The organism is Bradyrhizobium sp. AZCC 1577, assembly GCF_036924575.1.
In the GTDB taxonomy this organism is placed as follows: Bacteria; Pseudomonadota; Alphaproteobacteria; order Rhizobiales; family Xanthobacteraceae; genus Bradyrhizobium.
The window spans coordinates 4,321,735-4,378,809 of sequence record NZ_JAZHRQ010000001.1 but is presented as its reverse complement, the minus strand read 5'-3'; the positions used below and the strand labels follow the sequence as shown (position 1 = coordinate 4,378,809).

Below are 57,075 nucleotides of genomic sequence, written 5' to 3'. Positions count from 1 at the left end.
TGCTTGTAGAAATAGGAGATGCGCGCGATCGCCCGGATCAGGTCCGTCGACTTGTCCATCACGATCACGGCCGCGGTGCCGAGGCCGGAGCGCAGCTTGCTTAGGCTGTCAAAATCCATCGGCGTGTCGATGATCTGCTCGGCCGGCACCATGCGCACCGACGAGCCGCCGGGGATCACGGCTTTCAGATTGTCCCAGCCGCCGCGAATGCCGCCGCAATGGCGCTCGATCAGCTCACGGAACGGAATCCCCATCTCCTCTTCGACGTTGCAGGGCCGCTCGACATGACCGGAGACGCAGAACAGCTTTGTGCCGACATTGTTGGGCCGGCCGATGGCCGCGAACCACGCCGCGCCGCGCCTGAGGATGTCGGGCGCAACCGCGATGGACTCGACGTTGTTGACGGTGGTCGGGCAGCCATAGAGACCGACATTGGCCGGGAATGGCGGCTTCAGCCGCGGCTGGCCCTTCTTGCCCTCCAGGCTTTCCAGCAGCGCCGTCTCTTCGCCGCAGATATAGGCGCCGGCGCCATGCGCGACATAGACGTCGAACGGCCAGCCATTGATGTTGTCCTTGCCGACCAGTTTTGCGTCATAGGCCTGGTCGATCGCGGCCTGCAGGCGCTCCCGCTCGCGGATGAACTCGCCGCGCACATAGATGTAGCAGGCATGCGCGCCCATCGCGTAGCTCGCCAGCAGGCAGCCCTCGACCAGGAGATGCGGGTCGTGCCGCATGATCTCGCGGTCCTTGCAGGTGCCGGGCTCGGATTCGTCGGCGTTGACTACGAGATAGCTCGGCCGGCCGTCGGTCGATTCCTTCGGCATGAACGACCATTTCAGGCCGGTCGGAAAGCCCGCGCCGCCGCGCCCCCGCAGGCCGGAGGCCTTCATCTCGTTGATGATCCAGTCGCGGCCCTTGTCGACGATCGCCTTGGTGCCGTCCCACGCGCCGCGGCGGCGCGCGCCCTCCAGCCCCCAATCGTGGAGACCATAAAGGTTCTTGAAGATGCGATCCTTGTCGTCGAGCATGACTTGAAGCTTCCTCAGATCAGCGATTGGACTGCGCGCAGGCGAGCCCCGGCACAGCGTGACTTCTCCATCACGCGGCCCCTCTCCGTCCGGTTTACGGACAATGTAGCGTCACGCCTCATGTGGATTCCTTCAGCGTCGTCGGCCCGCCCACAGGCGCCGAGAACTGACGGTCGATCTGCGGTCCGGGCTTCGGCGGATTGCCCGAGGCAAAGCCGTCCAACACCTTGCCGAAACTTTCCTTGGTCAGGTCCTCGTAGGTGTCCTTCCAGATCTGCACCATCGGCGCGTTCACGCAGGCGCCCAGGCACTCGACCTCTTCCCAACTGAAATTGCCGTCCTTCGACAGGTGGAAGGGCTCGTGATGGATGCGGCTTTGGCACACCTCGATCAGGTCGCCGGCGCCGCGCAGGCGGCACGGCGTGGTGCCGCACACCTGCACATGGGCCTTCTTGCCGACCGGCTGCAACTGGAACATAGTGTAGAAGGTCGCCACTTCCAGCACGCGGATGTAGGGCATGTCGAGCAGGTCGGCGACCACGCGGATCGCGGCTTCCGAGACCCACCCCTCATGCTGCTCCTGCGCGCGCCACAGGATCGCGATCACAGCGGAGGCCTGACGGCCCGGCGGATACTTTGCGATCTGCGCCTTGGCCCAGGCGAGATTCTCGTCCGTGAACGCAAAGCTCGCGGGCTGCACTTCTCTGGGGGCGAGGCGGCGGACGGACATCGTTCAGTCTCTCATTGCACGCGGCGCGCAGCTTTCGCATTGAGCGCATCAATCCGGGCGAGCCAGAAGGCGCTTGCGGTGCCGAACACGTTGTAGCCGACATGGGTTGAAACCTTGATCCGATCCAGAATCGAAAGGTCGGTCACGGTTTCAAGGCGATGGCTGCGCGGATCGTAGACGATCAGCTTCAGCGGGGTCTGTTCGAGGATATAGCGCGACACGGTGTGCTCGGGATCGTTGCCGTGCTCCTCGCACAGCAAGACGCTGTCGATCTGCATCAGCCGCGCGCCGCCCTTCATGGCCTCGATCTCGACGCCTTCGACGTCGAGCTTGATCAGGTATTTTCCATCCGCGGCGACCTTGCCGTCATCGAGCAGATTGTCGAGCGCGATGACCGGCACTTCCTCGCCGTCTGACTGGTCGCCGGCGATGCTGAAGGCCTCATGCTTGGTGCCGGACAGGCGCGCGGTGCCGCGCGCGGCGCCGATCGCGCTTTTCATCACCTCGAAACGGTTGCCGTTGATTTTGGCGTTGTTGGCCAGCTTCGGGAAATTCTGCCCCGAGGGCTCGATCGCGATCGCCTTGTGCGAACCGAAGGGTTTGCTCGACACCAGGACCGACCAGTAGCCGTAATTGGCGCCGCAATCGAGCAGCGTGTAGTCGACGTCGGCGGAGTCCTTGAACAGCAGCTCCAGCTCGTCCTCGTAGCTATAGGTGCGGTTGAGCAGCTTGCTCCAGTAGCCGTCGCCATAGGGAAACTCGAAGACGGCGTCGGGATTGAGTTTGATCTGGATGCCGCGCTCAGGCAGGGTCGTGCGCAACAAGTTCGCGCACATATTGTAGCCACGGTGCGAAAAATTCGACGCCACCTTCGACCCTAGCGCCAGCGCCACCGCAGCCAAACGCTCCCACGCGTTCGCACCCTCGAGTACGCCCGAAGTCCGGTCAAACTGGATGGGCGCCTGCGCCATCACCGATCGACCTCTCCGAACACGATATCGAGGGAACCTAAAATGGCCGAGACGTCGGCGAGCAGATGACCGCGGCAGATGAAGTCCATCGCCTGCAGATGGGCAAAGCCCGGTGCGCGGATCTTGCACTTGTAAGGTTTGTTGGTGCCGTCAGAGACCAGGTAGACGCCGAACTCGCCTTTCGGCGCCTCGACCGCGGCATAGACCTCGCCGGCCGGCACGTGCACGCCTTCGGTGTAGAGCTTGAAGTGGTGGATCAGCGCTTCCATCGAGCGCTTCATCTCGCCGCGCCGCGGTGGCGCGATCTTGTTGTCCTCGACGACGACAGGCCCCTGCCCGTCCGGCGAGTTCAGTTTCGCGATGCACTGCCTCATGATGCGGACCGACTGTCGCATCTCTTCCATGCGGATCAGGTAGCGATCGTAGCAGTCGCCGTTCTTGCCGATCGGAACGTCGAAATCCATCTCGGCGTAGCACTCGTAGGGCTGCGCCTTGCGCAGGTCCCAGGCCGCGCCGGAGCCGCGCACCATCACGCCCGAAAAGCCCCACTCCCAGGCCTGCTGCAGCGACACCACGCCGATATCGACGTTGCGCTGCTTGAAGATGCGGTTGCCGGTCAGCAGCGTGTCGAGGTCGGCGACGACCTGCAGGAACGGATCGCACCAGGCGTCGATATCGTCGATCAACTTCTGCGGCAGATCCTGGTGCACGCCACCGACGCGGAAATACGCCGCATGCATGCGCGAGCCGGAGGCGCGCTCGTAAAATTGCATCAGCTTTTCGCGCTCTTCAAAACCCCACAGCGGCGGGGTAAGCGCGCCGACGTCCATCGCCTGCGTCGTGACGTTGAGCAGATGCGACAGGATGCGGCCGATTTCGCAGTAGAGGACGCGGATCAGTTGGCCGCGGCGCGGCACCGTGATGCCGAGCAGCCTTTCCGCCGCGAGACAGAACGCGTGCTCCTGGTTCATCGGCGCGACATAATCGAGGCGGTCGAAATACGGGATCGCCTGCAAGTAGGTCTTGTGCTCGATCAGCTTCTCGGTGCCGCGATGCAAGAGACCGATATGCGGATCGACGCGCTCGACAACCTCGCCGTCCAGCTCCAGCACAAGGCGCAGCACGCCGTGCGCGGCCGGATGTTGCGGCCCAAAATTGATCGTGAAGTTACGCAGGTTCTGCTGTTCGTTCATGGTCAGGCCTTCGGCTCAGCCTTCTCATCGCCCGGAAGCGGATAGTCCGCGCCTTCCCAAGGCGAGAGGAAATCGAATTTGCGGAATTCCTGGTTGAGGCGGACCGGCTCGTAGAGCACCCGCTTCTCCTGGTCGTCGTAGCGGACCTCGACGAAGCCGGTGAGCGGGAAATCCTTGCGCAGCGGATGGCCGTCGAAGCCGTAATCCGTCAGCAGCCGCCGCATGTCGGGGTGGCCGGTGAAGATCACGCCGTAGAGGTCGTAGGTTTCGCGCTCGAACCAGTCGGCACCGGGAAACACCTCGATGATCGACGGCACCTGCGTGGTCTCGTCGGCTTCCGCTCGCAGGCGGATGCGCTCGTTCAGCGTCGGCGAGAGCAAATGATAGACCACGTCGAAACGCTTCTCGCGGCTGGGATAGTCCACCGCGGTGACGTCGGTGAAGTTGACGAAGCGCAGCGCGGGATCATCGCGCAGGTATTTGACGACATCGACGATCTTGCTCGCCTCGACCGTGACGGTGAGCTGGTTGAACGCGACCGCATGGGCAGTGGCCGCGCCCGGAAGCGCGCTAACAATCGTCTGCCCAAGGGCGTCGAGCTTGCCGTCGTCCATTACCTAAAACCTTAGCGTTCGATGGTCCCGATGCGCCGGATCTTCTTCTGCAGCAGCAATATGCCGTAGAGCAGCGCCTCCGCCGTGGGCGGGCATCCTGGCACGTAGATGTCGATCGGCACGATGCGGTCGCAGCCGCGTACCACCGAGTACGAGTAATGATAGTAGCCGCCGCCATTGGCGCACGACCCCATTGAGATCACGTAGCGCGGCTCGGGCATCTGGTCGTAGACCTTGCGCAGCGCCGGCGCCATCTTGTTGGTCAGCGTGCCCGCCACGATCATCACGTCGGATTGGCGCGGCGAGGCCCGCGGCGCAAAGCCGAAGCGCTCGACGTCGTAGCGCGGCATCGACACCTGCATCATCTCGACCGCGCAGCAGGCGAGGCCGAACGTCATCCACATCAACGAACCGGTGCGCGCCCAGGTGATCAGATCGTCGGCGGCGGCAACGAAGAAACCCTTGTCGGAAAGCTCGTGATTGACCTCGAGGAAGAACGGGTCGTTGGCCCCGACCGGCTTGCCGGTCGAGGGGTCGAGAATGCCCTTCGGCGCCTGCGCGATATCAGGCGAAGAGCCTAAAGCTGTCGGGCTCAATCCCATTCGAGCGCGCCTTTCTTCCACTCATAAGCAAAGCCGACCGTGAGGACGGCGAGAAACACCATCATGGACCAGAAGCCGGTGGCCCCTAACTTGCCGAACGCAACCGCCCACGGGAACAGGAACGCCACTTCGAGATCGAAGATGATGAAGAGGATCGCTACCAGGTAGAAGCGAACGTCGAACTTCATGCGGGCGTCGTCGAATGCGTTGAATCCGCATTCATAAGCGGAGAGCTTTTCCGGGTCCGGCTGCTGGAACGCGACCAGGAACGGGGCGATCAGGAGCGCCAGACCGATCAGGCTCGCCACCCCGATAAACACGACAAGTGGCAGGTAATCTTGCAGGATGCCGTTCATCGGCGGTGCCTTTTCCTGCGGATTTGGCCGCAGATTCGTTGATTGGAATTATTCTTGGCTTAGCGCAGCGCAACAGAGGGCGCAAGACGAGCCGGTTTCACGTCTCCGTCCGCCGTTGACGTGTCGGCAGAACCCGAAAAAGTGTTGCGTTCCTGCCTCGCCCGACCAACGCGGGCCGGGCCGCATGGTGCCCAAATCTTCACTTCAAATCCTTTTCGTCGGCGAGCATTTGGGCGGCCGTCTCGGTCAGGCGATCGATCTGGTCGAGCAGCGCCGCCAGCTCTTCCTTGCCGAGCTGTTCCATCAGCCGCCGGTTACGCTCCTGCGCCCCCGCCACAATTGCATCGTGGGCGGCCAGCCCCGCCTTGGTCAGGCAAACCAGCGTCTCGCGGTTGTCCCGCGGGTTGACCGCCTTGGCGACCAGCTTGCGCGCGACCAGTTCCGCCAGCGCCCGGCTGATCTGGCCCTTGTCCATGCCGACCGCCTCCGCAAGCCGGATAACGCTCATCGGCGGCCGCCGCCCCAGCGAGGCCACCAGGCCGAACTCCACCGAAGACAAGCCCGCCAGCCGCTTATAGCGCAGGATCGCGCCGCGCTTGAGCAGATTGGCCAGCACCATCAGCCGCGACGACATCATCGCGGTGATCGGCGCCATTTCCGCGACATCGGCGGCCGCAGGCGATGCCGCGGTCTGCTTTTCCAGCTTCCGGCTCATTTGCAACCTCTGCCAACAAAGCGCGCCGGTGCCAAGGACCATCGAGAACGATCATCAGATAAGCCCATCGAATGGGGTCATCGAACAGTTCTATCGATATCGTTGACATTGTCATCGATCTGCATTTTGCTTCCTAAAACAAATCGAATGACCGCGGCATCAAAGCCGCGGCGGGAGGAAAGCGGCACGACCATTACGCAGCGGGATCGCGATCTCGGGACTGGCTACGCCATGAAGCCGTCGACGACCCGGACCGAGCTGACCTCGGTCGGCCGCGGCACGCCGATGGGCGAATTGCTGCGGCGCTACTGGCACCCGATCGGGCTCGTGTCGGACGCCACCGATATCCCCAGAAAAGTGCGCGTGCTCGGCGAGGGCCTAGTGCTGTTTCGCGACCGGCATGCCCGTGTCGGACTGCTGCACGCCCGCTGCTGCCATCGCGGCACCACGCTCTATTACGGCAAGGTCGAGGAAGACGGCATCCGCTGCTGCTATCACGGCTGGAAGTTCGACACCGAGGGCCATTGCCTCGAACAGCCCTGCGAGCCCGAGGGTGGCCTGTTCAAGGACAAGGTGCGGCAGCCCTGGTACCCGGTCGAGGAGCGTTACGGCCTGATCTTCGCCTATCTGGGCCCGGCCGAGAAAAAGCCGGTGCTGCCGCGCTACGAATGCCTGGAGAACATGGACGATGGCGAGTTCGTCGAGGCGGACGATTCATCGATCGGCGGCGGCGGTCCGGCCATCATCCCCTGCAACTGGCTGCAGCATTTCGAGAACGTCGTCGATCCCTACCATGTGCCAGTGCTGCACGGATCGTTCTCCGGCCCGCAATTCACTGAATTGATGGCCTCGATGCCGCAGGTGAAGTTCGAGATGTCGCCGCGCGGTGTCACCGTGCGCTCGATCCGGCATCAGGACGACGGCAAGGTGTTTTATCGGGTGACCGAAGCCGCCCTCCCCACGCTGCGCGTCGTGCCCAATCCGCGGGTCGCGCAATTCGCCCGCGTCGAGTCGATCGGCTGGACGCTGCCGATCGACGATACGTCCTTTCGCATCTACGTCGCAGGCCGGGTGAAGAATTCAGGCGATATCGGAAGGATGCGCTCCAAATTCAACGGAAAATTCTGGCAGGAGATGACCGAACAGGAGCACCAGCAATTCCCCGGCGACTACGAGGCGCAGGTCGGCCAGGGTAAGGTGACGCTGCATTCGGAAGAGCATTTCGGCCAGAGCGACCGCGGCATCCTGATGATCCGGCGGATGCTGAGCGATCAGCTCGCAGCGATCGCCGCCGGCCGCGATCCGATCGGCATCTCCTTCGATTCAACTGCGATCCGGTCGAATTCGAGGCGGGCAATTTCATTCGCGAGGCGTGAGCGGCAGGTTCAGCAAAAAAGAACATTCAGGGGGAAGCATGGTTGATGTCGCGCCGCAGGCGGCCGCTCAAGTGGAAGCCACCGCAAGGCCCTCGCTCCAGCGATATTACGTCCTCGCGCTGTTGACCGTCATCTATGCGCTGAACTTCCTCGACCGCACCATCTTCAACGTCCTGATCGAGCCGATCAAAAAGGAATTCGCGCTCAGCGACACCACGATGGGGCTGCTGGCGGGCTTTAGCTTCGTGCTGTTCTATTCGCTGCTCGGCGTCCCGATCGCGCGCATCGCCGACCGCTTCAACCGTCGCAACATCGTTGCAATCGCGCTGGCGTTCTGGAGCGCGATGACGGTGTTTTGCGGCATGGCGCAAAGCGTGGCCACTCTGGCGCTCGCGCGGATCGGTGTCGGCATCGGCGAATCCGGCGGCACGCCAGCCTCGCAGTCGATCATCGCCGATCTCTTCAGCAAGAACGAAGGCCCGCGCGCGCTCGGCATCTATGCCATCGGTACCTATCTCGGCGTCTTTCTCGGCTATTTCATCGGCGGCTACGTCAACCAGCACTACGGCTGGCGCATGGCGTTCTATACCGCCGGCCTGCCCGGCCTCGCGCTCGCTGCCGTGCTGTGGCTGACCATCTCCGAGCCAAAGCGCGGCGCGATGGCGGAAACATTCAAGCCGGAGCCAATCGGGCCGACGCTCGGCTTCCTCGCCTCGCAACGGACCTTTGTCATCGTGCTGATCGGGTTTTGCCTGACGAGCTACACCAATTACGCCACATCAGCCTGGATTCCGCCGTTCCTGGCACGCGTGCATCAACTCTCCAGCGCCGAGATCGGCACCTATGCCGGTACCTTCAAGGGCCTGAGCGGGATGGCGGGCACGCTGGTCGGCGGTCTGGTGGTGGCGCTGGTCAGCCGCCGAGACGATCGCTGGAAATTATGGGCGCCCGCGATCATGTCGGGGCTTGCGGGCCCGGTGTTTGCGCTGTGCATGCTGACGCCTGACTTCACCACCATGGTCGCGGCGCTGGCGCTGACCTCATTCCTGGTCGGCTTCCATCTCGGGCCGATCTTTGCGGTGGCGCAGACCGTCGCCAGGTCGAGCATGCGGGCGCTGGCGTCGGCGATCGTGCTGGTTGACCGCGACCTGCTTTGGCCAGGGCGTCGGCCCGCTCGCCGTCGGCATGCTCAACGACGCGCTCAAGAGCGATTTTGGCGCGGAGGCCGTGCGGTATTCGCTGCTGTCGGCCGCGGTCACGACCACCTTGGGCGCCCTGTTGTTCATCTGGGCGGCCGGATCGATTCGCGGCGATATCCAGCGGGCGAGCTGATCCGACCTGCTCGCCGTCGGCTCTTCCCTTTGTTTTTACTGCTGTTTCGAACCCGGTGTGAGCCGCGTTTGATCCGGCACGCAGGCTGTATGTGACCTGCATCACGGATGCATGGGCAAAAAACCGGCCACAAACTGGCCGAATGAAACCATTTTGCCGAAACCGCGAAACGATCCTGAAACAGACAGGGCGTACGTCTCTTCCCAACACGGGACGCCAAAGGCGTCCGGGAGGCACCACATGAACCACTCCTTTCACTCGGCGGATCGCAGTACCCACCTGAAGATCGTGGTTGTCGCATTGGTGGCCGGTATCGCGGTTGCGGCCTTCGGCATTTCGGCTAGGACCGGTTCTGAGTACAGCCAGACTGCCCAGGTCGTAAAAGCGGGCAAGCCGGTGGTCGTCACCAGCTCGAACACCTCGACGGTCCGTTAAACGATAGCGATATCGTTGGAATAAAAATGGCCGCCCTCGGGCGGCCTTTTTGTTTGCGGCAGTCTCGGAGATCAACGTCAAGCCATCGAGAAAATGGCGCGAGAGACGGGACTCGAACCCGCGGCCTCCGCCGTGACAGGGCGGCGCTCTAACCAACTGAGCTACTCCCGCGGATGCCGTAATCAGATCCTGACCCGCGCAGAACCGAGGGCATAAAGGCCCGCTCCCGCTTAGTCAAGGACGTTGCGAATCCCCGCGCCAGAAGGGCGTTTCTGCGATTGTGATGCAAATAACGGCCTGTTTTCAGGTAAAACAACGCAGCCGGCGATTATCCGAATCGTTTAAGGCCTGCTACGTCTGGGTTTCTTGAAATCCTCCCCGCTCCGGTTGTACCGGAACCGCGGGTTTCAAGTCACCACGAACGCATTTTTCCAGCGCGGACCGGTGCCAACGAACGCGCTCAAAGCCATTCAACCAACGAGGAGGGCCAGACATGGCGAAGAAAGCGGCGGCTCCGGCCACCATCACACTGAAGCATCTGGCAGCGGCTCTCGCCGAGGAACACGATCTGTCGAAAAAAGCCGCCGAGGCGATCCTGACCGACATGGTCGGCAAGATCACAAAACACCTGAAAAAGGGCGAGCGGATCCGGATCGTTGGTCTCGGCATCCTCCAGGTCCGCAAGCGCGCCGCCCGCACCGGGCGCAACCCCGCCACTGGCGAGCCGATCCAGATCAAGGCCAGCAAGAAGGTCGCGTTCCGAGCGGCCAAGGAACTCAAGGAAGCGGTCTGACCAAGGCTCCCCTAGACCGATCGCACCCGAAGCGTCATTCCGGCGAGGACCCGGAATGGCGCTTTTCTGTTATAGAGCGCTTTCCTCGCTCAACTTTTCCGGATCGTCATGCTGGCCTCGCCCCTCGCGTTCACCCACGATGTCACCGAGCGCCTCCTGCGCTATGTCGTGATCGACACCCAGTCCGATCCGGCCTCGCCGACCTGCCCTTCCACCGAGAAGCAGAAGAATTTGGGCCGCCTGCTGGCGTCAGAGCTGCAGGCGATGGGTGTCACCGACGCCCATCTCGATGAGCACGGCTATGTCTACGCGACGATCCCGGCCACTACCGAGAAGAAGGTCCCGGTGATCTGCTTCTGCTCGCATATGGACACTTCCCCGGATTGCACCGGGGCCAACGTCAAGCCGCAGATCGTGAAGAATTATCGCGGCGGCGACATCGTGCTGCCGGCTGATCCCACCCAGGTGATCCGCTTTGCCGACCATCCCGCCCTCGCCGACCAGATCGGGCATGACATCATCACGACCGACGGCACCACGCTGCTCGGGGCCGACAACAAGGCCGGTCTCGCCGAGATCATGGATGCGGCACGGTTCCTGATCGAAAATCCGCAAATCAAGCACGGCACGATCAAGATCCTGTTCACCCCGGATGAAGAGATCGGCCGCGGCGTCGACAAGGTCGACCTGAAAAAGCTCGGCGCCGATTTCGCCTATACGATGGACGGCGAAAGCGCCGGGCATATCGAGGACGAAACCTTTTCAGCCGACGGCGCCACCATCACCATCGAAGGCGTCTCGACCCATCCCGGTTTTGCCAAAGGCAAGATGGAGCACGCCATCAAGATCGCAGCCGCCATCATCGACCGCCTGCCCAAGGATACCTGCTCGCCCGAGACGACTGAAGGCAAAGAAGGTTTTCTGCACCCGATCGGCATTTCCGGCGCGCTGGAGAAAGCCACCATCGGCTTCATCGTGCGCGATTTCACCGATGAGGGCCTGCAGCAAAAGGAAGCCCTGCTCGAAGGCATCGTCAAAGACGTGATGAAGGACTATCCGCGCTCCACGTACCGGATGGAAGTCAAGCCGCAATACCGCAACATGAAACAGGTGATCGACCGTCACCCCGAGACGGTCGAGTACGCCATCGAGGCGATCAAGCGCGCCGGGCTGACGCCGGTGCGAAGCTCGATCCGCGGCGGCACCGATGGCTCACGCCTGTCCTTCATGGGCCTGCCCTGCCCCAACATTTTTGCCGGCGAACACGCGTTCCATTCGCGGCTGGAGTGGGTCAGCCGTCAAGATATGGAGAAGGCGGCGGAGACCATCGTGCATCTGGCGATGATCTGGGAAGAGCGGGCGTAGCAGTTTTCGCGCGGCTCTATCCCCGTCATTGCGAGCAAAGCGAAGCAATCCATCGATCGGCAAATGCGGAAGGATGGATTGCTTCGTCGCTGTCGCTCCTCGCAATGACGGGGAAAGAGCTGCGCGGCTATTACGACGCCCTTGCGGTCACAATCCAGACCGACGCCGGCAGCAGCACCGCGTCGCCCTTCGCGAACGGCGTGAGCGCTTCGCGAATGGAAGCGGCGACGGCAGCGCGAGCTTCCTCCGGCTGGCCATCCAGCGCCCGGCTCACCGGTCCGATTTCCAGCGCACCCTGCACTGCGCCGTCGAGGCCGCGGCCGATCGCTGCATCCAGCAACAGCGGACACGCTTCCATTTCGACGCCGGCAAAGCCGGCCGCGTCCAGGATACGGCGCACGCGCGCCTCCGAGGCAAATGCAAACGGTCCCGGGTCCTCCGGCCCAAGCTGCGGCAGCTTTGGCACGTGCTTGTAGGCGGCCGCAAGCGGCGCCATGAAGAACGGATTTTCGCGCGGCTCGCGCCAGCACGCGAACGCCAGCCGCCCCGAAGGCTTCAGCGCCCTGCGCATGTTCGAGAAAGACAGCGCCGGATCGGCAAAGAACATCACGCCGAACCGCGAGGCCAGGACATCGAAGCTGGCAAGCTCGAACGGATAGACGGTGGCGTCGGCAAGGATGAAATCGATCGGCAGATCCTTTGGTGCAGCCTGCCGCGCCCGCTCCAGCATCGGGCCGGATACGTCGATGCCGAGCACATGGCCCGATGGCGCGACCTTCCGCGCAAACGCAATCGCGGTGGCACCACTGCCGCAACCGATATCGATGACGCGGTCGCCCGGCTTCAGCCTGGCCCGGTCGATGACAAGGTCGGCGACCGGCTTGAGCAGCACGTCCTGTGCCGCCTGCCGCTCCGCCCAGCGCTGGCCGGCCGGCCCATTCCAGTAGGCGACCTGGTCGGCGTTTTGTTCGTGGCTTGCCGGTGTGTCCATTTGCGCGCTCCTTTTTCAATTTCGAACGTCCGTCGCACCTGTGCCAAGCCGTTGCCGTATCATTGCCGTGATGCCGCTTAGTTTGTTCATGTACCCCGAAATTTACAGTCATAACTACACTTTCGTGCATTTCCTTCGGAACGATATCCCGCCTTTCGCGTGATCTATTGCCGCAAGGCAACTGACCGGCACTAGCACCTGGAGGGATCAAGATGAACGGGATGCGCAAATATGCGTTCGGCGCCGCAGCGGCGGCCGCTCTTTTTATAATTCCGATTTCGGCCTTTTCTCAATCCATTGAGATTGGACCGGGAGGCGTTCGGGTAGATCGAGGAGGCGGGCGATGCGAGCAACTGAGGCTTGCCTGCGAAAACAAGGACGCGCTGGGAGAGCGGGGCGAAGGAAATTGCCGCAGATATCGGGAAGCCTGCGGGCGACCAGTTCGGAGAGATTTGTGCGCCGAACTAAGATATGCTTGCCTCAACAAGGATGAGTTGGGTGAGCGCGGCGAAGGAAATTGCCGTCGGTATCGCGAGACTTGTAGAGGTTACTAATTCTTAGTCGCGGGGTGGTCCGGCATCGCTCGGCACCGCCCCGCGCTGCACCTGTTAGCGTTTAGATTGCTGGTCATGGCGTCCTCCATTACGCATCGTGATCGGAAGCTCGGCTCGATGCCGATCAGGTCCGTCGTCGCTCAGCGAGCTTCGACGCTAGCCTGCGCCCTGGAGGCGCTAACGCCGAATTAATCTCATAGGCCTATTATTTCAGGCAGTTCTAGTTGGGTGTCGCGTAAGGGAGCCGTCGCGAGGGACGATCCAGCGACGGCTCCTTTTTCATTTCACTCATTTGAGGTAGTACCGTGACCACGGCATCGGAAACGCAGAGCCAAACCGAGCAACCCGAATCCACCGCACCGAGCAAGCAATCGAGCCGAAAATCGGTCTTGGCGCTAGCGGTGTTCGCTCTTGGAATAAACAGTGCGGCGGCAGTCTATACGCTGCCGCCGGATTTTACCCTGCCGGATATCAGCCGTTTGGCCGAACTGCTTCCACATCAGAAAGCTTCCGGTCCGATAGCAGATCCGGCTGTTGCCGCATTGAAGGATATCAAGTCGGCTCAGCAGCAACACGTTGTCGCGCTGCACGAGAACAATATCCTGTTGCAGCAAAACACAGCTCTTCTTCAGCAGGATTCAATTGCGCTTGCTTCTCTGAGACAGAGCGTCGTGGATGAGCAAGTCAGTGTGAAGAAAATATCTGCTCAGATAGCGGATGAACATGAAGACGTGAAGAAGATATCTGCTCAGCTTTCCAAGCTTATGGCGAAGGTCGACTCGCTGCAAAATGCAATGAAGCCGGAAATAACTTCCTCCATTTCAGCAAGGCACGCTCAAAACCGGCTATCCCGAGTAGTGCGCAAGAAGATGGCCCCGCAGCCCAAATTTGAGGGACCTGTTTCGCTGGGAGGAACTCCCCTAAGTCTCCCGGCTGCCACGCCAACCCCAGAAAGTTGAATGAGAAGAGCGTAAGGCCAGTCCGCCTTCGCTCTTCAAGCTCCGCGCGACAGCCTTCGCCCCTGCGGAGGAGCAAACGGTCGCGCCACTGCCGCGAAGCTGGCATGCCCAGCCGAAGCCCCCGTAGGGCTTTTACGTTCCGGAATGTTCCGCACCGGTCCGCCTACGCTCTTCGAGCTTCGACGCGACAGCCTTCACCCCTGCGGAGGAGCAAACGTTGCGTCACTGCCGCGAAGGGGCTGGCATGCCGAGCCGAAGCCCGCAGGGCGAAGGCTGGTAGGCGGCGAGAGATTCGAACTCCCGACCCTCTCGGTGTAAACGAGATGCTCTAACCAGCTGAGCTAGCCGCCCGTAAGCCGCCTGTTTAGCCTCTCGAACCCCTTTGGTGCAAGGTGGGATATCCGCGCTTGGTTGCACTAGTCGCCCGGCCGCCCCGGCAACGCCCCAATCCCGTGGATCCACGGCGCGGCGGAGCGGCACCAGATTTGCCGCGCCGGCTTGAGCCGATCGCGCTGGCGGATGCTGCCCCAGCGGATGCCCCAATCATCTGGTCCGCCGTCTCCGCTGGTGAACAATGGCGAGCCGCAGACTTCGCAAAAGTGCTGAAAGCGCGTCCGGCCGTTATCGCCCTTCTTCGGATAGACCTTCGCCGGCGCGCCGGTCAGGCGGACCTGCTCGGCCGAACAGATCACCGTCACCCGGTACGGCGAGCCCGTCAGGTTTTGGCAATCGGTGCAGTGACAGATCGACACTCTTTCAGGATCGATATCGGCCCGATAGGTCACCCGCCCGCAATGGCATTGCCCGTCGATTTCCATCCCTCATCAACGCCGTCCGCCGGGCCGAGGTTCAAGCCGAGTCACAGCCGCACAAACAAAAACGGCGCCCGAAGGCGCCGTTTTATCAATTCAGTTCGATGATCGGTGGTGACTGATCGAGCTCAGTGGGCCGTCAGGCCACCGGCCGCTTCGTCCGAGGCGTCCTGCTTGACCGGCACCTTGGTGTCCTCTTCCCAGACGATCGGCACTGGGGCGCGGACCAGCGCCTTGCCGACGACGTCATCGAGCCGAGCAACCGGGACGATATCCATACCGCCCTTGATCGCATCGGAAATCTCCGTGAGATCCTTGGCGTTGTCCTCGGGGATCAGCACCGTCTTGATGCCGCCGCGGGCGGCCGCGAGCAGCTTCTCCTTCAGGCCACCGATCGGCAGCACGCGACCACGCAGCGTGATTTCGCCGGTCATCGCGACATCGTGCCGGACCGGAATGCCGGTCATGACCGAGATGATCGCAGTGGCCATCGCGACACCCGCCGACGGTCCGTCCTTCGGGGTTGCGCCCTCCGGCACGTGGACGTGGATGTCGCGCTTGTCGAACAGCGGCGGCTCGACGCCGTAGTTGATCGCCCGCGAGCGGACGTAGGACGCCGCCGCCGAGATCGACTCCTTCATCACGTCACGCAGGTTGCCCGTGACCGTCATCTTGCCCTTGCCGGGCATCATGACGCCTTCGATCGTCAAGAGCTCGCCGCCGACGTCGGTCCAGGCCAGACCCGTAACGATACCGACCTGCGGCTCGCTCTCGATCTCGCCGAAGCGATACTTCGGCACGCCGAGGAAGTCTTCGAGAGTCTTCTCGGTGACCTTGACCGACTTCTTCTTGGAGATCATCAGCTCCTTCACCGCCTTGCGGGCGAGTGTGGAGAGCTCACGCTCCAGGTTACGCACACCCGCTTCTCGGGTGTAGCGGCGGATCATCAACAGCAGAGCATCGTCGTCGATCGACCATTCCTTGGAATCGAGGCCATGCTTGGAGATGGCGTTCGGGATCAGGTGCTTGCGCGCGATCTCGACCTTCTCGTTCTCGGTGTAGCCGGCGATCCGGATGATCTCCATGCGGTCCATCAGCGGCCCCGGAATATTGAGCGTATTCGCGGTCGTGATGAACATGACGTTCGACAGATCGTAATCGACCTCCAGATAGTGGTCGTTGAAGGTCGAGTTCTGCTCGGGGTCGAGGACCTCGAGCAGCGCCGACGACGGATCGCCGCGGAAATCGGCGCCCATCTTGTCGATCTCGTCCAACAGGAACAGCGGATTCGAGGTCTTGGCCTTGCGCATCGACTGGATGATCTTGCCGGGCATCGAGCCGATGTAGGTGCGGCGGTGACCGCGGATTTCCGCTTCATCCCGCACGCCGCCGAGCGAGACGCGCACGAATTCGCGGCCCGTGGCTTTTGCGATCGACTTGCCGAGCGAAGTCTTGCCGACGCCGGGAGGCCCGACCAGACACAGGATCGGTCCGGTCAGCTTGTTGGCGCGCGACTGCACGGCGAGATACTCGACGATGCGGTCCTTGACCTTCTCGAGCCCGTAATGATCGGAGTCCAGCACGGCCTGGGCCTGCTCGAGATCCTTCTTGACCTTGGACTTCTTGTTCCACGGAATCGACAACAGCCAGTCGAGATAGTTGCGCACGACGGTGGCTTCCGCGGACATCGGCGACATCTGGCGCAGCTTCTTCAACTCGTGCTGCGCCTTCTCCCGCGCTTCCTTGGAAAGCTTGGTCTTGGCAATCTTCTCTTCCAGATCGGCCAGCTCGTCGCGACCTTCGTCGTCGCCGAGCTCCTTCTGGATCGCCTTCATCTGCTCGTTCAGGTAATACTCGCGCTGGGTCTTCTCCATCTGGCGCTTGACGCGCGAGCGGATGCGCTTCTCGACCTGCAGCACCGAGATTTCGCTCTCCATCAGGCCCAGCACCTTCTCCAGGCGCTGCGTGACGGACAACGTCTCCAGGATGCCCTGACGATCGGCGATCTTGACGGCGAGATGCTGCGCCACCTGATCGCTGAGCTTGGCGAAATCAGTGATCGCCTGAACCACGCCGACGACTTCGGCGGAGATCTTCTTGTTCAGCTTCACATAGCTTTCGAAGTCGGACACGACCGAGCGCGCCAGAGCTTCGGCTTCGACCGAGTTGGCGTCGGTATCGGCGAGCGCGATCGCGGTCGCCTCGTAATATTCGACGCGGTCGGAATACTTTTGCACACGCGCGCGCTCAAGCCCTTCGACCAGCACCTTCACGGTGCCATCGGGAAGCTTCAGCAGTTGCAGCACGCTGGCGAGCGTACCGACTTCGTAGATGGAATCCGAGCTTGGATCGTCGTCGGACGCGTTCTTCTGCGTCGCGAGCAGGATCAGCGCGTCGTTCTTCATCACCTCTTCGAGGGCGCGAATCGATTTCTCGCGGCCGACGAACAGCGGCACGATCATGTGCGGAAATACGACGATGTCGCGGAGCGGCAGCACCGGATACGAATGGCTTTCGCCGAGAATGATGGTTGGCCGGGTTTTTGGAGTCGTCATGGCCTATTCCTTCTGTTTTGCCCCCTTGCACGCAGTCCGCATCGCTTGCGCAACCGCCACAAGGTGCTGGGAGTTCCGGGCCGGTCGGCCGCCTTCGCTGCCGCCTCTCACCGGATGATCTTTGCGACGAATCTCGAACGTGATTTCCGCCACCATGGGCATTAGGTGGCTATCGGGTATGGGGGTGTCAAGTCACGGAAAATGACCGCAAATTGCGGATCAGACGCGCGAAAAACGCTTACGCCACAGCGGCCGCCGAAACGCTCGGCAGCCGCGTTATTCAAAGGTATGAGTTCTGGCCGGCGCGACGGTATCAGGCGCTGGCGCTGCTCTCGACGGCCCGGTCCGAACGGTCCGCATAAATGTAGAGCGGACGGGCAGTTCCCTCGACAACTTCGCGCGAGATCACAACCTCTTCGACACCTTCCAGGCCCGGCAGATCGAACATCGTCTCGAGCAGGATGCTTTCGAGGATCGAGCGCAACCCGCGCGCGCCGGTCTTGCGCTCGATCGCCTTGCGGGCGACCGCGCCAAGCGCCTCGTCGGCGAAGGTGAGTTCGATGTTCTCCATTTCGAACAACCGCTGGTATTGTTTCACCAGCGCGTTCTTCGGATCGGTCAAGATCTTCTTCAGCGAGGTCTCGTCGAGATCCTCCAGCGTCGCAACCACCGGCAGGCGGCCGACGAATTCGGGGATCAGGCCGTACTTCAGCAAGTCTTCCGGCTCGACATGGCGGAAGATTTCGCCGGTGCGGCGGTCTTCGGGCGCCAGCACCTGGGCGGCGAAACCGATCGAGGTCGAACGACCGCGTGCGGAGATGATCTTCTCAAGGCCTGAGAACGCGCCGCCGCAGATGAACAGGATGTTGGTGGTGTCGACCTGCAGGAACTCCTGCTGCGGGTGCTTGCGGCCGCCCTGCGGCGGCACGGAGGCGACCGTGCCTTCCATGATCTTCAACAGCGCCTGCTGCACGCCCTCACCCGACACGTCGCGGGTGATCGACGGGTTGTCGGACTTGCGGCTGATCTTGTCGATTTCGTCGATATAGACGATGCCTCGCTGCGCGCGCTCGACATTGTAGTCGGCGGACTGCAACAGCTTCAGGATGATGTTCTCGACGTCCTCGCCGACGTAACCGGCTTCGGTCAGCGTCGTCGCGTCCGCCATGGTGAACGGCACGTCGAGAATGCGCGCCAGCGTCTGCGCCAGCAGCGTCTTGCCCGAACCGGTCGGACCGATCAGCAGGATGTTCGACTTCGCGAGTTCGACGTCGTTGTGCTTGGTCTGGTGATTGAGCCGCTTGTAGTGGTTGTGAACGGCGACCGAGAGCACCTTCTTGGCATGGCTCTGGCCGATCACGTAGTCGTCCAGCACCTTGCAGATTTCCTTCGGCGTCGGGATGCCGTCGCGCGACTTCACCAGCGAGGACTTGTTCTCCTCACGGATGATATCCATGCAGAGTTCGACGCATTCGTCGCAGATGAATACGGTGGGACCCGCGATGAGTTTGCGGACTTCGTGCTGGCTCTTTCCACAGAACGAGCAATACAGCGTGTTCTTGGAGTCGCTCGTGCCAACCTTACTCATTCCTGTCTCCGTCCGCCGTTCGATCCGTTACCCGATCGACCCATTCCGGCACTGTCACCGGACCTGAAGGTAGATAGAGCAAATTCCGTACCAAAAAAGACCCTAACTCAATTACGCACCGTGCGAATCACGGCGTCTCGATTCCCCCGCGATCTTAACCCAATCCATACAGCCAACCATGCTGGCACCCGACTATCAAGAATTCGCTAATCGGGCTCGGAATTGCTACCCGTGACAATACCGTGATTTGTGGCGTTCGCACGGGGAGAAGTTGACGAAATCGACCGAGCGTTGCGGTATTGCCACGCCGCAAAACCGGCACGAAAGCGGAACTTTCGGCCTACGCGGGGGCATAGGCGCGGCTTTCGGCCACATTTGCCGATTCAACCAACCGTTAAGGTCAACGCGGGGTGTCGCGATCCGTATCCTTACGGGACCCTCACCGGCGTCACTTCTTCGGGGCGCTTGTCGATCACCTTGTCGACGATCCCGAAGTCGTGGGCCATATCGGCGGTCAGGAATTTGTCGCGCTCCAGCGCGTCCTCGATCGCCTTGTAGGTCTGGCCGGTGTGCTTCACGTAGATCTCGTTGAGGCGCTTCTTGAGATTCAGGATCTCTTGCGCGTGCAGCATGATGTCGGTCGCCTGGCCCTGGAAGCCGCCGGACGGCTGATGCACCATGATGCGCGAATTGGGCAGCGAGAAGCGCATGTCCTTTTCACCAGCCGCGAGCAACAGCGAACCCATCGAGGCCGCCTGCCCGGTGCACAGCGTCGACACCGGCGGACGGATGAATTGCATGGTGTCGTAGATCGCAAGCCCCGATGTCACCACGCCGCCGGGCGAGTTGATGTACATCGAGATTTCCTTCTTCGGATTCTCCGCCTCGAGGAACAGAAGCTGCGCGACGACGAGCGTCGACATGCCGTCTTCGACCGGACCGGTCAGGAAGATGATGCGCTCCTTCAGAAGCCGCGAGAAAATGTCGTAGGCGCGTTCGCCGCGGTTGGTCTGCTCGACCACCATCGGAACGAGGTTCATGTAGGTTTCAACGGGATCGCGCATGAATCACCCAAGGGTTCGGATAGAGAATAAGCGGGAACGAACATCTATCGGCAAGGCAGGCATGACTGCCGCGCACGGACGAACGTCCCGTGATGCAGGACTTCAACTCAGCTCACAGATATGAGCCAATTTCCTGGCGACAAGGCCGGGCAATTGCGGAGCCGAATGAGAGAAGTTCAAACTGATTCGCGGCCGATCTCATAGCCACGGGTGCCGTCACCACGCCGCTATCGCCGTTCATCATTAATGCCGGCCTGACCAAATCGATCAGGCTGCACTCTTCTCGTCGGCCTCGTCGTCCTTGAACAGGTCCTCGCGCGAGACCTTCTTTTCGGTCACGCTGGCGAGTTCGAGGATGAAATCGACCACCTTGTCTTCATAAATCGGCGCACGAAGCTGGGCCAGCGCATTGGCATTGTTGCGATAGTAGTCCCAGACCTCCTTCTCGCGGCCGGGCATCGATCGCGCCCGCTCGATCACCGCGCGGCTGACTTCGTCATCGGTCACGGTGATCTTGTTCTTCTCGCCGATCTCCGACAGCACGAGGCCGAGCCGGACGCGGCGGTCGGCGATCTTCTTGTACTCTTCCTTGGCCGCCTCCTCGGTGGTGTTCTCGTCGGCAAAGGTCTTGCCGGAGGATTCCATCTCGGCCTTGATCGAGTTCCACATCAGGTTGAACTCTTCCTCGATCAGCGACGGCGGCGCCTCGAATTTGTGGCTGTCGTCGAGCCGGTCGAGCAGCGCGCGCTTGACGCGCTGGCGCGTGGCTCCGGCGAACTCGGCGACCAGCCGCTCGCGCGCGGCCTCCTTCAGCTTGTCGAGCGATTCCAGGCCGAGGGTTTTTGCAAACTCGTCGTTGATCTCAGTCTCACCCGGGGCCTCGATCAGGGTTGCCGTGGTCTCGAACTCGGCCGGCTGGCCGGCGAGCTTCTCGCTGGCGTAATTCTTCGGGAACGACACTTTCAGTGTGCGGGTTTCACCGGCCCCGATGCCGACGAGTTGTTCCTCAAAACCCGGAATGAACTGCCCGGTGCCGATCACGACCTGGATGCCCTCGCCGGTGCCGCCGTCGAACGGCACGCCGTCGATAGAACCCTTGAAGCTGATGGTGACGCGATCGCCGGTTTCGGCCTTGGCGCCCTCGGCCTTGGCCGCATAGGGACGGTTCTGGTCGGCAATGCGCTTGATCGCCTCGTCGACCTCGGCATCGGTCACTTCGACCACCGGCTTCTCCACCGAGAAGGTCTTGAAATCGGCGAGCTGGATCGTCGGCACCACCTCGATCGCCACCGTGTAGGTCAGGTCGCTCTTGCCGGCGAGCAGTTCCTCTACCTCTTTCTGCTCGGTCGGCAACGTGATCTTGGGCTCGGTCGCGAGGCGGAAACCGCGGTCGGTGAAGATCTGCGTGTTAGTGTCGCGGATGGTCTGGTCGATGGTCTCCGCCATCACCGAGCGGCCATACACCTTCTTCAGATGGCTCACCGGCACCTTGCCGGGGCGGAAGCCATTGAGCTTCACCTTGTCCTTGAGGTCGACCAGCTTGGCATCGGCCTTGGCATCGAGATCCGATGCGGGAACGCTGACCTTGAACTCGTGTTTCAATCCCTCGGCGAGGGTTTCGGTGACCTGCATGGTGTCAATCTTCTTCCGCTTGCGCCGGGCCAAACGGCCGCGGCAGTGTCTAATTTTGTTCGACGCGCAAGCCTTGCAGCCCTGCGCCGGTGGTTCGGCTGACCTTGGCTCCCCCAAGGGGGAGGCAAGCCCTCCAGTATTCGTCATGCAAACGCTTGGATAGAGCGCTTGGTGCGGGCGGAGGGACTCGAACCCCCACAACTTTCGTCACTGGAACCTAAATCCAGCGCGTCTACCAGTTCCGCCACGCCCGCGTGAAAAGCATCCATACCCGGCCGCGATGCCGCGGGCGGCGGGCTTATAACATGAGCCTACACCTCCGCAGCAAAAAAATGGCCCTTTTTGACAGCCCCGGGGCAAGGCGTCACAGCTAGGACAGGCACATCAGAAAATGGTCCACATCGGTCCGATGGCAAGCCCCAAATCGACGCTAGATCGACGCAAGCTGCTGGCCGGGCTGGGCGCCGCCGCCCTCGCTCCGATATGGCCGGTTTCCGGCGCAGCCCAGGGACGTCCCCCGCTGACGTTACAGGCCACGCCGGAGACTCTCGCACTCCGGCCGGGCGGTACGGCCGCGCCGGTCTGGTCGCTGCAAGGACCCGACCTCACCTTCAAGCGCGGCGAGACGGCCGAGATCGCCTTTGCCAATGAGCTGCCGGTGCCGGTCGTCCTCAACTGGCGGGGTATAGACGGCGTTCCGGTTCACGCCCCCCTCACGGCGCGCGCAGCCCTCGCAAGCGGTGGCAAGGCCACCTTGCAGCTTCCGCTGCGCCACGCTGGGACCCTCCTCTGTGACTCCGGGCTGCTTGGCGATCGACAGGCACAACCAGCGCGGGCACGGCCGTTGATCGTTCGCGAAACCGAGCCGGTCGCCGTCGACCGCGACGAGGTGCTCCTGATCGAGGACTGGCAGGCAAGGCCCGATGGAACAGTGATCGCGCCGGGAATCGATCCGAAGGACACTGCACGCCTCCATACGATTAACGGCCGGACTTCGCTCGAACTCTCAGGTCGGACCAACGAACGGATCAGGCTCCGCATCATCAGCGGCTGCCAACGCTCTGTTATGGCTATCAAACTGGAAGGGCTCGAGGTCCGGGTCATGGCCATTGACAGCCAGCCCTCGGAGCCGTTTCCGGCCCGCAATGGCGCGCTGGTACTGGCGCCGGGCGGGCGGGTTGACGCCTTCATCGATTTGACCGCCTCAGTAGGCACGACCCATGCGATCCTGCTGCATGATGGCAAGGAAGCCCGCCCGATCGGCAAGCTTGTCGTCTCCAGCGAACCGCCGGTCCGCGCGGCCCCGCTGCCACCCGCCCCGCCGCTGTCCTCCAACGGCCTGCCCGAGCGGCTCGACCTCAAGGGGGCGATCCGGATCGATGTCGGGCTGGGCGAACCTTCCGGCGACTGGATGACGCCAGCCGATTTTGCCGTGAGTGCCCCGCCCGCCTTTCGCGCCAGGAAAGGTCGCACCGTGGTGCTGGCGCTCACCAACCGCGCCGCGGTCGCCACCATTTTCCACCTCCACGGCCATCACTTCCGCCTGCTGGACCGGCTCGACGATGGCTGGAAGCCGTTCTGGCTGGATACGCTGGCGATCGATCCCGGCCAGACCCAACGCATCGCCTTTGCCGCCGAACATGCCGGCCGCTGGCTGATCGAATCCGTCGCCACCGACTGGGCGGCACCGCGGCTGGTGCGATGGTACGCAGTCGAATGAGGAGCAAGCCATGAGCAAGCCGGTTCCCGCCATACGCAGCGTCAAGGCGCGAGCGCTCGTCGTGCCGCTCGCGCGCCCCGTGAAGAACGCCTTTGGCGTGATCGACGTCGGCCCGCTGGTCCTGATCGACGTCGAGACCGATCGAGGCGTTACCGGCCACTCCTACATTTTTGCCTACAGCAAGCTGACTCTGAAGCCACTGGTGCACCTGACTGAGGAGATCGGGCGCGAACTCACCGGCAGACCAGTTGCGCCCTACGATCTGATGGCGGCGATGGACGCAAAATTCCGCCTGCTCGGCTGGCAGGGCCTCGTCGGCATGGCGGTATCCGGCCTCGACATGGCCTACTGGGACGCACTCGGCCAGTTGGCCAATAAGCCGGTGGTTGAACTGCTCGGCGGTTCGCCAAAACCGATCCGGGCCTATGACAGCTATGGCGTGGTCGATCCGGCGGCGGACGAAAGAGCGCTGCGCCGCTCGCTCGAACAGGGATTTCGCGGCATCAAGATCAAGGGCGGCGACGGCGATGCCGCCAATGACGAGCGCGTGGTCAAGGGCGTGCGCGCCCTCACGGGCCCCGACATCGCGCTGATGATCGACTTCAACCAGTCGCTCGATCCCGCGGAAGCCGCGCGCCGTATCGCTCGCCTCGCGCCCTACGATCTGCACTGGATCGAAGAACCCGTGCCGCAGGAAAACCTCTCGGGACACGCCAAGGTCCGCGAGACTTCGCCGACGCCAATTCAGGCCGGCGAGAACTGGTGGTTCCCGCGCGGCTTCGCGGAAGCGATCGCGCTAGGTGCCAGCGATTTCATCATGCCCGATCTGATGAAGTGCGGCGGCGTCACCGGCTGGCTGCAGGTCGCCGCCCAGGCGCACGCCGCCAACATCCCGATGTCGAGCCATCTCTTCGCCGAAGCCAGCGCCCACATGCTGGCGGTGACGCCAACCGCGCACTGGCTCGAATTTTTGGATTTCGCCAGCGTCATCCTCGCCCATCCCGCCGAGATCGTCGACGGCACGGTCACCGCGCGTGGACCGGGGCTGGGGCTGGAGTGGAATGAGACGGCGGTGGCGAAGTATCTGACCGCGTAGGATGGGTAGAGCGATGCGAAACCCATCATCTAACCAAGCCGCGGGAATTGATGGGTATCGCTTTGCTCCACCCATCCTACGCAACTAATACTCAATGCCGAACTCGTCATAGAGCCGGCGGAATACTGCCGGCAGCACCTCCGGCAAATCCTCTGCAATAAGTCCCGGCCCTGCCTCGCCCGCGGCTTCGCCGTGCATCCAGACGCCGATGCAGGCAGCTTCATAGGCCGCCACGCCTTGCGCCAGCAGCCCCGCGATCATGCCGGCCAACACATCGCCGGCTCCCGCCGTCGCGAGCCAGGGCGGCGCGTTGGAGGCGATGCTGGCGCGCCCGTCGGGCGAAGCCACCACCGTGTCCGGTCCCTTCAGCAGCACCACCGCTCTGGAGCGCTGGGCGGCGTCGCGCACCCGCTCCAGCTTCGAACGGCCGGGGTGCTTGTTGCTGATATCGCTGAACAGGCGCGGAAACTCGCCCTCATGCGGGGTCAGCACGACCTGCGGATCCTCGCTCGCCCTGATCTGTTCAAACAGTCGCTCCGGCGCTTCGGCAAAACTCGTCAGCGCATCGGCGTCGAGCACGAGGCCGCGCTTGGTCGACAATGCGGTGTGCACGAGATCGCGCGTGCGTTCACTGATGCCGGCGCCCGGCCCGATCACGATGGAATTGAGCCGTCTGTCGCCCACAAGGTCGGCGAATTCGACGGCAGTATCGACCGGACGCACCATGACTGCCGTCAGAGCCGCGGCATTCACGGCGAGCGCATCGCGCGGCGAGGCCACCGTGACGAGGCCAGCCCCTGCCCGCAGCGCACCACGGGCCGCCAGCCGTGCCGCTCCTGTCGACGCCAGCTCCCCCGACAGCACGACGGCGTGGCCGCGGGCATATTTGTGGCCGTCGATAGAGGGCACCGGAAACGACTTTCGCCAGCTCTGCGGAACGTTCTCGAACGTCTGCGGCCGGATCTCCTCAAGCACATGCGCATCGATGCCGATCTCGGCGACGCGGACGCGGCCGCAATGCTTGCGCCCGGGCATCAACAGATGCGCCGGCTTGCGGCGGAAGAAGGTCACGGTTTCGGCGGCGTTGATTGCTGCACCCATCACCGCGCCCGTGGTGCCATTGATGCCGCTCGGCAGGTCGACGGCCAGCACCGGCGCACCGTTGGCGTTGATCGCCTCGATCATCTCGAGCGGATCGCCCTTGACCGGACGGTTGAGACCTGCGCCGAGCAGCGCGTCGATGATCAAGGCTGGCTTGCCGATCGCCTGTGGGTTGAACGGCAGCACCGGATATTTCCAGCCGCGCGCGGCGAGCGCGGCATCCCCCTGCAGGCTGTCGCGCTCGCACAACAGGATGACGGAAACCTCGCGCCCGCGTGCGGCGAGTTCGGCGGCCGCCACAAAGCCGTCGCCGCCATTGTTGCCGCGGCCGGCGACCACGACGATCGGCCCCTCCTCGACGAGATCCATCGCGACCTCCGCCACGGCCTGGCCGGCGCTCATCATCAACGCGAAGCCGGGCGTTCCGCCGGTGATCGTCAGCCGGTCGGCCCGCTCCATCTCGGTCGTGGTCAAGACTTCCATGCCGAATCCTCGATCCATCCGCCTTTTCTGAAGGCATATCCCCGTCGCGCCCGTGGCCCGCCTCGCCCCGCCTGCACACGAAATGATCGATTTGCCTATTTTGTAAGCTTCGCTATCATGCGAGCCGCCGGCGGACCTCTCTCACTTGCCTGTTAAAAGTCTGATAACGTTCCGAAATCAGCCGCATTAACAACTTGGCATAGACCCTGCTTTTGAGGAAGCCTGTTGGAAAGCCGAGCTCAGGATCGTCGCAGTCAGCGGCAATTATGAGCAGCTCCGGCTTTGCAATCATGAGCAGTTCCGGCTTTGCCGGATGCAAGGATCAAACCAGACGGCGCCAGGTAAGTTCACCAGGCTGCGACATCGAAACTATCTGCACGCTGCAATTTGGAAATGCCCGGGAGGCGCTCAGTGAAGAAGATTGAAGCCATCATCAAGCCATTCAAGCTCGACGAGGTGAAAGAGGCGCTTCAGGAAGTCGGACTGCAGGGTATCACCGTTACCGAGGCCAAGGGGTTCGGCCGGCAGAAGGGGCACGCCGAGCTCTATCGCGGTGCGGAATACATCGTGGATTTCCTGCCCAAGGTGAAAATCGAGATCGTGATTTCGGACGAGCTGGTCGAGAAGGCGATCGACGCGATCCGCCGCGCCGCCCAGACCGGGCGCATCGGCGACGGCAAGATCTTCGTCTCCAATATCGAGGAAGCGATCCGGATCAGAACCGGAGAATCCGGGCTGGACGCTATCTGAGCCGGGTGCTATCCGAAAACTTGCGACTGAAAAACAAGAAAAGGGCTGCTTCCGCGGCCTGATTTCGTTCGCGATGCCTCGATCGTCTGCGAATGTCGCGTTCTGGAAACCGTCCGTAGCCAAAAGGGGTATTCATGAAGACCGCTAAAGACGTCCTGAAGTCGATCAAGGACAACGACGTAAAATACGTCGATCTGCGCTTCACCGATCCGCGCGGCAAGTGGCAGCACGTGACCTTCGACGTCAGCATGATCGAAGAGGACACCTTTGCCGAAGGCCAGATGTTCGACGGCTCCTCGATCGCCGGCTGGAAGGCGATCAATGAATCCGACATGTGCCTGATGCCCGACCCGGTCACCGCGACGATCGACCCGTTCTTCGCCGAGACCACCATGGTCATCGTCTGCGACGTGCTCGAGCCGACCACCGGCGAGCCTTACAACCGCGATCCCCGCGGCATCGCCAAGAAGGCCGAGGCGATGGTGAAATCGTCTGGTGTCGGCGACACCGTGTTCTTCGGCCCCGAGGCCGAGTTCTTCGTGTTCGACGACGTGCGCTACCAGACCACCCCCTACAACACCGGCTTCAAGCTCGATTCCTCGGAACTGCCGATCAATTCGGACACCGAGTATGAGGGCGGCAATCTCGGCCACCGCATCCGCACCAAGGCCGGCTACTTCCCGGTCCCGCCGCAGGATTCGGTGCAGGACATGCGCTCGGAAATGCTCGGCGCGATGGCCAAGATGGGCGTCAAGGTCGAGAAGCATCACCACGAAGTCGCTTCCGCCCAGCACGAGCTCGGCATGAAGTTCGACACCATGACGCTGATGGCCGACCAGATGCAGATCTACAAATACTGCATCCACCAGGTCGCGCACATCTACGGCAAGACCGCCACCTTCATGCCGAAGCCGGTCTACGGCGACAACGGTTCGGGCATGCACTGCCACCAATCGATCTGGAAGGACGGCAAGCCAGTGTTCGCCGGCAACAAATACGCCGACCTCTCGGAGACCTGCCTCCACTATATCGGCGGCATCATCAAGCATGCCAAGGCGATCAACGCCTTCACCAACCCGTCGACCAACTCCTACAAGCGCCTGGTCCCGGGCTATGAAGCCCCCGTGCTGCTCGCCTACTCCGCGCGCAACCGCTCGGCCTCCTGCCGCATCCCGTATACGGCAAACCCGAAGGCCAAGCGTGTCGAAGTCCGCTTCCCCGACCCGATGGCCAACCCCTATCTCGGCTTCGCCGCGATGCTGATGGCCGGCCTCGACGGCATCAAGAACAAGATCGATCCGGGTCCGGCGATGGACAAGGACCTCTACGATCTGCCGAAGGAAGAGCTGAAGCAGATCCCGACCGTGTGCGGCTCCTTGCGGGAGGCGCTGGAAAACCTCGACAAGGACCGCGCCTTCCTCAAGAACGGCGGCGTGTTCGACGATGACTTCATCGACAGCTTCATCGAGCTGAAGATGACCGAAGTCGAGCGCTTCGAGATGACCCCGCACCCGGTCGAGTTCGAGATGTATTATTCGCAGTGATGACGCGCGGCGCTCGCGCCGCCAGTATCACCGTCCGACAATGCAGAGGGCGCTCCCGAGGGGCGCCTTTTGTTTTTGCGAAGGAAAATCAGGCGCTTCGGCCGCCTCGTTCGTGTACTCATGCCGCCAACTGCTGCCGCGAATTCCGCTCATATGGCCGCAAGCGCTCTAAGGCCGCTATGGGGGCAGGAACCTCGCAATGTCGCCGCGCGTTGAGGGGGTCCATCAGAATGCGTCGAAGGAGGACGCGGCCCATGAACAAAGCAACCCTGAATAGAACAGCCTTGAATAGTCTCGCAACCACATGCGTCGCTCTGGCGCTCGCCCTTGCCATGGCTCCGCCGGCCACGGCTCAGGACACCGGGCGGACGAGGGTCGGCACGCTCACCTGTAACATAGCGCCCGGTGTCGGCCTCGTTGTCGGGGGGCAACGGCAACTGAGCTGTGTCTATGCGTCATCGAGAGGCAGGGGCCGCGAGGCTTATGAGGGCACCGTCAGCACGCTTGGCCTCGACATCGGCGCCACGACCGGCGGTCAGTTGGCCTGGGCGATTTTTGCACCGACCACGCTGCGCCGCGCGGCATTGGCGGGAACCTATACGGGTGCGACCGCCGGCGGCACGGTCGGTGCCGGAGCGAGCGCCAACGTCCTGGTTGGAGGCTCGGACCGCACGGTAATGATGCAGCCGCTATCGGTGCAGGGGCAGACAGGCGTGAATATTGCGGCAGGCGTATCCACAATGGAGCTGCGGCCGGCCGCTGCGCCCGCGCGCCGCGCGCCCCAGTGACGACATCGTCGCTGGTGAACTAGTCGGCGGCTTGCCGCCGGGATCATTGTTGCAAGATGCGAAAGGCGCCTGCATTCGGGCGCCTTTTGTTTTCATTTCCGGTCTTGCTCAACGCTAACCGGGCTTCCGCGTGATCTTGCGGTTCCCAAATCCCATTGAAATCAAGACTTCTCCCAAATCGTGGCGGTGATTGTCGCTTTTAGACCTCTCTGGCAGCGTACTGGTGGACAAGAATAACAAGAGGCGACATCAGCCAATGGCGACAAAAGACGGTTTCCCGCCGGATCGTTCTCCTCTCTTTCTGTCCGAACATACCGAAAAAATCGCGCAGCCGGATATAGGGAAGGCTTTGAACAGAGCGGCTATCTCGTCGCGAATCCTTAAGGCGAGTATTTGGGCTGTAACGGCGACAGCGATCGGTATCGCGATCCTATCAGTGGGAGATCCAGTCGCGCTCGTTGAGAACGTCACGGCTACGTGGGTCGAAAAACCGGCGCTCCAGTCTGACGTCGATTCGTCGGCGCCAGCAGTTCAATCAATCGCCGGCACTCAGGACTCGCCGCCGAAGACAAGCGATGTGTCGGCGCGCGACGAAATTGCAGCAGCTTCTGAACCTGCCGATCAGAATCAAACCGTGACCGGTCAACCACCGGCCGAATCCTTGTTGAAGGAATTCGAAGCCTGGGCGGCCAGGGAAGATGCACGGGCACAGGAAGATACACGGGCACAGGTCGTGCCCGTACAGCTCGCGCAAGCTGCCCCAGTGCAGGTTGCGCAAGATGCCCCAGTTCAGGCCCAGCCAACGAAGAAACATCGACGGGCCCGGTCCGTGCACAATGCGCGAGCGGAGATCCGGTCCCAGCGACGTCCCCGAGCAAAGGTCCGGGAAGAGCAAAATGCACCGGTACAGATCGCGCCCGTGCCGGACCCCCGGGCACAGGAGCAGGCTGTGCAAAATGCCCAGACACCGTCGCTCCTGCAAAGCTTGGGTTTGCGTTAGACCAACGTCACCGCAATCGCGCTTCGCCACGACCTCCAATGCAGCAAGCGTAGCCCCGGGTGAGCGCAGCGACACCCGAGATTGCCGCCATCCCCGCATATCGTTGCGCCCATGCGGGCTACTTGCTAGTCGGCGGCTTGCCGCCGGGATCATTGTTGCAAGATACGAAAGGCGCCTGCATTCGGGCGCCTTTTGTTTTTGCGGTATGCCCGCCACTACGTTGCAACCCGCACCTCTGCTGATGACGCTCGCTCGGATGTATCATGGGCCAACCGCCACAGCAGACGAGCCGCGAACAGCGGCAGGATGATTAGCGCGCTGGGAATATGCGCAAAGCCCAATGGAAACATCAGAATGGGCAACATCCATAGCGCCAGCGAAAGGCATTGATCGACAAACGTTTCGTTTCCGCGCTGGCGCAAGAGCGCAACAATCCATCCGAACACGACCATGTCGTAGTTCATTATCCAAGGCAAAAACAGGAAAGTCGCGGTGACGAACAGCGCTTGTGAGAGCACCGGATCCCGCTTGCGCCAGACCGTCCAAACAACCGCGCCAAAAGCGCAGGCCGATACCACCGCTTGGACCACCCAGGCACAACTATCCGGCAGGCCGATAAGGCGAGCGTTGACAAAGGCTGAGGCAACGATCGGCCAGCCCTTGATACCGGCGACGTTCAGCAAGTAATGCTGTTGCGGTGTTACCTTCTGCCAATACTGTATCCAGATATCCGGCCCAAACCATATTGCAGTCGCGGCGACAAGCAACACCGTTGTAGCGACCGCTGAGCTAATGACGCGCCAGTGTCCGCCCAATAGCAACAATACCGGAAGCAGTAGCCCAAATTGCGGCTTGATAGTCAGGATACCGAACAGGATTCCGGCGATGATCGGTCGCCGATCGAGATTTGCCAGTCCGCCGATCAAAAGCGCAGCCGTCAAGAATCCATTTTGGCCCAAGAACACGTTCACGGTGACAGCAGGCGCGACCGCCAGAAATAACCAGTATTTTCGGTCGACGCCACTCGCGATCGCCGCCCACACATAGAGCGCGAGCCCGACTGCGCACCAAACTATGTAGGAAGGCAAAAAGCCCAGCAAACCAAAGGGCCAAATAAGGAGCACAATATGCGGAGGATACGACCAATACATTGGTGCCAAATCGGAGATACCGGTCGCCTTCACCAGTGCAGCCATGTAGACGTCGGAATCAAACCAGTCCGCAGGACCGCTCGAAAACACCGAGCGGCCGCCCATCCAAGTGTTAAGAAAATCCCGACCGACTGGAAAACCGCCCGGGTCGAGAATGAAAGTTGAAAACGACTGATCCGCCGCTAGTTTGAAGTCCAGTGCGACGATAAAGGCGAGGATAGCCGCAGCCGCCGCGGTGAATACCGCATAAACCTTCTCGGATACCGAAGCACGTGCTTGGTGGCCCAACGTTGTCATGCCCGACCAGTACAACGGTAAAGTAAAGGATCTATTCAAGGAAGTTAGCCAGCGACTAGCCATGATCGTCGCGCACGATCGCGTGGATGCCAATATTCGGCTGCTCGTCTTTCGACGGGCAAATCACTTCTGATTTTCAGAAATCGTGTCAAGTCCAGGAAACGAAAAGAATCAAAAATATTCCGCTTTCGTTCTCACCCAAATCACGCGCATAACTCCGTCCGTCTCACGGCGAGATGAGGGGCGGCTCGCGATCGTCACGAACGTGCGGTGAGATGCGATGGACGCGGAATGCGCAAGACGTAGGCGCAGGAAGCGTACGGCGAAGTCGTGTGGTTCGGGCGCCGCGGTGCTGGCGTTAAGTCGGCGGGAAGTGTCCCGCCGATGACGGAGGCAAAAGAGCCGTTCTCCGGGAAGAGCACGAAGTAAGCCGTAAAGCCATTGCGCAGGGAAGGCCGGGCTGCTCCCGCTGTACCTGTATGCTCGTGTGCGCTTTTGCTATGCGCAATGGCACACGAGACCGCGGGTGCAGCAAGCACCCGGTCTTCCCTGCGCCCTCTGTTTGGAGAGGGAGCAAACGAAGATGCAAACCTCGGGCGATCAGCGTCGCGAGATCGCGAACTCATACTCGGTTGTCGTTCACCCGCCAACGGGTCGCGCGAATGCGCGCCCGATGACAGGCTCCGGCGGGTGACCCAGTTCCCAGAGACGGCAGTGATTGAACCGATAAGCCGCGGCGTACTGGATCCCCGCCTTCGCGGGGATGACAGTCAAGTGTTGCGTCGCTATCTCCGCGTCATTGCGCGGAGAATCGCGCCCTACCCCTGCCTCGGCGGATTTTCCTTCAGGAAGCGATCTACGTCCTCCTGCACCGAATATGGCAGAGGGATCGGGTCGCCCATGTGGTCGATCGCGCGGTCGAGGCAGAGGCGCAGCATGCGCGCCAATTCAGCCTTGCGGTACGGCTTGGCGAGCAACAGCACGCCCTCGCCGAGACGCTCGCCCGAACCAAAGGCATCGAAGGTATGGCCGGACGTATAGAGCACTCGGAGCGGCCGGCGCAGCTTGGCGACCTCCTCCACAAGCTGCCGGCCGTTGATCGCGCCGGGCATGACGATGTCGGTGAACAGCAGATCGAATGCTGCACCGGAGTTGACCAGCTCAAGCGCCTGCGCCGCGCTGGCGGCGGCAATGACCGTGTAGCCGAGGCTTTCGAGCCGGCCGACGACGTGCGCCCGCACCACGTCGTCATCCTCCACGCAGAGGATGGTGTCCGTTCCGCCCCGCAGTTCGCCGTCCGCCTCCGGCGGTGCATCGCTCGCGCCAAGCGCGTCCGAGGGCTCGGTATCGGCCTTGGGGAGAAGGATGCGGAAGCAGGCACCCTTGCCCTCCTCGCTCTCGACCACGACGCTGCCGCCGGATTGCTTTGCAAATCCGAACACCATGCTCAGCCCAAGTCCCGTGCCCACGCCGAATTGCTTGGTCGAAAAGAACGGCTCGAAAATCCTGTCGCGTATCGCGGGCGGAATGCCGACGCCGGTATCGATCACCTCGATCACGACATAGGCGCCCGCGCCGAGCCCACCCATGTCGGCGTCATGCTCACCGCGCGTGAGATTTTCCGTCCTGAACAGCAGCCTGCCGCCATCGGGCATGGCGTCACGGGCGTTGATCGCGAGATTGACGAGGGCGGAGGAGAGCTGGCTCCCGTCGACCCAAGCCGGCCAGACCTGATCGCTCAATGCGGTTTCGATTTGAATCTGTCGTCCGAGCGTCGGCGCCAGCAGTTGCACCACTTCCTCGACCAGCGCGTTGACGTCGGTCTCGCGCGGGCGCAGCGGCTGTTTGCGGGCGAAGGCCAAGAGGTTGGCCGTAAGCTGGCATGCGCGATCGGCGGCATCGCCGATCATTCGGGCGATCGAGGCGAGCGCCGGATCATGCTTGACGCCGTCGGCCAGGATTTCGATCGTGCCCGTGATCACGGTCAGCACGTTGTTGAAGTCGTGGGCGATGCCGCCGGTCAGTTGTCCGACCGATTCCATCTTCTGCGCCTGGAACAACTGCTCCTCCGCGGCGCGCTTGGCCGTGATGTCCCTGACGAAGGCGTTGATGATGTAGCCTTCGCCGCGGCGCAGTGCTGTGAGCGATATTTCGGCGAAGAATTCGCGGCCGTCCTTGTGCAGCAACGGCGCTTCGTATCGCCCGCCAACGGGGCTGGCTGCCGCCTCGCTCAGGAAGCGATCGACCCATTGCCGATGCACCGCGCGCTGCGATTCCGGAAACACCAGTTCGTCCATGCTCCGGCCGACGGCCTCAGTGCGCGTCCATCCCATCAGGGCCTCGGCATGCGGGCTCCAGCCGAGGATGACGCAGCGCTCATCGGTCTGGACAAAGGCGTCGAGCGAGCCTTCGATAATGGCTTGCGCCATGTCGCTGTCGATCAGCGTCTGGTCAGCGCGTCCCTCCTCCGCTCCGTTGCGTCCATCCGCAAGGCCCGCGACATCGGAAAGCCTGTGCCAAAGCCTCGCCGCAGCAAGAATCGTAAGCAGGCCGGTGATTGCAGCGCTCGCCAGCGCGGCGCCGACGATGATCGCCAGCGGCCCCAGCGAGGGGGCGCGCGTCGCCAGGAAATAGGTTACTGCGCTCACGACGCAGGACGTCACGAGGACCAGCAAGATCATCGCCGGCGCGAGACGTCCAGGTTGCGTCATGGCGGCTTTACCAGTGTCGAGTTGATGGGTGACTTAGCCGACTTCCCGGAGCCGATCCCATCTTTTCGGCCCCGTAGGATTACGGATGAGGTCGCTCCGGGACGCGCGTCTGTCCGGTCACCTCGCCCGCTCGTGCGCCTTGAGCGCCGCCCCGAACGCCTCGAACAGCTTGCGATTGATCGGATTGCGCTGCGGGTCATATTCGGCGTGCCACTGGACACCGAGCGCAAAGCTCGGGGCGTCCGCGATCCGGATCGCTTCGATGGTGCCGTCCTCGGCAATGCCTTCGATGACGACGCGCCTCCCCGGTTCAAGGATGCCCTGCCCGTGCAGCGAATTCACCCGGATGGTTTCGCAGCCGAGCAGGCTTGCAAAGGTGCCGCCGGGCGTGAGATGGACGTCGTGGCGGTCGGCGAACACGACCGTCGGGTCGGGATGGATTTCGCCGTTCTCCAGGCGCGGCATGCGGTGGTTCATGCGGCCGGGAATCTCGCGGATTTCCGGATGCAGCGAGCCGCCGAAGGCGACGTTCATTTCCTGCAGGCCGCGGCAGATGCCGAAGATTGGCACGCCGCGGGCAACGCAGGCCTCCGTCAGCGCCAGCGCGAGGTCGTCGCGGTGGATGTCGTAGGGCTCGTGCCTCTCATGCGGCTCGGTCTTGAAGCGGGTCGGATGGACATTGGCCCGTGCGCCGGTCAGCACGATGCCATCGACGACGTCGAGCAGCGCGCCGATGTCGGTAATCTCGGGCGACCCGGCAAACATCAGCGGCAGCGCCCCCGCCACGTCGGTGACCGCGCGCAGATTGCGCTCTCCGACCATCTGGGTCTGAAAACGATTTTCGACGCGATAAGCGTTCCCGATCACACCGACCACGGGTCGTCTCATCGCCGATTTTCCGCTGTCATCGTCCTGTGCAAGGACCTTCTGGGTTGGGCCGCCATTGCAGACGATAATGCCCGCGAGCCGGCGGCGGATCAATATCCGGCAGCGGCCTGCGGGCCTGCCCTGCTATTTTCGCGTGAAAGCCTCGCGGGCGTCGATGCTGTCGGCCCCGGGCAAACCGGCCGCCCGGAGCGCCGCGGCAGCCGAATTGCCGGCATCACCCAGCCATGGCAATTTCGCCTGAATTCCACGCGTGACCGGCTCGCCCAGCGCGCCGCCGAAATCGACCGGCCAATATCCGTTCGGCACCACTTCAGCCGATATTCCCTGAAGGCGATAGCCCCTGCCGAGCACGGCCTCCGCATCGTCGGGTGCTACCCGCCGCGCGGTGCCGGGGTTGGCCGGATCGGTAAAGGTCACGAGCACCGGGATCAGCGCGTCCTTTACCGGCACGACGCCGGTCAACCGGCTCATCTCGTTAAACGAGACCCGCTGGCCGGCCGCCGCCGTATAGGCGCGCAGGGCCACGTAGTTCACGTCATCCAGCACGAGGTTGTTGTCGACATGCGCGAGCAGCGCGACAAGGTTCTTGCCCTGCCCGAGATCGACGAAAATGGCGTCGCCGACGGTGCGGGTCTGACCGCGGCGGGTGTAGCTCCGATCGGGATGAACGGCCACCACGCCGGATGCCGATCTGCGCCCAAGCGGCGTCTCGACATCGACCGACAGACGATATTTGTGGGCGGGACGGTTGATTCTGATCTGGTCGCCGATCACCAGCGCCGCCAACAGCGCAATCGGGCCGAACCATTTGAAATTCATCTCGTCCTCGCCGGCGCCATGTCGGATTCGTCTACCGCTTGGCATACCGGACGTGGCAGCGTCAAACCGGCGCGTGCGCTCCCGCTTGATCCCGGCGGCGTTTTTGGCGAAAGACTGCAGACGACATTCTGCGAAAAGGAATCAACGTGAAAGGTCCGGCTGACAATCGCCTTCAGGCCCGCAACGATCTGGCGTGGGCGATATCGGTCGGAGGCATCGGCGTCGTGCTGTTCGCCGCGCTGCTCGTGTTCACCTGGCACTTTGCCGCGACACTGTTTCTGATATTTACCGGCATGCTGCTTGGTGTCGCGCTCAACGCCATGAGCAATCTGCTTGGACGCGTGGTGCGGCTGCCGCATGCGCTGCGCCTGACGATGGTCTGCCTGGTAGTCGCGGGCATGCTGTCGGGCATCGTCTTCCTCGGCGGCACCACGATCGCCCAGCAGACGACGGCGTTGAGCAACACGCTCAAATCGCAGCTCGTCAACGTCAAGGGCTTCCTGGAGCGGAACGGCATCGACACCAGCTTTTTCGATTTCGGCACCCTGTCGTCGACGTCGGACGATGGCACGCCGGCGCCCGCCGCGACGCCGACGCCGCACACGCTTCCCAGCGCCGGCACGATTGCGGCCAGCGGCGGCGCCATCTTCAGCCAGAGCCTGAAACTGATTCTCGGCACCGCCAGCGCAGTCGGAAACTTCTTCATCGTGCTGTTTTTGGGGATTGCCTTCGCGACCCAGCCAAGCGTCTACCGCAACGGACTGCTGTTCGTGGCGCCCGTGAAGCATCGCGTGCGCGCGGTTGCGATCGTCGATCGGATCGGCGAGACGCTGGAGCGCTGGTTGATCGCGCAGATCATCACCATGGTGGCGGTGTTTTTGGTGACCTGGATCGGGCTATCGATCATCGGCATCCAGAGCTCGTTCATCCTGGGCATCCAGGCGGGGCTGCTCGCCTTCATCCCGACGGTCGGCGCGATCCTCGGCGGGCTGATCGTGGTGCTCGCAAGTCTCGCGTCGGGATGGGTCGCGGGGCTCTCCGCCTTCATCCTGTTCCTCGGCGTGCACGCGCTGGAAAGCTACGTGCTGACACCGATCATTCAGCGGCAGGCGCTGGACATTCCGCCTGCGACGCTGTTTGCGTTCCAGATCCTGCTCGGCGTCGTCTTCGGCATCTGGGGGCTGGCGCTCGCGCTGCCGCTGATGGCGATCGCCAAGGTGATGATCGATCATTTCAAGGCGGAAGCGGCGCCGGCCGCGATAGCGGCCGGCTGATGGCTTCAGTCCGCCGTGGTCAGCACCGTCTCGGTATGCTCGACCTCGGGCGGCGAAGCAAAGTACGGGCCGACCAGCGCGCGCCAGGCGGTGAAATCTTCCGAACCGCGAAAGTCAACGGTGTGGTTTTCCAGCGTCTCCCACTTCGCCACCAGCCGATATCGCTGTGGCTTCTCGATCGACTTGTGCAGTTCAAACCCCTTGCCGCCCTTGGCGCGCAGGAACAGCGGGCGCGCCTTGGCGACGGCCGCTTCAAAATCCTTCTCAGTGCCCGGTTTGACGTCGATTTGCGCGATTTCGGTGATCATTGGTTACGCCCTCTCGTGAGAATTGGCGTGTCTAACCCAGCCGCCTCAAAAGCAAAAGGCGGATGCATAGGTGTTGCTGCGATGCACGGTGGCTCTCAATGCCGCAAGCGTGAGGAAACCGCGCCAGTGACATGCTCCCGCCGCAACCCTGGTCTGGTGTAGGCTTGCACCAGCAACGAGCGACAACAAGCTCGTGGTCACGGGGAGAGAAGCGATGAATCTCGGTCGGATCCTGTTCTCCTTCACCCTGGCTGCGGCGGCAAGTGGACTGAGCTTGATGGCGGCGCCATCGCATGCGCAGCAGCCAGCGGCAGTCGCCATCGACAATGACGATATCGGCGGCGTGGTGCGTGGACCGAACGGCCCGGAGGCCGGCGTCTGGGTCATCGCTGAGACCACCGAACTGCCGACGAAATTCGCCAAGATCGTCGTCACCGACGACCAGGGCCGCTACGTGATCCCGGACCTGCCGCCGAACGTCAACTACGCGATCTGGGTTCGCGGCTATGGCCTCGTGGATTCACCCAAGCTGCGCGCCAAGCCCGGCCAACAGGTCAATCTCACGGCGGTCCCGGCGCCGAACGAGACGGCGGCCGCTCATTATTACTCGGCGATCTACTGGTACACGATGATGAAGATCCCGCCGGCAAAAGATTTCGGCGGCTCCACCGAGATCCCGAAGGAGATCACGCAGGAGATCTGGCGCCAGCGGATGAACAATGTCGACTGCATCGGCTGTCATCAGCTCGGCCAGGAATCCACCCGCACGATCCCGGCCGCGTTCGGCGAATTCAAATCGGGCGAGGAAGCCTGGATGCGCCGCGTTGCCGCAGGGCAAACCGGCGAATGGATGGTGAACCGGCTCGCCGGGCAAATGGGCGGCGTGCCGTTCAAATATTTCGGCGACTGGACGGACCGGGTGGCCAAGGGCGAGCTGCCGAAAGAAAAACCGCCGCGGCCGGCCGGCATCGAGCGCAACGTCGTGATCTCGTCCTGGGAGTGGGCGACCGAAAAGCACTTCGTCCACGACCTGATCTCCTCGGACCGGCGTTATCCGACCGTCAACGCCTACGGCCCGCTGTTCGGGGCGAACGAATATTCTTCCGACGACATGCCGATCCTCGATCCCAAAACGCACAAGGTGACGTTCTCGAAGATGCCGGTCGCCGATCCCAACGCGCCGGAATCGTTCGGCCCTCCCCTGCATGGCACGGCCCTCCTCAATCCGGTCAGCCCTTCGGCCTATTGGGGCGACGAGAAGATCTGGAGCCAGCGGACCAATAATCACAACAGCATGTTGGACAAGAAGGGCCGCCTGTGGCTGGCGGCGGCCGTGCGCGGCATCGAAAATCCGGCGTATTGCAAGAAGGGATCTGATCACCCGTCGGCCAAGGCGTTTCCGCTCGAACGCTCAGGCCGGCAAGTGTCGGTATTCGATCCCAAGACTCAGAAGTACAGCTTCGTCGATACCTGCTTCGGCACCCATCATCCGCAATTCGGCTACGACGCCGACGATACGCTGTGGCTCTCGGGGACCGGCCCGGTCGCCGGATGGGTGAACACCAGGCTATGGGACGAGACCGGCGATGCCGTCAAAGCGCAGGGATGGGCACCATTCGTGCTCGATACCAACGGCAACGGCAAGGTCGACGAATATACCGACCCGGGCAAGCCGGCGGAGGTCGGCAAGGATATGCGCATTGCGGGCTCCGGCCCCTACGCGGTGATGCCGCATCCGACCGACGGCTCGGTCTGGTACACCGTCAACGTGTTCGTCGGTCCACCCGGCTTCATGCGGTTCGATCCCAAGACCAAGCTCTCGGAATTTTACGCGATACCGAAGGAAGGCATCGGCATCCGCGGCGGCGATATCGACAAGAACGGCGTGCTCTGGGGCTCGGGCTCGAACGGCAGCCTGATCCGCTTCGATCGCAGCAAGTGCAAGGCGCCGCTGAACGGGCCGGGCGCGACCGGCAATCACTGCCCGGAAGGCTTCGCCTACTTCAAATATCCTGGCCCCGGCTTCGAAGGGTTCGAGAACTCCAGCGCCGAGGCGAGCTATTACACCTGGGTCGATCACCACAACACGGGCGGCCTCGGCGAGAACATCCCGATCTCCACCGCCAACCTCAACGACGGCTTCGTCGCCTTTAAGGACGGGCAGATGGTGATGTTGCGCATCCCCTATCCGCTCGGCTTTTTCGCCAAGGGCCTCGACGGCCGCATTGACGATCCAAACGCAGGCTGGAAAGGCCGTGGCCTCTGGAGTTCGAGCGGCGACCGCACACCCTGGTTGATGGAGGGCGGCAAGGGCTCAAAGCCGCGGGCGGTGCATATTCAGGTACGCCCCGACCCACTGGCGAAGTGAGGAATAGCGGCTAGCCGAACAGCAGCGCCGTGCCGGCGACCATCAGCGCAAAGCCGATGAACAGGATGGCAGGCCAGCGCATTCTGCGCTGAACGTAACGCCCCTGCGCACGGCGCTCGGTGATGAGCGCCATCTCGAATTCTTCCGAGGTCGAGAACATGCAACCAAACCCGCCGCGGGCGGAGGCTGCGGCCGCTTCGAGCGACATCAGGGCAGCCTGTGGGTTTCGTCTGCGGGGTGAATCCATACGCAGATGATATGGATGGAATGGTAAACGGGAGGTTACCGCGCCAGCTTCATCCGGAGACCAATTCAAAAGTGCTGAATCAGTCTCCGGACGTATCGCCTTGTTCACGCGTAATGTTTCAGTCAGCGCTGACAAGCGCTACTCCAGCTTGATGTTGGCGGCTTCGATGACCTTCTTCCATCGCGCCGTCTCCGATGCGATGTAGGCCGCAAACGGTTGAGCATCGAGCGCCACGGCGTCGGCGCCGAGTTCGGCCATCTTCTGCACCGTCTCCGGCTGCTGCATGAAGGCCCTAATCTCCGCCGACAGCTTTTCAACAATCGGCTTCGGCGTGGCGGCCGGGACAAAGAAGCCGTGCCAGGCGACCGCCTCGAAACCGGGTAGATGCTCGGCGACGGTGGGAAGATTCGGATCGAACGACGCGCGCTTGGGCGTTGCGCTTGCGATCAGCGCGAGCTTGCCGGTCTTCGCCTGCGGCAGGAGCAGCGGCACGTTGTCGAACGCGAGGTCGATCTGGCCGCTGAGGAGATCGGTCAGCATCGTGCTCGAGCCCTTGTAGGGCACATGCACCATCTTGGTGCCGGTCATCTGCTGGAACAACTCACCCGCCAGGTGCTGCGAAGTGCCGACACCCGCCGAACCGAACGAGACCTTGTCCGGATTGGCCTTCAGATAAGCGATCAGGTCCGGCAGGGTCCGCGCCTTGATCTTGTCGGGATTGACGACCAGCACGTTGGGCACGACGCTGATCTGGACGATCGGCTGCAGATCCTTATCGGGCTGATAGCTGAGCTTCGGACCATACAGCGACGGGTTGATCGCAAGCGCGGACGTGCTCGCCAGGCCCAAGGTCAGGCCGTCCGGCGCCGACCGCGCCAGCCGCGTCACGCCGACGATGCTGCCGGCACCACCGACATTTTCGACCACAAACGGCTTGCCCAGCTTCGCCTGCAGGTGATTGGCGACCATGCGCGCGAAGATATCCGCCGTACCGCCGGCGGCGAAGGGAACGATCACCGTCACCTGCCTGGGAGGATATGCGTCCTCCGCTTTGGTGGGCGCTGCCGCCAGCAGCATCACCGACGCAACAATAAGCCTCATCAATCTCATCGAAGTTTCCTCTGCTTCCTGCTTGTTATTGGTTGGTGCCGTGCGCCGCAGCCGGCCGGGCTAGAACGCCGTCTCGTACATCTTCAAAATCTCGTCACGGCTCAAATCGCGCGGGTTGTTGTCGAGCAGACGACGGATTGCATGCGCCTCGCCCGCCATGACGCTGAGATCATCTTTGGGAACACCGAGCGCGGACAACCGCATCTCGATGCCAAGATCGGCGCAGAAACCATAAGCGGCGTCGAACGCAGCCGCTGGAACGTTACGTTCTGACAAGCCGAGCGCGTGCAGCACGGCGATCGTCTTCGTCGAGATTGCCGGCATATTGAACGCCAGCGTATGCGGGAAGATCACCGCGCAGGCGAGGCCATGCGCCACATGATGCCGCGTGCCGAGCGGATAGGCGACCGCGTGGCCTGCCGTCGTATTCACCGGGCCGAGGCAATAGCCGCCATAAAGCGAGGCCAGCGCAAGGCCGGCACGCGCTTCACGGTCGCTGCCATCGGCAACCGCACGCCGCAGATAGCGTCCGACCAGCCGCGCCCCCTCAATCGCGTAGAGGTCGATCGCAGGATGCGCCTTGCGGTTGGTGTAAGCCTCGACGCAATGCGCCAGCGCGTCGACGCCGGTTGTCGCGGTGACATCCTTCGGCACCGTCATCGTGAGGTCGGGATCGACGATCGCGATGTCAGCCAGCATGAAGCGACTCTGAACCGCAAGCTTGTTGCGGCTGGCCGGATCGGTCACCAGCGCGCGGGTGCCGGCTTCGCTGCCGGTCCCCGAGGTGGTCGGAATCTGCATCAGCGCTACACTGCGGGCTGTAACCTTCTCGGCGCCCACGATGTCGGCAAAGGCGGTATCACCAGTGCAGAGCACGGCGACCAGCTTGGCGAGATCCATCACGCTACCGCCGCCGAAACCGACGATGAGGTCGGGCGCGGCGTCACGCGCCATCGCCACCGCCTTTTCGAGGTTGGGCAGATCCGGCTCGGGCTTCACCTCGCCGAACAACTTGACGGCACCGGGCAGCGCCAACTGATCGACGCGCCGTGCGTTGAAGGGATCTGAAATCACCAAGGGCCGCCGCGCGCCAATCCGCTTGGCGAAGTGAGCCGCAGCGGTGACTGTCCCACAGCCGAACTCGACGGCATTAGGACGAAGGATCTCGATCGCCGTGAAGGAATTGGTCATCTGGACGTTCATCTCATTGTTACGTTGACGACATGCCGGCGGCCAGGCGCTCGGCGTAGTCGATGGCCTCGATCAGGCTGTGCTCGTTGGCGATACCCTGGCCTGCGATGTCGAAGGCCGTGCCGTGATCGACGGAGGTGCGGATGATCGGAAGGCCTAGCGTGATGTTGACGCCGGAAAGCTCCTGCCAGCGACCGGTCGCGGGATCGACCTGGAAGCCGAGCAGTTTTACCGGAATGTGCCCCTGGTCGTGATACATCGCGACCGCCGCATCGAATTGGCCGGCGCGCAGCTTGACGAAGATGGTGTCGCCCGGCACCGGGCCGACGACGTCGAGTCCATCGGCAACCGCCCTGGCGATGGTCGGCGCCGAGACGTCGATATCCTGCCGTCCGAACAACCCGCCCTCACCGGCATGCGGATTGAGCGCTGCGATGGCGATCTTCGGATGCGCGATACCGAGCCGGAGCAGCGCGTCGTTGGTGAGATCAATCACCTGGCGAAGCCGCTCCGGGGTCAATCGCTTAGGCACGTCCTCCAGCGCCACATGTGTCGAGACGTGGCTGACGCGCATGTTGCCATGGGCGAGCAGCATCACAGAACCGCGCACGCCGGTGAGATGGGCCAGCATCTCGGTGTGTCCGGGATAGTGATAGCCTGCCTTGTTGAGCGCTTCCTTGTTCAGCGGCGCCGTGACGATAGCCGCGGTTCGGCCGGCCTGCGTCAGCCGCACGCCCTGCTCGACCGCTTTGAACGCAAAGCGGCCGCCATCGGCACTCAGCACGCCCGGATGGATCGGCGCGCCCTCAGCGTCGGCCTGCAGAAAGCTGAGATTGGGCCAATCGCCGTCTTCGGCGCTCACCTGCGGTATCGCGACGTCGGTACCGAGCGTGGCCTTTGCTCCCTCCAACGCAGCTCCGCTGCCGATGATTAGAAGGCGCAGATCGCCCCTCGCGATCCTGTCCTGCAATCCGATGCAAGCCTTGACGATAATTTCCGGCCCGATCCCGGCCGGATCGCCCATGGTAATCGCGAGATGGCGAGAGGTCATGTCGGTTTTCCTGTGCTGAGCAACTGATTGGCATGGAGCAGATCGCGCCATAGCTCCCTTGTACCAAACGCTCCGGATTTGGAGATCACGTCAACGCCAGCCCAACGGCCGCCCTGCAGGGTCGAGCGCGGCAGGCCCGGCACGAGGCGGCCTGCGACCCGCAACGCCTGCGCACCGAGAGCGATGCAAACCGCTTTCAAGGTCTCGCCGCCGGCCACGACCAGCGTGCCGGGAGGATCAAGCGCTGCAATCAATGCGGTCATTTCACGCGCGATCCGCCGGGCCGCCTCCGCGCGCGAAAGGCCCTCGGAAAGCGAGAACTTCACCAGCGCCACGCCGTCATCGGCAAGCTTGCGGTGTACCCGTACCGCACCTCCGGCCTCGGCTTCGGCAAGGGTGACGGTGGCTTCTCCGCATGCCTCAAGCTGGGATGCGGTGACGATCTGATCGGAGCCAAACAATCCGAGCACTGGCTTCTTCAAGCGCCGAGATGCGCCAGCGTGGCTGCCGCGCGCTAACGCACCGGCCAGTCCGCCGCTCCCGCACCACAGGACGGGCGCAGCAAGCTGGCGGCCCATTTCGACCACACGATCGAGATCCTGTTCGCTCTCGGCATCGAAGACCTGAACGCCACCCTGCGACAGCGCCTCGAACCGGCCTCGCCGGGCGTGGATGTTCTCCGCTTGGAGTTGTGCCAGAAGATTCGCGCCGACCGGATGCCAGTCGCCCTGCGACGTGCGGGCGAGTTGCTGACCGTCGCAAGTGCGGCGTCCCTGGTACTCAAAGGCCGGTGCAACGACGCAGGAGGCCCAATGGCCGGTGCGCAAGCAGGCGCCGAGTTCGGCAGCCCACGCTCCGCGCAACAGGCTGTCGACCTTCTTGTAGGCAATCGTGCCGTCACACAGCAGCGGCGCCAGCCGTCCGACGATCTCGACGCCCTCTGCCTTTGCGAGCTCGCGCGTTCCGCTGTCGATCGCAAGACTTTCCGGCACGGACGTCGAGAGCACCTTTCCCCAGGTTACGTCGAGCGGCCCGCACAATCCGACGAACTCGGCCGCGGTGTCGAGCGCGCCGGTGAGGTCGTCGGCAAGAAGGCGCACGCTGGTCATCGTCATGCCGCTCCAGCGCTGCAAGTCGCAAGGCGCTCGCTCGCGAATATCTTGTCTGGATTCATCAGGCCGTTCGGGTCGAGCAGTTGCTTGATGCCGCGCATCAAGTCGATGTCGAGCGGATCAGCCACCCGTGCGAGCCGGCCGCGATTGGTGATGCCGATGCCGTGCTCGGCGCTGATGGCGCCGCCCTGCGCCGCAGTTTCGTCGTCTACGATCTCGTTGATCTGCGTTACCAGCGCGGCCGTCGCGTGAGGATCGCGGCAGCGATCACGGTCGATCAGGGCGATCACGTGAATATTGCCGTCGCCGATATGGCCATGCATCACCACACGCGCATGGGGAACGGCCGCCATGATCCTGGCTTCGACATTGGCGACGAACGCGGCCTGTCGCTCCAGCGGAACCACGCTGTCGTGCGAGACTACATATCCGCTCCGCTTGTTGCCTTCGGACACGCCGTGCCGCACCGCCCAAATCGCCTTCGCCTGGGCAAGGCTGGAGGCTAGCACGGCGTCCTCGGCCAGTCCCGCCTCCATCGCATCAGAAAGCACGGCGGCTAATGGCTCGTTGAGATCGATCCCGGCCAGCGTGTCGGTCAGTTCGACGATCAGGTACCACGGCGTCGTGAGTTCGAAGGGAATGGTGACATGGGGCACGGTCGCGGCGATCGCCTCGATCTGGCTGCGCGACATGATTTCGAGGCTACCGAGCCGATCGCCGACGGCGCCGCGCAGGCGCTGCATGATCTGCAGGGCCTGGTCGACGTTCTGTAGTTTGAGCAGCGCCAAAGCCGAGCTGCGCGGCGGCGCAAACAGCTTCAGCACCGCCGCGGTGACGATGCCGAGTGTCCCCTCCGCGCCGATGAAGAGCTGCTTGAGCGCGTAGCCGGTGTTGTCCTTGCGCAGCGCGCGCAGGCCATTGAAAATGCGTCCGTCCGGCAGCACCACTTCCAGCCCGAGCACCAGATCCCGCATCGGTCCATAGCGCAGCACCGCCGTGCCGCCGGCATTGGTCGAGATATTGCCGCCGATCTGGCACGAGCCCTCGGCGCCGCGGCTCAACGGAAAATGACGGTCCACAGCCGCGGCCGCAGCCTGCACCTCGGCGAGGATACAGCCGGCCTCCACCGTAATCGTATTGGCGAGCGGGCTGACGTCACGCACGTGCCGCATGCGGTCGAGGCGGATCACGACATTGTATGCGCCATCATCCGGTGTGGCGGCGCCGCACATGCCGGTGTTGCCGCCTTGCGGGACGATCGAGAGCCGCTTGTCGGCACAATAGCGGACAACCGTCGCGACCTCGGCGGTCGAGCCGGGCTTGACGACTGCAACGGCACGGCCGCGGTAGCGTCCGCGCCAATCCACCACATAGGGCGCCTGATCAGGTACGGAATCGATGACATAATTGTCGCCGACGATCGCCGCCAATCCAGCAAGCACATTTTGGAAGGATCCGGTCATCCGATCGTCTCGTCGCCCACTCGCGCTAGACGCTGGCGGCGGCAAACGCGCCGGCGTCGGCAAGCAACTCTTTCAACTGCGGAGCCGGCAGCGACTCCAGCGGCGGTCGCAGGCGTTGCCACCCGGCATGGCCGGTGTGCTGCGCAACCAATGCCTTCAGCGATGCCATCTGCGCAAAACGTGAGACGAGCTCGCGCGCCTTCACGATTCGCGCCTGCGCCACCGCAAGCCCGGCGTCATCGTCGCTATCGCGGAAGTGCCGATAGACATAGGCAAGATCGCGCGCGACGAGATTGGAGGTTGCGGTGATGCAGCCCGCGCCGCCCCTGCGCAGCAGCGGCAGGAGCAGCGGATCCGCGCCGGCCAGCACCGCAAAACCCGGAAAGCGCTCGACCATTGCGGTCATGTTGGCGAAGTCGCCGGAGGAATCCTTGATGCCGACAAAGGTCGTCGGATAGGCCGCGCGCAGCCGCCCAATCAGCGCATGCGAGATCGGCTGCATCGACATCTGGGGAATATGATAGAGCACGATCTTGAGCCGCGCATCGCCAAGCCGCTGCACGACTTCGCTGTAGGATGCATAGACACCGTCATCGGTGACGCCCTTGTAATAGAATGGCGGCAGCATCACCACCGTATCGACGCCGACCGAGAGCGCGTGGCGCGTCAGCACAATCGTATCGGTGAGCGCCGCGACTCCGGTTCCGGGCAGCAGCCGGTTCGGCGCGATGCCGTCCCGCACGACCGCCTCAAGCAGCGCGATGCGCTCGGCGACCGAGAAGGAGTTGGCTTCGCCGGTGGTGCCGAGCATCGCGATGCCATCGCAGCCCTCGCTCAGGAGATAGCGGCAATGCGCAACGAACCGTGCGTGGTCGGGTGCGAGTTCAGCGTCGAGCGGCGTCAGCGCCGCGCAGAACACGCCATGAGGATGCAGGGATGCTGTCGACAAAGATCCTCCGATCGCCCGAATCCCGTTGTTCGGAATGCGAACATTTGTTATGTAACTTGCACTCTCCTAGAACTGGACCGCCGCCGCCGTCAAGGGGAGGCGACCGTCGTTCTTGCAAGCGGGCATTGACGAGATGGCCAAGACATCCAAGCGCGCGCCGACCACCGCGCCGAAAAATCCAAAGAACCACGTCGCATCCGTCGGCAAGGCCTTCGCTGTTCTGCAGAGTTTTTCGAGCGACGCCTTCGAGCTGACGCTCAGCGAGATTGCCGCGCGCGCCGATCTCGATCGCGGCACCGCGTTCCGTCTGATCCAGACGCTGAGGGAGCTTGGTTATCTCCATCCCGTTCCGCAGAGCCGTCGGTTCAGGCTCGGCGTCGCGTGTCTCGATCTCGGCTACACGGTGCTGTCAGGGGGAACGCTGCGCGCTTTGACCGAGCCGTTGCTGCGCGACCTCGTGCCATCAGTGAGCGATGCAGCGTCGCTCGGCGCGTTGGACGGGGGGGACGTGATCTATCTCGCGCGCGTCGGCACGGGCCTCGACCGGCACAAGATGGACCGTCGGCCCGGCACGCGAATTCCGGCTTACAGCGCCGCGCTCGGCCACGTCATGCTGGCGCATCTGCCGCGGGACGAGCAGATCCGCCGGCTGGAATTGCGGCCACGCATCAAATTGTCGGAAAAAACCCTGACGGATATCGATGCCCTGCTCGACCGGCTTGACCTGGTCAGGCAGCAGGGCCACGCGATCTCCGACGGCGAAAACGCTTACGGTCTTCGCACGCTGGCAGCGCCGATCTTCGACGCGCGAGGTTCGGTGACTGCCGGCTTGAGCGTCACGGTCGATGCGACGCGCATGGACATGACCGCCTTCCGCGACCAAGCCCTGCCCCAACTGATACGTGTCGCGGCGGTCGTGCAGGACCTCGCGATCAAATCCGGCCTATCGAACTAGTGCTTCAGCCCGCCTTGCGCAGCCGCGCTCTTCGCTAGGTCGCCGGCACCTGGCGATGCGAAGCTGCGCGCCCCGCGGTCTTGCGCCGCCACTTCTCGAGCGACAGCGGCAGTTCTTCCGCCGCCTCGACCCGGTTACGGCCGCCGCGCTTGGCCTGATAGAGCGCGGTATCGGCTGCCGCCAGCAACACTTCGAGTTCCGTCCCCGCCGGCCCGCCGGCGACGCCGATGCTGACGGTGGTGTCGACCGGTCCCTCCTCGCAGACGATGTTGGATGCCTCGAACGCCTCGCGCACGCGCTCGGCCACGATCACGCCCTCTTCCAGCGGACACGCCAACAATGCCGCGAACTCCTCCCCGCCGATGCGCCCCGACAGATCGCTGATGCGCAAATTGCTGACCACGACAGTGGAGAACAATTTGAGAATCTCGTCGCCCGCGGGATGGCCGAAGCGGTCGTTGATGCTTTTGAAATGGTCGATGTCGAAAATCACCACCGTCACCGGCCGCCCCGCGGCGGCCTCGCGTTCGATCACGCGGTTACAGGCTTCCGAAAAGCCGCGGCGGTTCAACATTCCGCTCAAGGGATCGACCGAGGCTGCGGTCTTGTGCACCGTCACGGCGCGGTCGGACACCAGCATGAAGATCACGAACACGGTGCCGATCGCATACAAGATCAGTTCGATGGAGAACGCCGTCACCCAGATGCTGCTGGCGAAAGTTTCGTCATGCGGACGCAGCAAGCTGCCGAGCAGGATCGGCAACGCCAGCACGCAACCATGCACAACGGGTACGGCAATGGTCGGCCAGCGCCTTTGCATGGTCCGCCGTCGTTCGCTCCACAATTCGGAAGCCGTCAGTCCCGCATAGATCGCGACGATCACCGCACCGATGATCAGCCGCATGGCGGGATTCAAGGACGGCACCGCCAGCACCACGCCGACCCAGACGACCGCGCCCAGCAAAAGCCCCGTTAGATTAGGCTTGCGGCCATGGAATACGCGCGCGGCGTTCCAGACCATGCCACAAGCCGCGAAGCCGACCGCATGCAACGCGAGCAATAGCGGCTCGCCGAGCTTGGCGCCGCCAATGGTCCAGACCGCCACCGAGGCCGCACCAAGCAGATAGGCCGTTCCCCACCACTTCAAAGCCGGGATGTTTTCCTGCTTGCCGAACAGCACCAGCATGGCCCCGAGCATGCCTGCAACCATCGTGGCAAATAAATATAGCGTGGAAGTATCGAACGACATGGGCTCACCCGAACGCGTGTGATGCAACTTGTTCGGCGCACACTGAAAATGCAATTTCGCGCCATCGCGTCAGGGAACACTAGGAGGGCCGTGTTCCAATTTCGTTTGTGCAGGTAAGCAACTTTTCACGAAAATCCGTGGTAACCCATCACTAAATAGTAAGCAAAAAGGGCGCCGATCGGCGCCCTCTTTTTCGTCCGGTGAATGCAGCAATCCGCTGCAAATTTTAGCGAAGCAATTAGCGCTTCGAGAACTGGAACGACTTGCGCGCTTTGGCCCGGCCGTACTTCTTGCGCTCCACGGTGCGGGAGTCGCGGGTCAGGAAGCCGCCCTTCTTCAGCACGCCGCGCAGGTCGGGCTCGAAGTTGGTCAGCGCCTTCGAGATGCCGTGACGCACGGCACCCGCCTGGCCCGACAGACCGCCGCCGGCGACCGTGCAGATGACATCGTACTGGCCGGCACGCGCGGCCGCGACCAGCGGCTGCTGGATCAGCATGCGCAGCACCGGACGGGCGAAGTAAATCTCGACTTCGCGGGTGTTGACTGTGATCTTGCCGGCGCCCGGCTTGATCCAGACGCGGGCGACCGCATCCTTGCGCTTGCCGGTGGCGTAGGCGCGGCCGTATTTGTCGACCTTCTTGACGTATTTCGGCGCTTCCGGAGCGGCCGTCTTCAACGACGCCAATTGGTCGAGCGACTGCATGGTATCCGACATCTTATGCGGCCCTCATGTTCTTGCGGTTCATCGAAGCGATATCAACCTTCTCGGGCTGCTGGGCTTCATGCGGATGTTCGGCGCCGGGGTAGACGCGCAGATTCCCCATCTGCACGCGTCCGAGCGGACCGCGCGGGATCATTCGCTCGATGGCCTTCTCGACCACGCGCTCGGGGAACCGGCCCTCGAGGACCTGTTTCGCGGTGCGCTCCTTGATGCCGCCGATGAAGCCGGTGTGCTTGTAGTAGACCTTGTTGTCGCGCTTGCGACCGGTCAGCACCACATGCGCCGCGTTGATGATGATGACGTTGTCACCGCAATCGACATGCGGGGTATAGGTGGGCAGATGTTTGCCGCGCAGGCGCATTGCGACGAGGGTGGCGAGACGGCCGACCACCAGACCTTTGGCGTCGATCAAGACCCACTTCTTCGTCACCTCGGCGGGCTTTGCCGAATAGGTTTTCATGTGAGGAAATCCGTGAAAATGGAAATCGGCGCCAGATGCGCCGAACTGGCGGGTTTCTAGAGAACGGCGCGCTGTCAGTCAACGCCATTGTTCGCAGATTACATCAATGAAAACAATTACTTAAAAATATGGTGCAATACTACCGTTCAAAAGCCTATGTGTTTGGAATGGAATAGGTCGCCGTCACATGAGCGATCGGATCGGGCGACGAGCCTGACAGCAGGTTGACCTCGCCAACCGCCAGCCGCTTGCCGAGTTTCAGCAGGCGCGCCGCGGCCAGCACGTCCTGTCCCGGCAGGCCCTTGCGCAGGAAATTGATATTGAGATTGGTCGTTACCGCGAGCCCTACCGGGCCGATCGCCGAGAGCAGCACCACATACATCGCGAAATCGGCCATCGCCATCAGGGTCGGCCCCGACACGGTGCCACCGGGACGCAGCATGCGCTCGTCAAAGCGCCGCCGCAGCAGGCAGGTCTCGCCGTCGGCGCTCTCGATGGTGATATCGCCATCGCTGAAGGCTTGCGGAAATTCCTCGCGGAGGAACCTTTCCAGCTCAGCCACGCTCATTTTCGCTGCCGCCATGCCACCCCTGCCCCTCGATTATGACTGCCTGTTACATTACGTTGTCATCAAAGCCAAAATGAAAATCTTGGAGTGGAAACCTCAGAGATGACCGCCCAAACTGCTCGCGCACCCACGCCGCAACCTCCGATCCTGCTGCAGGAAAATATCGGCAGCATCCGGGTGCTCACGCTCAACCGGCCGGCGGCGCGCAACAGCCTGTCGGAGAGCCTGATCGCCGAGCTGCACGGCGCGCTGAAGGAAGTCCACGACGACAACAGCGTGCGCGCCGTCGTCATCGCGGCCAACGGTCCGGCGTTCTCCGCGGGCCATGATATGAAGGAACTGACTGCACGCCGCAGCGATGCCGATCGCGGGCGCGCCTATTTCGGGCAGATCATGAACGCCTGCAGCGCGATGATGCAGGCTGTCGTGCACCTGCCGAAGCCCGTCGTCGCCGCCGTGCAGGGCATCGCGACCGCCGCTGGCTGCCAATTGGTGGCGAGCTGCGATCTCGCGGTCGCCTCCGAGGCGGCAGGCTTCGCGACCCCCGGCGTCGATATCGGCCTGTTCTGCTCGACCCCCATGGTGGCGCTGTCGCGCAACGTCCCGCGCAAGCAGGCGATGGAGATGCTGCTCACAGGTGAACCGATCTCGGCGACGACGGCGAAGAATATCGGCCTCATCAACCGCGTCGTTGCCGCCGGCACCGAGCGCGATGCGGCGATCGCGCTGGCGCAGAAAGTCGCGCTCAAATCCGCCTATACCGTCAAGCTCGGCAAGGAGGCTTTCTATCGCCAGGCCGAAATGAGCCTCGCCGAGGCCTATCGCTATGCGGCCGAAGTGATGACCGAGAACATGATGGCGCGCGACGCCGAGGAAGGCATCGGCGCCTTCATCGAGAAGCGTGAGCCGAAGTGGCAGGATAAGTGAGCCGTCATTGCGAGGAGCGAAGCGACGAAGCAATCCATCGCGCGGCATAACGGATAGATGGATTGCTTCGTGGAGCCTGTCATCGGGCGGCGCTTCGCGCCGACCCGTTGGCTCGCAATGACGCAAGAGGATAGAATGAACCACGACACTTACGACGACAATTACATCCGCGGCATCCTCAACTCCGTGAAATCGATCGCGATGGTCGGTGCCTCGCCGGTCAATGTGCGGCCGAGCTACTTCGCGTTCAAATATCTGGCGCAGCGTGGCTACGACATGATTCCGGTTAACCCCGGCCATGTCGGAAAAAACCTGCTCGACAAGCCTTTTGTCGCCTCGCTGTCCGATATCGGCCGTCCCGTCGACATGATCGACATCTTTCGCAGCTCCAGCCACATCATGCCTGTCGTCGACGAGGCCCTGACATTGTCGCCGTTGCCAAAAGTGATCTGGATGCAGCTCGGCGCGCGCGACGACGCGGCTGCCGCAAAAGCCGAGGCCGCCGGCATCAAGGTGGTGATGAACCGCTGCCCGAAGATCGAGTATGGTCGGCTGTCGTCGGAGATTTCATGGATGGGCGTCAATTCGCGCACGCTGAGCTCGAAGCGCGCGCCGATCCCGACGCAGGGCATGCGGCTGTCGCTGAACCGGATGAGCGTCGGCGGCGGGGCAACGGCAGCATCGGATCGCGCCGCAAAGAACAAAGGCGAGCCGACGTGAAGCAATGAGAAACAATTATTTCGAAGACGCGGCCTGACGAAGCAGACCCGTTTCCAATCCGCCGCATGAGAACGCTTCGCCTTGACGGCGGACGCGGCTGCGATCAGCATCCTCAACGCATTTCAAGCAAGCCAGAAAACAGGACGAAGAAGAATGACCGACCGTCTCCCGGGATTTTCGACCCTTGCCGTGCATGCCGGCGCGCAGCCCGATCCCACCACCGGCGCGCGGGTGACGCCGATCTATCAAACCACGTCCTTCGTATTCAATGATGCCGACCATGCCGCCTCGCTGTTCGGGCTGCAGGCGTTCGGCAATATTTATACCCGCATCGGCAATCCCACGACCGCCGTGCTGGAAGAGCGCATTGCGGCGCTGGAAGGCGGCACCGCAGCGCTTGCGGTTGCCTCGGGACATGCCGCGCAAGTCGTCGTGCTGCAGCAATTGCTGATGCCGGGCGACGAATTCATCGCCGCGCGAAAACTCTATGGCGGCTCGATCAACCAGTTCACGCATGCGTTCAAGAGCTTTGGCTGGAACGTGGCGTGGGCCGACCCCGACGATATCGGCAGTTTCGAGCGCGCGGTGACGCCGCGCACCAAGGCGATCTTCATAGAATCGATCGCCAACCCCGCCGGCAGCATCACCGACATCGAGGCGATCGCGGAGGTGGCCCGCAAGGCCGGCGTGCCGCTGATCGTCGACAACACGCTGGCAACGCCATATTTGATCCGCCCGATCGATCACGGCGCCGACATCGTCGTGCACTCGCTGACGAAATTCTTGGGCGGCCACGGCAATTCGCTCGGCGGCGTCATCGTCGATGCCGGCACCTTCGACTGGTCGAAGGACAACAAGTATCCGATGCTCAACGAGCCGCGGCCGGAATATCACGGCATCAGGATACAGGAGACGTTTGGCAATTTCGCCTTCGCGATCGCCTGCCGCGTGTTGGGTCTGCGCGATCTCGGCCCCGCGCTGTCGCCGTTCAACGCCTTCATGATCCTGACCGGCATCGAGACGCTGCCGCTGCGCATGCAGAAGCATTGCGAGAATGCCAAGGCGGTCGCGGAATTTCTGGCCGGCCATCCCGCGGTGGCATCGGTGAACTATGCGGGCCTCGCCAGCGACAGGTACAACAAGCTCGCGCGCAAATACGCGCCGAAGGGCGCCGGTGCCGTATTCACCTTCAGCCTCAGGGGCGGCTACGACGCCGGCGTCAGCCTGGTGTCGAACCTGAAATTGTTCTCGCATCTGGCCAATGTCGGCGACACCCGCTCGCTGGTGATTCACCCGGCCTCGACCACGCACAGCCAGCTCGACGACGACGCCAAGGTGAGAAGCGGCGCGGGGCCTGATGTCGTGCGCCTGTCGATCGGCATCGAGGACAAGGAGGATCTGATCGCGGATCTGGAGCAGGCGCTGAGCGCGTGATACCGCCGTCATTGCGAGGAGCTCGCGACAAAATTGCAAAGCAATTTTGCGCTGAAGCGACAAAGCAATCCATTGTATCCCCGAGCGGAGAGATGGATTGCCTCGCTGCGCTCGCAATGACGGAGCGGGCAGTCAGTCGCCCGATCGTCTACCCCAACCCGCCGTAACAAGCCTCTCATTAAAGGTCATTCCGGCATAAAGTGGCGGGGACCCGCCCCCGAACGATTCGGAGCCAACCATGCTGCGCTGGACGATGTCATTGCTGATTGCGACGTTCGTGATCGGAACCGCTGTCGCCGCCGACGGCCCCGCCGCCACCAAGCGCGCCACGGTTCGTGCCGCCAGCAATTTGCCGCCGGGCCTACCCCGGGCGCATTACAATTACCGAACCACGGTCGCCCCTGCCGCACCGCTCTACGTGCGGCGCGGCCGCCAACTGGTGGTCGTCGCCGAAGACGAGCCCGAAGTGCTGATCAAGCCGGTGGGCGTGATGCCCTACGTGCCGCTGGTCAGGGGTACGCCATTGCTGCCCGGGTCGTCGACGCTGCCCGGATATTACGGAACGAGCCATTCCTACAGCTATGACGGCCCTTATTATGGCGGCTCCTATACACCCTACTGGGCTCGCCTGCCCTACGCCTGCGGCGTGTACGGATATTGCTAACGGCCCATCAGCGACGGAGACGGACAACAGAGGTGGCAGGGGCATTGAAGAAAGACAGGGCAACAGGTTCTGCCAACGCGGTCACGGCGGATCTGGTCGCCGTCCTCGTCGCCGTCACCGAGGGCGAGCCCAAGATCATGACCATCGCCAACGATGGCGCGCTGCCGAGCGGCCCGTTCGAATTCGCGCACCGTTCGCTGCAGACGGGATTGCGGGCTTGGGTCGAGGCGCAGACCGGCCATCCGCTCGGCTATGTCGAGCAGCTCTACACGTTTGCCGATCGTGGGCGCGCAGGAGATGCCAAGTCACCGCATTCGATCTCGATCAGCTATCTGGGCCTGACTCGTGAAGACAAGGTCGGCCAGGGTTTTGAGGCGCACTGGTCCGGCTGGTACGAGTATTTTCCATGGGAGGATCGCCGGGCCGGCCTTCCCGCTTCACTGGCCAAGACATTGGCGTCGCGGCTGCGGGCGTGGGCGAAATCCGCTGAGACCACCGGCCTGCAGCGCCAACGCTGGCAGCGCGCCGCCATCACGTTTGGCCTCGACGATCGCGAATGGAACGAGGAGCTGGTGCTGCAGCGCTATGAGCTGCTCTATGAAGCCGGCTTGATCCCGGAAGCGGTGCGTGACGGCGCGGCCGCCACGACCGTCATCCCGGGTAAGCCAATGACCGGAGATCATCGCCGCATTCTTGCCACCGGGATCGCGCGCCTGCGCGCCAAGATCAAATACCGCCCCGTGGTGTTCGAACTGATGCCGGCGGAATTCACCCTGCTGCAACTGCAACGCAGCGTTGAGGCGCTTGCAGGCCGGCTGGTGCACAAACAGAATTTTCGGCGCCTGATCGAGCAGCAGCAACTCGTTGAGGAAACTGGCGCAATCGCCGCCGACACCGTCGGCCGCCCCGCCAAATTGTTCAGGTTCCGCCACGGCGTGCTGGCCGAGCGGGCGATCGCCGGAACCAAACTTCCCTTATCGCGCACTTGACTTCGATTATGCTCAGGATAAGTATAAGCCAAGATATACTCACGGAGAGTATAAATGGCCAACCTCAGCTCCTCAGCGCTCGCCCGCACCGCGCCGCTTTACGATCGGGTCAAACGGGTCATCCCGCCGCCTGAATGGGCCGTCTTTGCCGACGATGTCGACGCCATTCTGGCGCTCAAGCGCGAGCGCAACGCCGTCGTCCTGGCGCATAACTATCAGACACCTGAAATCTTCCACGGTGTCGCCGACATCGTCGGCGACAGCCTGCTGCTGGCGCGCGAAGCCACCAAGGTCAATGCCGACGTTATCGTGCTGGCCGGCGTGCACTTCATGGCCGAGACGGCCAAGCTGTTGAATCCGGAAAAGACCGTGCTGATCCCCGACCTTGCGGCGGGCTGTTCGCTGGCAGATTCCATCACCGCGCAGGATGTCCGGCTGATGCGCCAGCGCTATCCCGGCGTTCCCGTCGTCACCTATGTTAACACTTCGGTCGCGGTGAAGGCGGAATCCGACATCTGCTGCACCTCCGGCAATGCGCTCAAGGTCGTGGAGTCGCTGGGCGTGGAGCGCGTGATCATGCTACCGGATGAGTACCTTGCCCAGAACATCGCCGCGCAGACGGACGTGAAGATCATCGCATGGAAAGGCCATTGCGAGGTGCACGAGCTGTTCACGGCGTCCGACGTCCGGCAACTGCGCGAAAATCATCCTGATGTGACCATCCTGGCGCATCCGGAGTGCCCGCCCGAAGTGGTGGCGGAAGCTGATTTCTCCGGCTCCACGGCCGCGATGTCGGATTACGTCGGCAAGCAGCGGCCGCCCCGCGTCGTGCTGCTGACGGAATGCTCGATGAGCGACAACGTCGCGGTGCTCCATCCCGAAGTGGAGTTCATCCGGCCCTGCAATCTCTGTCCGCACATGAAGCGGATCACACTGAAGAACATCCGCCATGCGCTGGAAACCGGCCGGCATGAGGTGACGATCGATCCCGCGATCGCTGCGCCCGCCCGTCGCGCCGTCGAAAGGATGCTGGCGCTATGAGCACGGGGATTTCGGCGCTCAACCACCGTCCCGTCATCATCGGCGGCGGCGCCGCCGGACTGATGACGGCGCTTCAATTGGCGCCCGAGCCGGTCGTATTGCTGTCGAAGGCACCGCTCGGCGCGGAAGCCTCGAGCCTGTGGGCGCAAGGCGGATTGGCCGCAGCGATGGGCGAGGATGACGACCCTGCCCTGCACCTGGCCGATACGCTGGCCGCTGGCGCGGGCCTGTGCGACGAGGCCATTGCGAGCCGGGTCGTTC

General features: G+C 62.8%; 52 protein-coding genes, 3 tRNA genes and 2 pseudogenes (2 of these 57 cut by a window edge). 22 read left to right on the top strand and 35 right to left on the bottom strand.

Going from position 1 to position 57,075, the window contains the following annotated elements:
• The 8 genes from nuoF to V1278_RS20670 form a co-directional block, all read right to left on the bottom strand.
• Nucleotides 1-1,028, bottom strand: partial view of an NADH-quinone oxidoreductase subunit NuoF gene (gene nuoF, locus V1278_RS20705; RefSeq protein WP_334362988.1) — the 5' portion only. The gene continues 298 nt to the left of window position 1, outside the view; the window shows 1,028 of its 1,326 coding nt (coding positions 1-1,028); the start codon lies at nt 1,026-1,028; its stop codon lies beyond the left edge, outside the window.
• 118 nt (nt 1,029-1,146) lie between these two features.
• The gene (gene nuoE, locus V1278_RS20700) at nt 1,147-1,758 is read right to left on the bottom strand and encodes an NADH-quinone oxidoreductase subunit NuoE (RefSeq protein WP_334382053.1); all 612 of its coding nucleotides are present in this window, start codon (nt 1,756-1,758) and stop codon (nt 1,147-1,149) included.
• Between the two features lie 11 nt (nt 1,759-1,769).
• A complete protein-coding gene (locus tag V1278_RS20695; RefSeq protein ID WP_028345782.1) occupies nt 1,770-2,729 on the bottom strand; it encodes an FkbM family methyltransferase in 960 nt (319 codons plus the stop codon).
• A complete protein-coding gene (locus tag V1278_RS20690) occupies nt 2,729-3,922 on the bottom strand; it encodes an NADH-quinone oxidoreductase subunit D (RefSeq protein WP_334362990.1) in 1,194 nt (397 codons plus the stop codon). The genes V1278_RS20695 and V1278_RS20690 overlap by 1 nt, the downstream gene beginning before the upstream one ends.
• 2 nt (nt 3,923-3,924) lie before the next feature.
• Complete coding sequence (locus V1278_RS20685; RefSeq protein ID WP_334362992.1) at nt 3,925-4,536, bottom strand: NADH-quinone oxidoreductase subunit C; 612 nt, start codon at nt 4,534-4,536, stop codon at nt 3,925-3,927.
• 11 nt (nt 4,537-4,547) lie between these two features.
• Complete coding sequence (locus tag V1278_RS20680) at nt 4,548-5,138, bottom strand: NuoB/complex I 20 kDa subunit family protein (protein WP_334362993.1); 591 nt, start codon at nt 5,136-5,138, stop codon at nt 4,548-4,550.
• Nucleotides 5,129-5,494: an NADH-quinone oxidoreductase subunit A gene (locus tag V1278_RS20675; protein ID WP_028345777.1), complete on the bottom strand. Its 366-nt coding sequence runs from the start codon at nt 5,492-5,494 to the stop codon at nt 5,129-5,131. Before V1278_RS20675 ends, V1278_RS20680 begins: the two co-directional genes overlap by 10 nt.
• A gap of 199 nt (nt 5,495-5,693) precedes the next feature.
• Nucleotides 5,694-6,209 (bottom strand): MarR family winged helix-turn-helix transcriptional regulator, encoded by a 516-nt coding sequence (locus V1278_RS20670; RefSeq protein ID WP_334382052.1) that lies wholly within the window; start codon nt 6,207-6,209, stop codon nt 5,694-5,696.
• 147 nt (nt 6,210-6,356) lie between these two features.
• On the opposite strand from V1278_RS20670, the pseudogene V1278_RS20665 reads away from it, so the two are divergent.
• The 3 genes and pseudogenes from V1278_RS20665 (at nt 6,357) to V1278_RS20655 (ending at nt 9,352) form a co-directional block, all read left to right on the top strand.
• Nucleotides 6,357-7,585 (top strand): annotated as a pseudogene (locus V1278_RS20665) (Rieske 2Fe-2S domain-containing protein).
• 38 nt (nt 7,586-7,623) lie between these two features.
• Nucleotides 7,624-8,917: pseudogene (locus V1278_RS20660) on the top strand (spinster family MFS transporter).
• Between the two features lie 240 nt (nt 8,918-9,157).
• Nucleotides 9,158-9,352, top strand: a complete 195-nt coding sequence (locus V1278_RS20655) for a hypothetical protein (protein ID WP_028345774.1) — start codon at nt 9,158-9,160, stop codon at nt 9,350-9,352.
• Between the two features lie 94 nt (nt 9,353-9,446).
• On the opposite strand, the gene V1278_RS20650 is transcribed toward V1278_RS20655, so the two are convergent.
• Nucleotides 9,447-9,523 (bottom strand) — tRNA-Asp (locus V1278_RS20650).
• Between the two features lie 322 nt (nt 9,524-9,845).
• Here V1278_RS20650 and V1278_RS20645 point away from each other — a divergent pair.
• Both V1278_RS20645 and pepT read left to right on the top strand, forming a co-directional pair.
• A complete protein-coding gene (locus V1278_RS20645; RefSeq protein WP_057844275.1) occupies nt 9,846-10,145 on the top strand; it encodes an HU family DNA-binding protein in 300 nt (99 codons plus the stop codon).
• 108 nt (nt 10,146-10,253) lie between these two features.
• Nucleotides 10,254-11,510, top strand: coding sequence for a peptidase T (gene pepT / locus V1278_RS20640; protein ID WP_334382051.1), 1,257 nt, complete (start codon nt 10,254-10,256; stop codon nt 11,508-11,510).
• Between the two features lie 130 nt (nt 11,511-11,640).
• Here the strand turns inward: pepT and V1278_RS20635 are convergent, their stop codons facing one another.
• Nucleotides 11,641-12,501, bottom strand: coding sequence for a class I SAM-dependent methyltransferase (locus V1278_RS20635; RefSeq protein WP_334382050.1), 861 nt, complete (start codon nt 12,499-12,501; stop codon nt 11,641-11,643).
• An 859-nt stretch (nt 12,502-13,360) separates the two neighbouring features.
• Here V1278_RS20635 and V1278_RS20630 point away from each other — a divergent pair.
• Nucleotides 13,361-14,014, top strand: a complete 654-nt coding sequence (locus V1278_RS20630; protein WP_334382049.1) for a hypothetical protein — start codon at nt 13,361-13,363, stop codon at nt 14,012-14,014.
• A gap of 274 nt (nt 14,015-14,288) precedes the next feature.
• Here the strand turns inward: V1278_RS20630 and V1278_RS20625 are convergent.
• From V1278_RS20625 to V1278_RS20595, 7 genes are all read right to left on the bottom strand, one after another.
• A tRNA-Val gene (locus V1278_RS20625) sits at nt 14,289-14,365 on the bottom strand.
• A gap of 65 nt (nt 14,366-14,430) precedes the next feature.
• Complete coding sequence (locus V1278_RS20620) at nt 14,431-14,832, bottom strand: GFA family protein (protein ID WP_334382048.1); 402 nt, start codon at nt 14,830-14,832, stop codon at nt 14,431-14,433.
• A 122-nt stretch (nt 14,833-14,954) separates the two neighbouring features.
• Complete coding sequence (gene lon / locus V1278_RS20615; RefSeq protein WP_334382047.1) at nt 14,955-17,381, bottom strand: endopeptidase La; 2,427 nt, start codon at nt 17,379-17,381, stop codon at nt 14,955-14,957.
• 313 nt (nt 17,382-17,694) lie between these two features.
• Nucleotides 17,695-18,969 (bottom strand): ATP-dependent Clp protease ATP-binding subunit ClpX, encoded by a 1,275-nt coding sequence (gene clpX / locus V1278_RS20610; RefSeq protein WP_028345767.1) that lies wholly within the window; start codon nt 18,967-18,969, stop codon nt 17,695-17,697.
• 428 nt (nt 18,970-19,397) lie between these two features.
• A complete protein-coding gene (locus V1278_RS20605) occupies nt 19,398-20,033 on the bottom strand; it encodes an ATP-dependent Clp protease proteolytic subunit (RefSeq protein WP_057844270.1) in 636 nt (211 codons plus the stop codon).
• A 267-nt stretch (nt 20,034-20,300) separates the two neighbouring features.
• Nucleotides 20,301-21,665 (bottom strand): trigger factor, encoded by a 1,365-nt coding sequence (gene tig, locus V1278_RS20600; RefSeq protein ID WP_334382046.1) that lies wholly within the window; start codon nt 21,663-21,665, stop codon nt 20,301-20,303.
• A 169-nt stretch (nt 21,666-21,834) separates the two neighbouring features.
• Nucleotides 21,835-21,919, bottom strand: a tRNA-Leu gene (locus tag V1278_RS20595).
• Nucleotides 21,920-22,056: 137 nt separating this feature from the next.
• Here V1278_RS20595 and V1278_RS20590 point away from each other — a divergent pair.
• Nucleotides 22,057-23,385 carry a multicopper oxidase family protein gene (locus V1278_RS20590; protein ID WP_334382045.1) on the top strand — a complete coding sequence of 443 codons (1,329 nt, stop codon included), beginning with the start codon at nt 22,057-22,059 and terminating at the stop codon, nt 23,383-23,385.
• A 10-nt stretch (nt 23,386-23,395) separates the two neighbouring features.
• Entirely contained in the window at nt 23,396-24,481 is a 1,086-nt protein-coding gene (locus V1278_RS20585) for an enolase C-terminal domain-like protein (RefSeq protein WP_334382044.1), read from the top strand.
• 84 nt (nt 24,482-24,565) lie between these two features.
• Here the strand turns inward: V1278_RS20585 and V1278_RS20580 are convergent, their stop codons facing one another.
• Entirely contained in the window at nt 24,566-26,065 is a 1,500-nt protein-coding gene (locus V1278_RS20580; RefSeq protein ID WP_334382043.1) for an NAD(P)H-hydrate dehydratase, read from the bottom strand.
• 115 nt (nt 26,066-26,180) lie between these two features.
• Nucleotides 26,181-26,357, bottom strand: a complete 177-nt coding sequence (locus V1278_RS20575) for a hypothetical protein (RefSeq protein ID WP_334363009.1) — start codon at nt 26,355-26,357, stop codon at nt 26,181-26,183.
• Nucleotides 26,358-26,476: 119 nt separating this feature from the next.
• On the opposite strand from V1278_RS20575, the gene V1278_RS20570 reads away from it, so the two are divergent.
• The 4 genes from V1278_RS20570 (at nt 26,477) to V1278_RS20555 (ending at nt 30,147) form a co-directional block, all read left to right on the top strand.
• Nucleotides 26,477-26,815 carry a P-II family nitrogen regulator gene (locus tag V1278_RS20570; protein WP_027537227.1) on the top strand — a complete coding sequence of 113 codons (339 nt, stop codon included), beginning with the start codon at nt 26,477-26,479 and terminating at the stop codon, nt 26,813-26,815.
• 134 nt (nt 26,816-26,949) lie between these two features.
• Complete coding sequence (gene glnA / locus V1278_RS20565) at nt 26,950-28,359, top strand: type I glutamate--ammonia ligase (RefSeq protein ID WP_028345760.1); 1,410 nt, start codon at nt 26,950-26,952, stop codon at nt 28,357-28,359.
• Between the two features lie 254 nt (nt 28,360-28,613).
• Complete coding sequence (locus V1278_RS20560) at nt 28,614-29,147, top strand: DUF992 domain-containing protein (RefSeq protein WP_334363012.1); 534 nt, start codon at nt 28,614-28,616, stop codon at nt 29,145-29,147.
• A gap of 223 nt (nt 29,148-29,370) precedes the next feature.
• Nucleotides 29,371-30,147 (top strand): hypothetical protein, encoded by a 777-nt coding sequence (locus V1278_RS20555; RefSeq protein WP_334363013.1) that lies wholly within the window; start codon nt 29,371-29,373, stop codon nt 30,145-30,147.
• Nucleotides 30,148-30,362: 215 nt separating this feature from the next.
• On the opposite strand, the gene V1278_RS20550 is transcribed toward V1278_RS20555, so the two are convergent.
• The 4 genes from V1278_RS20550 to V1278_RS20535 all read right to left on the bottom strand — a co-directional run bounded on the left by V1278_RS20550 (nt 30,363) and on the right by V1278_RS20535 (nt 36,013).
• Nucleotides 30,363-31,586 carry a glycosyltransferase family 87 protein gene (locus V1278_RS20550; RefSeq protein WP_334363015.1) on the bottom strand — a complete coding sequence of 408 codons (1,224 nt, stop codon included), beginning with the start codon at nt 31,584-31,586 and terminating at the stop codon, nt 30,363-30,365.
• Nucleotides 31,587-32,413: 827 nt separating this feature from the next.
• Nucleotides 32,414-34,306, bottom strand: a complete 1,893-nt coding sequence (locus V1278_RS20545; RefSeq protein WP_334382042.1) for a hybrid sensor histidine kinase/response regulator — start codon at nt 34,304-34,306, stop codon at nt 32,414-32,416.
• A 117-nt stretch (nt 34,307-34,423) separates the two neighbouring features.
• Complete coding sequence (locus V1278_RS20540) at nt 34,424-35,194, bottom strand: gamma-glutamyl-gamma-aminobutyrate hydrolase family protein (RefSeq protein WP_334382041.1); 771 nt, start codon at nt 35,192-35,194, stop codon at nt 34,424-34,426.
• A 123-nt stretch (nt 35,195-35,317) separates the two neighbouring features.
• On the bottom strand, nt 35,318-36,013 hold the full coding sequence (locus tag V1278_RS20535) for a hypothetical protein (protein ID WP_334382040.1): 696 nt from the start codon (nt 36,011-36,013) through the stop codon (nt 35,318-35,320).
• Nucleotides 36,014-36,159: 146 nt separating this feature from the next.
• Here V1278_RS20535 and V1278_RS20530 point away from each other — a divergent pair, with 146 nt between their 5' ends.
• Nucleotides 36,160-37,287, top strand: coding sequence for an AI-2E family transporter (locus V1278_RS20530; protein WP_334382039.1), 1,128 nt, complete (start codon nt 36,160-36,162; stop codon nt 37,285-37,287).
• A 5-nt stretch (nt 37,288-37,292) separates the two neighbouring features.
• Here the strand turns inward: V1278_RS20530 and V1278_RS20525 are convergent, their stop codons facing one another.
• On the bottom strand, nt 37,293-37,595 hold the full coding sequence (locus V1278_RS20525) for an antibiotic biosynthesis monooxygenase family protein (protein ID WP_057839131.1): 303 nt from the start codon (nt 37,593-37,595) through the stop codon (nt 37,293-37,295).
• A gap of 214 nt (nt 37,596-37,809) precedes the next feature.
• On the opposite strand from V1278_RS20525, the gene V1278_RS20520 reads away from it, so the two are divergent.
• On the top strand, nt 37,810-39,963 hold the full coding sequence (locus V1278_RS20520; protein ID WP_334382038.1) for a carboxypeptidase regulatory-like domain-containing protein: 2,154 nt from the start codon (nt 37,810-37,812) through the stop codon (nt 39,961-39,963).
• Nucleotides 39,964-39,973: 10 nt separating this feature from the next.
• Here V1278_RS20520 and V1278_RS20515 read toward each other — a convergent pair whose 3' ends face one another.
• From V1278_RS20515 to V1278_RS20485, 7 genes are all read right to left on the bottom strand, one after another.
• Nucleotides 39,974-40,210, bottom strand: a complete 237-nt coding sequence (locus V1278_RS20515) for a hypothetical protein (protein ID WP_334384222.1) — start codon at nt 40,208-40,210, stop codon at nt 39,974-39,976.
• A 138-nt stretch (nt 40,211-40,348) separates the two neighbouring features.
• A complete protein-coding gene (locus V1278_RS20510) occupies nt 40,349-41,320 on the bottom strand; it encodes a Bug family tripartite tricarboxylate transporter substrate binding protein (RefSeq protein ID WP_334382037.1) in 972 nt (323 codons plus the stop codon).
• A gap of 60 nt (nt 41,321-41,380) precedes the next feature.
• Nucleotides 41,381-42,511, bottom strand: a complete 1,131-nt coding sequence (locus tag V1278_RS20505) for an iron-containing alcohol dehydrogenase (RefSeq protein WP_334382036.1) — start codon at nt 42,509-42,511, stop codon at nt 41,381-41,383.
• A 19-nt stretch (nt 42,512-42,530) separates the two neighbouring features.
• Complete coding sequence (gene pdxA / locus V1278_RS20500) at nt 42,531-43,562, bottom strand: 4-hydroxythreonine-4-phosphate dehydrogenase PdxA (protein WP_334382035.1); 1,032 nt, start codon at nt 43,560-43,562, stop codon at nt 42,531-42,533.
• Entirely contained in the window at nt 43,559-44,671 is a 1,113-nt protein-coding gene (locus tag V1278_RS20495; RefSeq protein WP_334384221.1) for a four-carbon acid sugar kinase family protein, read from the bottom strand. The genes pdxA and V1278_RS20495 overlap by 4 nt, the downstream gene beginning before the upstream one ends.
• Before the next feature lie 2 nt (nt 44,672-44,673).
• On the bottom strand, nt 44,674-46,137 hold the full coding sequence (locus V1278_RS20490; protein ID WP_334382034.1) for an FAD-binding oxidoreductase: 1,464 nt from the start codon (nt 46,135-46,137) through the stop codon (nt 44,674-44,676).
• Between the two features lie 25 nt (nt 46,138-46,162).
• Complete coding sequence (locus V1278_RS20485) at nt 46,163-47,086, bottom strand: dihydrodipicolinate synthase family protein (RefSeq protein ID WP_334382033.1); 924 nt, start codon at nt 47,084-47,086, stop codon at nt 46,163-46,165.
• Nucleotides 47,087-47,219: 133 nt separating this feature from the next.
• Between V1278_RS20485 and V1278_RS20480 the strand changes: the two genes are divergently transcribed.
• Entirely contained in the window at nt 47,220-48,041 is an 822-nt protein-coding gene (locus V1278_RS20480; protein ID WP_334382032.1) for an IclR family transcriptional regulator, read from the top strand.
• Between the two features lie 34 nt (nt 48,042-48,075).
• Here the strand turns inward: V1278_RS20480 and V1278_RS20475 are convergent, their stop codons facing one another.
• The 4 genes from V1278_RS20475 to V1278_RS20460 form a co-directional block, all read right to left on the bottom strand.
• Nucleotides 48,076-49,290 carry a GGDEF domain-containing protein gene (locus V1278_RS20475; RefSeq protein WP_334382031.1) on the bottom strand — a complete coding sequence of 405 codons (1,215 nt, stop codon included), beginning with the start codon at nt 49,288-49,290 and terminating at the stop codon, nt 48,076-48,078.
• A 238-nt stretch (nt 49,291-49,528) separates the two neighbouring features.
• Entirely contained in the window at nt 49,529-50,005 is a 477-nt protein-coding gene (gene rpsI, locus V1278_RS20470) for a 30S ribosomal protein S9 (RefSeq protein WP_028345743.1), read from the bottom strand.
• Between the two features lies 1 nt (nt 50,006).
• A complete protein-coding gene (gene rplM, locus V1278_RS20465; protein ID WP_028345742.1) occupies nt 50,007-50,471 on the bottom strand; it encodes a 50S ribosomal protein L13 in 465 nt (154 codons plus the stop codon).
• 154 nt (nt 50,472-50,625) lie between these two features.
• Nucleotides 50,626-51,054 carry a PaaI family thioesterase gene (locus tag V1278_RS20460; protein ID WP_334382030.1) on the bottom strand — a complete coding sequence of 143 codons (429 nt, stop codon included), beginning with the start codon at nt 51,052-51,054 and terminating at the stop codon, nt 50,626-50,628.
• Nucleotides 51,055-51,141: 87 nt separating this feature from the next.
• Here V1278_RS20460 and V1278_RS20455 point away from each other — a divergent pair, with 87 nt between their 5' ends.
• The 7 genes from V1278_RS20455 to V1278_RS20425 form a co-directional block, all read left to right on the top strand.
• Nucleotides 51,142-51,966 (top strand): enoyl-CoA hydratase, encoded by an 825-nt coding sequence (locus tag V1278_RS20455; RefSeq protein ID WP_334382029.1) that lies wholly within the window; start codon nt 51,142-51,144, stop codon nt 51,964-51,966.
• A 135-nt stretch (nt 51,967-52,101) separates the two neighbouring features.
• The gene (locus tag V1278_RS20450) at nt 52,102-52,686 is read left to right on the top strand and encodes a CoA-binding protein (protein ID WP_334382028.1); all 585 of its coding nucleotides are present in this window, start codon (nt 52,102-52,104) and stop codon (nt 52,684-52,686) included.
• A 153-nt stretch (nt 52,687-52,839) separates the two neighbouring features.
• Nucleotides 52,840-54,120, top strand: coding sequence for an O-acetylhomoserine aminocarboxypropyltransferase (locus V1278_RS20445; protein WP_057844256.1), 1,281 nt, complete (start codon nt 52,840-52,842; stop codon nt 54,118-54,120).
• A gap of 238 nt (nt 54,121-54,358) precedes the next feature.
• Nucleotides 54,359-54,784, top strand: coding sequence for a hypothetical protein (locus tag V1278_RS20440; RefSeq protein WP_334382027.1), 426 nt, complete (start codon nt 54,359-54,361; stop codon nt 54,782-54,784).
• Nucleotides 54,785-54,828: 44 nt separating this feature from the next.
• On the top strand, nt 54,829-55,773 hold the full coding sequence (locus tag V1278_RS20435; protein WP_442893753.1) for an NUDIX hydrolase: 945 nt from the start codon (nt 54,829-54,831) through the stop codon (nt 55,771-55,773).
• Between the two features lie 54 nt (nt 55,774-55,827).
• Nucleotides 55,828-56,814 carry a quinolinate synthase NadA gene (gene nadA / locus V1278_RS20430; protein ID WP_334382025.1) on the top strand — a complete coding sequence of 329 codons (987 nt, stop codon included), beginning with the start codon at nt 55,828-55,830 and terminating at the stop codon, nt 56,812-56,814.
• Nucleotides 56,811-57,075, top strand: partial view of an L-aspartate oxidase gene (locus tag V1278_RS20425; protein WP_334382024.1) — the start only. It continues 1,289 nt past the right edge of the window; only the first 265 of its 1,554 coding nucleotides appear in the window; it begins with the start codon at nt 56,811-56,813; its stop codon lies beyond the right edge, outside the window. Before nadA ends, V1278_RS20425 begins: the two co-directional genes overlap by 4 nt.

Bases quoted from the DNA above. Each gene is read 5' to 3' on its own strand.
- V1278_RS20520 (WP_334382038.1), top strand. From the start codon at position 37,810: ATGAATCTCGGTCGGATCCTGTTCTCCTTCACCCTGGCTGCGGCGGCA.
- V1278_RS20695 (WP_028345782.1), bottom strand. From the start codon at position 2,729: ATGGCGCAGGCGCCCATCCAGTTTGACCGGACTTCGGGCGTACTCGAG.
- V1278_RS20635 (WP_334382050.1), bottom strand. From the start codon at position 12,501: ATGGACACACCGGCAAGCCACGAACAAAACGCCGACCAGGTCGCCTAC.
- pdxA (WP_334382035.1), bottom strand. From the start codon at position 43,562: ATGACCTCTCGCCATCTCGCGATTACCATGGGCGATCCGGCCGGGATC.
- V1278_RS20545 (WP_334382042.1), bottom strand. From the start codon at position 34,306: ATGACGCAACCTGGACGTCTCGCGCCGGCGATGATCTTGCTGGTCCTC.
- V1278_RS20685 (WP_334362992.1), bottom strand. From the start codon at position 4,536: ATGGACGACGGCAAGCTCGACGCCCTTGGGCAGACGATTGTTAGCGCG.
- pepT (WP_334382051.1), top strand. From the start codon at position 10,254: ATGCTGGCCTCGCCCCTCGCGTTCACCCACGATGTCACCGAGCGCCTC.
- rpsI (WP_028345743.1), bottom strand. From the start codon at position 50,005: ATGTCGGATACCATGCAGTCGCTCGACCAATTGGCGTCGTTGAAGACG.
- V1278_RS20655 (WP_028345774.1), top strand. From the start codon at position 9,158: ATGAACCACTCCTTTCACTCGGCGGATCGCAGTACCCACCTGAAGATC.
- V1278_RS20590 (WP_334382045.1), top strand. From the start codon at position 22,057: ATGGTCCACATCGGTCCGATGGCAAGCCCCAAATCGACGCTAGATCGA.
- V1278_RS20620 (WP_334382048.1), bottom strand. From the start codon at position 14,832: ATGGAAATCGACGGGCAATGCCATTGCGGGCGGGTGACCTATCGGGCC.
- V1278_RS20680 (WP_334362993.1), bottom strand. From the start codon at position 5,138: ATGGGATTGAGCCCGACAGCTTTAGGCTCTTCGCCTGATATCGCGCAG.
- V1278_RS20460 (WP_334382030.1), bottom strand. From the start codon at position 51,054: ATGGCGGCAGCGAAAATGAGCGTGGCTGAGCTGGAAAGGTTCCTCCGC.
- V1278_RS20605 (WP_057844270.1), bottom strand. From the start codon at position 20,033: ATGCGCGATCCCGTTGAAACCTACATGAACCTCGTTCCGATGGTGGTC.
- V1278_RS20540 (WP_334382041.1), bottom strand. From the start codon at position 35,194: ATGAGACGACCCGTGGTCGGTGTGATCGGGAACGCTTATCGCGTCGAA.
- V1278_RS20475 (WP_334382031.1), bottom strand. From the start codon at position 49,290: ATGTCGTTCGATACTTCCACGCTATATTTATTTGCCACGATGGTTGCA.
- tig (WP_334382046.1), bottom strand. From the start codon at position 21,665: ATGCAGGTCACCGAAACCCTCGCCGAGGGATTGAAACACGAGTTCAAG.
- V1278_RS20560 (WP_334363012.1), top strand. From the start codon at position 28,614: ATGAACAAAGCAACCCTGAATAGAACAGCCTTGAATAGTCTCGCAACC.
- V1278_RS20455 (WP_334382029.1), top strand. From the start codon at position 51,142: ATGACCGCCCAAACTGCTCGCGCACCCACGCCGCAACCTCCGATCCTG.
- V1278_RS20515 (WP_334384222.1), bottom strand. From the start codon at position 40,210: ATGGATTCACCCCGCAGACGAAACCCACAGGCTGCCCTGATGTCGCTC.
- V1278_RS20495 (WP_334384221.1), bottom strand. From the start codon at position 44,671: ATGACCAGCGTGCGCCTTCTTGCCGACGACCTCACCGGCGCGCTCGAC.
- clpX (WP_028345767.1), bottom strand. From the start codon at position 18,969: ATGAGTAAGGTTGGCACGAGCGACTCCAAGAACACGCTGTATTGCTCG.
- V1278_RS20480 (WP_334382032.1), top strand. From the start codon at position 47,220: ATGGCCAAGACATCCAAGCGCGCGCCGACCACCGCGCCGAAAAATCCA.
- V1278_RS20675 (WP_028345777.1), bottom strand. From the start codon at position 5,494: ATGAACGGCATCCTGCAAGATTACCTGCCACTTGTCGTGTTTATCGGG.
- V1278_RS20645 (WP_057844275.1), top strand. From the start codon at position 9,846: ATGGCGAAGAAAGCGGCGGCTCCGGCCACCATCACACTGAAGCATCTG.
- V1278_RS20490 (WP_334382034.1), bottom strand. From the start codon at position 46,137: ATGACCGGATCCTTCCAAAATGTGCTTGCTGGATTGGCGGCGATCGTC.
- V1278_RS20585 (WP_334382044.1), top strand. From the start codon at position 23,396: ATGAGCAAGCCGGTTCCCGCCATACGCAGCGTCAAGGCGCGAGCGCTC.
- rplM (WP_028345742.1), bottom strand. From the start codon at position 50,471: ATGAAAACCTATTCGGCAAAGCCCGCCGAGGTGACGAAGAAGTGGGTC.
- V1278_RS20535 (WP_334382040.1), bottom strand. From the start codon at position 36,013: ATGAATTTCAAATGGTTCGGCCCGATTGCGCTGTTGGCGGCGCTGGTG.
- nadA (WP_334382025.1), top strand. From the start codon at position 55,828: ATGGCCAACCTCAGCTCCTCAGCGCTCGCCCGCACCGCGCCGCTTTAC.
- V1278_RS20690 (WP_334362990.1), bottom strand. From the start codon at position 3,922: ATGAACGAACAGCAGAACCTGCGTAACTTCACGATCAATTTTGGGCCG.
- V1278_RS20575 (WP_334363009.1), bottom strand. From the start codon at position 26,357: ATGATTGCAAAGCCGGAGCTGCTCATAATTGCCGCTGACTGCGACGAT.
- V1278_RS20450 (WP_334382028.1), top strand. From the start codon at position 52,102: ATGAACCACGACACTTACGACGACAATTACATCCGCGGCATCCTCAAC.
- V1278_RS20510 (WP_334382037.1), bottom strand. From the start codon at position 41,320: ATGAGATTGATGAGGCTTATTGTTGCGTCGGTGATGCTGCTGGCGGCA.
- V1278_RS20525 (WP_057839131.1), bottom strand. From the start codon at position 37,595: ATGATCACCGAAATCGCGCAAATCGACGTCAAACCGGGCACTGAGAAG.
- V1278_RS20505 (WP_334382036.1), bottom strand. From the start codon at position 42,511: ATGACCAATTCCTTCACGGCGATCGAGATCCTTCGTCCTAATGCCGTC.
- V1278_RS20670 (WP_334382052.1), bottom strand. From the start codon at position 6,209: ATGAGCCGGAAGCTGGAAAAGCAGACCGCGGCATCGCCTGCGGCCGCC.
- V1278_RS20445 (WP_057844256.1), top strand. From the start codon at position 52,840: ATGACCGACCGTCTCCCGGGATTTTCGACCCTTGCCGTGCATGCCGGC.
- glnA (WP_028345760.1), top strand. From the start codon at position 26,950: ATGAAGACCGCTAAAGACGTCCTGAAGTCGATCAAGGACAACGACGTA.
- nuoE (WP_334382053.1), bottom strand. From the start codon at position 1,758: ATGTCCGTCCGCCGCCTCGCCCCCAGAGAAGTGCAGCCCGCGAGCTTT.
- lon (WP_334382047.1), bottom strand. From the start codon at position 17,381: ATGACGACTCCAAAAACCCGGCCAACCATCATTCTCGGCGAAAGCCAT.
- V1278_RS20440 (WP_334382027.1), top strand. From the start codon at position 54,359: ATGCTGCGCTGGACGATGTCATTGCTGATTGCGACGTTCGTGATCGGA.
- V1278_RS20580 (WP_334382043.1), bottom strand. From the start codon at position 26,065: ATGGAAGTCTTGACCACGACCGAGATGGAGCGGGCCGACCGGCTGACG.